The 57,671-nt window shown below is 74.7% G+C and carries 54 protein-coding genes (1 of these 54 running past the window's edge); 16 read left to right on the top strand and 38 right to left on the bottom strand.

Annotated features, from left to right (window positions below):
• Positions 1-310 carry the 5' portion of a DUF7715 family protein gene (locus WCD74_RS27975; protein WP_337698200.1) on the bottom strand. 92 nt of this gene lie to the left of the window's left edge, so only the first 310 of its 402 coding nucleotides appear in the window; the start codon lies at positions 308-310; its stop codon lies off the left edge, out of view.
• A gap of 116 nt (positions 311-426) precedes the next feature.
• Here WCD74_RS27975 and ilvA point away from each other — a divergent pair, with 116 nt between their 5' ends.
• Genes ilvA through WCD74_RS27960 form a run of 3 tightly spaced genes read left to right on the top strand, consistent with a single transcriptional unit; the run spans position 427 to position 2,608 of the window.
• Complete coding sequence (gene ilvA / locus WCD74_RS27970; protein ID WP_337698199.1) at positions 427-1,695, top strand: threonine ammonia-lyase IlvA; 1,269 nt, start codon at positions 427-429, stop codon at positions 1,693-1,695.
• A gap of 5 nt (positions 1,696-1,700) precedes the next feature.
• Positions 1,701-2,156 carry a helix-turn-helix transcriptional regulator gene (locus WCD74_RS27965; protein ID WP_337698198.1) on the top strand — a complete coding sequence of 152 codons (456 nt, stop codon included), beginning with the start codon at positions 1,701-1,703 and terminating at the stop codon, positions 2,154-2,156.
• The gene (locus WCD74_RS27960; RefSeq protein WP_337698197.1) at positions 2,153-2,608 is read left to right on the top strand and encodes a VOC family protein; all 456 of its coding nucleotides are present in this window, start codon (positions 2,153-2,155) and stop codon (positions 2,606-2,608) included. The genes WCD74_RS27965 and WCD74_RS27960 overlap by 4 nt, the downstream gene beginning before the upstream one ends.
• Here WCD74_RS27960 and WCD74_RS27955 read toward each other — a convergent pair.
• The 3 genes from WCD74_RS27955 to WCD74_RS27945 all read right to left on the bottom strand — a co-directional run bounded on the left by WCD74_RS27955 (position 2,603) and on the right by WCD74_RS27945 (position 6,126).
• Positions 2,603-3,796 (bottom strand): MFS transporter, encoded by a 1,194-nt coding sequence (locus WCD74_RS27955; protein WP_337698196.1) that lies wholly within the window; start codon positions 3,794-3,796, stop codon positions 2,603-2,605. The two genes, WCD74_RS27960 and WCD74_RS27955, sit on opposite strands and share 6 nt — an antisense overlap.
• A 63-nt stretch (positions 3,797-3,859) precedes the next feature.
• The gene (locus WCD74_RS27950; RefSeq protein ID WP_337698195.1) at positions 3,860-5,698 is read right to left on the bottom strand and encodes a cytochrome c oxidase assembly protein; all 1,839 of its coding nucleotides are present in this window, start codon (positions 5,696-5,698) and stop codon (positions 3,860-3,862) included.
• Complete coding sequence (locus WCD74_RS27945; protein ID WP_337698194.1) at positions 5,695-6,126, bottom strand: A24 family peptidase; 432 nt, start codon at positions 6,124-6,126, stop codon at positions 5,695-5,697. The genes WCD74_RS27950 and WCD74_RS27945 overlap by 4 nt, the downstream gene beginning before the upstream one ends.
• A 58-nt stretch (positions 6,127-6,184) precedes the next feature.
• Here WCD74_RS27945 and WCD74_RS27940 point away from each other — a divergent pair, with 58 nt between their 5' ends.
• Both WCD74_RS27940 and WCD74_RS27935 read left to right on the top strand, forming a co-directional pair.
• The gene (locus WCD74_RS27940) at positions 6,185-8,431 is read left to right on the top strand and encodes a heavy metal translocating P-type ATPase (RefSeq protein ID WP_337698193.1); all 2,247 of its coding nucleotides are present in this window, start codon (positions 6,185-6,187) and stop codon (positions 8,429-8,431) included.
• 1 nt (position 8,432) lies between these two features.
• Positions 8,433-8,834 carry a DUF1801 domain-containing protein gene (locus WCD74_RS27935; protein ID WP_337698192.1) on the top strand — a complete coding sequence of 134 codons (402 nt, stop codon included), beginning with the start codon at positions 8,433-8,435 and terminating at the stop codon, positions 8,832-8,834.
• Positions 8,835-8,851: 17 nt separating this feature from the next.
• Here WCD74_RS27935 and WCD74_RS27930 read toward each other — a convergent pair whose 3' ends face one another.
• The gene (locus tag WCD74_RS27930; protein WP_337698191.1) at positions 8,852-9,598 is read right to left on the bottom strand and encodes an RDD family protein; all 747 of its coding nucleotides are present in this window, start codon (positions 9,596-9,598) and stop codon (positions 8,852-8,854) included.
• A gap of 34 nt (positions 9,599-9,632) precedes the next feature.
• On the opposite strand from WCD74_RS27930, the gene WCD74_RS27925 reads away from it, so the two are divergent.
• Positions 9,633-10,598: a stage II sporulation protein M gene (locus tag WCD74_RS27925; RefSeq protein WP_337698190.1), complete on the top strand. Its 966-nt coding sequence runs from the start codon at positions 9,633-9,635 to the stop codon at positions 10,596-10,598.
• On the opposite strand, the gene WCD74_RS27920 is transcribed toward WCD74_RS27925, so the two are convergent.
• From WCD74_RS27920 to WCD74_RS27895, 6 genes are all read right to left on the bottom strand, one after another.
• Entirely contained in the window at positions 10,595-11,398 is an 804-nt protein-coding gene (locus WCD74_RS27920) for a class I SAM-dependent methyltransferase (protein WP_337698189.1), read from the bottom strand. The two genes, WCD74_RS27925 and WCD74_RS27920, sit on opposite strands and share 4 nt — an antisense overlap.
• 129 nt (positions 11,399-11,527) lie before the next feature.
• Positions 11,528-12,829 (bottom strand): DUF58 domain-containing protein, encoded by a 1,302-nt coding sequence (locus tag WCD74_RS27915; RefSeq protein ID WP_337698188.1) that lies wholly within the window; start codon positions 12,827-12,829, stop codon positions 11,528-11,530.
• Positions 12,829-13,779: an AAA family ATPase gene (locus WCD74_RS27910; RefSeq protein WP_337698187.1), complete on the bottom strand. Its 951-nt coding sequence runs from the start codon at positions 13,777-13,779 to the stop codon at positions 12,829-12,831. The genes WCD74_RS27915 and WCD74_RS27910 overlap by 1 nt, the downstream gene beginning before the upstream one ends.
• Complete coding sequence (locus WCD74_RS27905) at positions 13,776-14,837, bottom strand: DUF4350 domain-containing protein (protein WP_337698186.1); 1,062 nt, start codon at positions 14,835-14,837, stop codon at positions 13,776-13,778. Before WCD74_RS27905 ends, WCD74_RS27910 begins: the two co-directional genes overlap by 4 nt.
• Complete coding sequence (locus WCD74_RS27900) at positions 14,834-15,466, bottom strand: DUF4129 domain-containing protein (protein ID WP_337698185.1); 633 nt, start codon at positions 15,464-15,466, stop codon at positions 14,834-14,836. Before WCD74_RS27900 ends, WCD74_RS27905 begins: the two co-directional genes overlap by 4 nt.
• Entirely contained in the window at positions 15,466-16,614 is a 1,149-nt protein-coding gene (locus WCD74_RS27895) for a hypothetical protein (RefSeq protein WP_337698184.1), read from the bottom strand. Before WCD74_RS27895 ends, WCD74_RS27900 begins: the two co-directional genes overlap by 1 nt.
• A gap of 55 nt (positions 16,615-16,669) precedes the next feature.
• On the opposite strand from WCD74_RS27895, the gene WCD74_RS27890 reads away from it, so the two are divergent.
• On the top strand, positions 16,670-17,314 hold the full coding sequence (locus WCD74_RS27890; RefSeq protein WP_337698183.1) for a putative glycolipid-binding domain-containing protein: 645 nt from the start codon (positions 16,670-16,672) through the stop codon (positions 17,312-17,314).
• A 43-nt stretch (positions 17,315-17,357) separates the two neighbouring features.
• Positions 17,358-18,014: a TVP38/TMEM64 family protein gene (locus WCD74_RS27885; RefSeq protein WP_337698182.1), complete on the top strand. Its 657-nt coding sequence runs from the start codon at positions 17,358-17,360 to the stop codon at positions 18,012-18,014.
• Between the two features lie 179 nt (positions 18,015-18,193).
• Here WCD74_RS27885 and WCD74_RS27880 read toward each other — a convergent pair whose 3' ends face one another.
• Together WCD74_RS27880 and WCD74_RS27875 are read right to left on the bottom strand one after the other, a co-directional pair.
• On the bottom strand, positions 18,194-18,511 hold the full coding sequence (locus WCD74_RS27880) for a hypothetical protein (RefSeq protein ID WP_337698181.1): 318 nt from the start codon (positions 18,509-18,511) through the stop codon (positions 18,194-18,196).
• Positions 18,512-18,554: 43 nt separating this feature from the next.
• Positions 18,555-20,066, bottom strand: coding sequence for an FAD-dependent oxidoreductase (locus WCD74_RS27875; protein ID WP_337698180.1), 1,512 nt, complete (start codon positions 20,064-20,066; stop codon positions 18,555-18,557).
• A gap of 152 nt (positions 20,067-20,218) precedes the next feature.
• Between WCD74_RS27875 and WCD74_RS27870 the strand changes: the two genes are divergently transcribed.
• On the top strand, positions 20,219-21,685 hold the full coding sequence (locus WCD74_RS27870; protein ID WP_337698179.1) for an NAD-dependent succinate-semialdehyde dehydrogenase: 1,467 nt from the start codon (positions 20,219-20,221) through the stop codon (positions 21,683-21,685).
• A 16-nt stretch (positions 21,686-21,701) separates the two neighbouring features.
• Here the strand turns inward: WCD74_RS27870 and WCD74_RS27865 are convergent, their stop codons facing one another.
• On the bottom strand, positions 21,702-22,250 hold the full coding sequence (locus WCD74_RS27865) for a hypothetical protein (RefSeq protein ID WP_337698178.1): 549 nt from the start codon (positions 22,248-22,250) through the stop codon (positions 21,702-21,704).
• Between the two features lie 115 nt (positions 22,251-22,365).
• Between WCD74_RS27865 and WCD74_RS27860 the strand changes: the two genes are divergently transcribed.
• A complete protein-coding gene (locus WCD74_RS27860; protein WP_337698177.1) occupies positions 22,366-23,094 on the top strand; it encodes a TSUP family transporter in 729 nt (242 codons plus the stop codon).
• Here WCD74_RS27860 and WCD74_RS27855 read toward each other — a convergent pair whose 3' ends face one another.
• From WCD74_RS27855 to WCD74_RS27815, 9 genes are read right to left on the bottom strand one after another with little or no spacing between them, the layout of a single operon-like run.
• The gene (locus WCD74_RS27855) at positions 23,095-24,081 is read right to left on the bottom strand and encodes a DUF3616 domain-containing protein (protein WP_337698176.1); all 987 of its coding nucleotides are present in this window, start codon (positions 24,079-24,081) and stop codon (positions 23,095-23,097) included.
• Positions 24,078-25,682, bottom strand: a complete 1,605-nt coding sequence (locus tag WCD74_RS27850) for a PH domain-containing protein (RefSeq protein ID WP_337698175.1) — start codon at positions 25,680-25,682, stop codon at positions 24,078-24,080. The genes WCD74_RS27855 and WCD74_RS27850 overlap by 4 nt, the downstream gene beginning before the upstream one ends.
• Positions 25,679-26,164 (bottom strand): PH domain-containing protein, encoded by a 486-nt coding sequence (locus WCD74_RS27845; RefSeq protein ID WP_337698174.1) that lies wholly within the window; start codon positions 26,162-26,164, stop codon positions 25,679-25,681. The genes WCD74_RS27850 and WCD74_RS27845 overlap by 4 nt, the downstream gene beginning before the upstream one ends.
• A 10-nt stretch (positions 26,165-26,174) precedes the next feature.
• Positions 26,175-27,830, bottom strand: a complete 1,656-nt coding sequence (locus WCD74_RS27840) for a glutamate--tRNA ligase (protein WP_337698173.1) — start codon at positions 27,828-27,830, stop codon at positions 26,175-26,177.
• Positions 27,831-27,851: 21 nt separating this feature from the next.
• A complete protein-coding gene (locus tag WCD74_RS27835) occupies positions 27,852-29,327 on the bottom strand; it encodes an outer membrane protein assembly factor BamB family protein (protein WP_337698172.1) in 1,476 nt (491 codons plus the stop codon).
• A complete protein-coding gene (locus tag WCD74_RS27830) occupies positions 29,324-31,021 on the bottom strand; it encodes an outer membrane protein assembly factor BamB family protein (protein ID WP_337698171.1) in 1,698 nt (565 codons plus the stop codon). Before WCD74_RS27830 ends, WCD74_RS27835 begins: the two co-directional genes overlap by 4 nt.
• A gap of 48 nt (positions 31,022-31,069) precedes the next feature.
• Complete coding sequence (locus WCD74_RS27825; protein ID WP_337698170.1) at positions 31,070-32,209, bottom strand: SPFH domain-containing protein; 1,140 nt, start codon at positions 32,207-32,209, stop codon at positions 31,070-31,072.
• A 2-nt stretch (positions 32,210-32,211) separates the two neighbouring features.
• On the bottom strand, positions 32,212-32,643 hold the full coding sequence (locus WCD74_RS27820; RefSeq protein WP_337698168.1) for an NfeD family protein: 432 nt from the start codon (positions 32,641-32,643) through the stop codon (positions 32,212-32,214).
• 25 nt (positions 32,644-32,668) lie between these two features.
• On the bottom strand, positions 32,669-33,520 hold the full coding sequence (locus tag WCD74_RS27815; RefSeq protein WP_444876353.1) for a DUF3097 family protein: 852 nt from the start codon (positions 33,518-33,520) through the stop codon (positions 32,669-32,671).
• 190 nt (positions 33,521-33,710) lie between these two features.
• Here WCD74_RS27815 and WCD74_RS27810 point away from each other — a divergent pair, with 190 nt between their 5' ends.
• The gene (locus tag WCD74_RS27810; protein ID WP_337698167.1) at positions 33,711-34,502 is read left to right on the top strand and encodes an Rv1486c family protein; all 792 of its coding nucleotides are present in this window, start codon (positions 33,711-33,713) and stop codon (positions 34,500-34,502) included.
• Positions 34,503-34,576: 74 nt separating this feature from the next.
• Here the strand turns inward: WCD74_RS27810 and WCD74_RS27805 are convergent, their stop codons facing one another.
• The gene (locus WCD74_RS27805; protein WP_337698166.1) at positions 34,577-35,647 is read right to left on the bottom strand and encodes a ferrochelatase; all 1,071 of its coding nucleotides are present in this window, start codon (positions 35,645-35,647) and stop codon (positions 34,577-34,579) included.
• Positions 35,648-35,792: 145 nt separating this feature from the next.
• On the opposite strand from WCD74_RS27805, the gene WCD74_RS27800 reads away from it, so the two are divergent.
• A complete protein-coding gene (locus WCD74_RS27800) occupies positions 35,793-36,491 on the top strand; it encodes a M50 family metallopeptidase (RefSeq protein WP_337698165.1) in 699 nt (232 codons plus the stop codon).
• 109 nt (positions 36,492-36,600) lie between these two features.
• Here WCD74_RS27800 and fabI read toward each other — a convergent pair whose 3' ends face one another.
• From fabI to WCD74_RS27770, 6 genes are all read right to left on the bottom strand, one after another.
• Positions 36,601-37,368 (bottom strand): enoyl-ACP reductase FabI, encoded by a 768-nt coding sequence (gene fabI / locus WCD74_RS27795; protein ID WP_337698164.1) that lies wholly within the window; start codon positions 37,366-37,368, stop codon positions 36,601-36,603.
• A gap of 89 nt (positions 37,369-37,457) precedes the next feature.
• Positions 37,458-38,162, bottom strand: coding sequence for a 3-oxoacyl-ACP reductase FabG (gene fabG, locus WCD74_RS27790; RefSeq protein ID WP_337698163.1), 705 nt, complete (start codon positions 38,160-38,162; stop codon positions 37,458-37,460).
• Positions 38,163-38,240: 78 nt separating this feature from the next.
• The gene (locus WCD74_RS27785) at positions 38,241-39,209 is read right to left on the bottom strand and encodes a VWA domain-containing protein (protein WP_337698162.1); all 969 of its coding nucleotides are present in this window, start codon (positions 39,207-39,209) and stop codon (positions 38,241-38,243) included.
• Entirely contained in the window at positions 39,209-40,228 is a 1,020-nt protein-coding gene (locus tag WCD74_RS27780; RefSeq protein WP_373696144.1) for a DUF58 domain-containing protein, read from the bottom strand. The genes WCD74_RS27785 and WCD74_RS27780 overlap by 1 nt, the downstream gene beginning before the upstream one ends.
• A gap of 62 nt (positions 40,229-40,290) precedes the next feature.
• Complete coding sequence (locus WCD74_RS27775) at positions 40,291-41,367, bottom strand: AAA family ATPase (protein WP_373696143.1); 1,077 nt, start codon at positions 41,365-41,367, stop codon at positions 40,291-40,293.
• Between the two features lie 48 nt (positions 41,368-41,415).
• Positions 41,416-42,717 (bottom strand): NlpC/P60 family protein, encoded by a 1,302-nt coding sequence (locus WCD74_RS27770; RefSeq protein ID WP_337698160.1) that lies wholly within the window; start codon positions 42,715-42,717, stop codon positions 41,416-41,418.
• 357 nt (positions 42,718-43,074) lie between these two features.
• On the opposite strand from WCD74_RS27770, the gene WCD74_RS27765 reads away from it, so the two are divergent.
• Complete coding sequence (locus tag WCD74_RS27765; RefSeq protein ID WP_337698159.1) at positions 43,075-45,897, top strand: aconitate hydratase; 2,823 nt, start codon at positions 43,075-43,077, stop codon at positions 45,895-45,897.
• 63 nt (positions 45,898-45,960) lie between these two features.
• On the opposite strand, the gene WCD74_RS27760 is transcribed toward WCD74_RS27765, so the two are convergent.
• The gene (locus tag WCD74_RS27760; RefSeq protein ID WP_337698158.1) at positions 45,961-46,653 is read right to left on the bottom strand and encodes a hypothetical protein; all 693 of its coding nucleotides are present in this window, start codon (positions 46,651-46,653) and stop codon (positions 45,961-45,963) included.
• A 22-nt stretch (positions 46,654-46,675) separates the two neighbouring features.
• Complete coding sequence (locus WCD74_RS27755) at positions 46,676-47,527, bottom strand: siderophore-interacting protein (RefSeq protein WP_337698157.1); 852 nt, start codon at positions 47,525-47,527, stop codon at positions 46,676-46,678.
• 45 nt (positions 47,528-47,572) lie between these two features.
• Here WCD74_RS27755 and WCD74_RS27750 point away from each other — a divergent pair, with 45 nt between their 5' ends.
• Genes WCD74_RS27750 through WCD74_RS27740 form a run of 3 tightly spaced genes read left to right on the top strand, consistent with a single transcriptional unit; the run spans position 47,573 to position 49,234 of the window.
• Positions 47,573-48,361: a class I SAM-dependent methyltransferase gene (locus WCD74_RS27750; protein ID WP_337698156.1), complete on the top strand. Its 789-nt coding sequence runs from the start codon at positions 47,573-47,575 to the stop codon at positions 48,359-48,361.
• Between the two features lie 19 nt (positions 48,362-48,380).
• The gene (locus WCD74_RS27745) at positions 48,381-48,794 is read left to right on the top strand and encodes a hypothetical protein (protein ID WP_337698155.1); all 414 of its coding nucleotides are present in this window, start codon (positions 48,381-48,383) and stop codon (positions 48,792-48,794) included.
• Positions 48,791-49,234 carry a hypothetical protein gene (locus WCD74_RS27740; protein WP_337698154.1) on the top strand — a complete coding sequence of 148 codons (444 nt, stop codon included), beginning with the start codon at positions 48,791-48,793 and terminating at the stop codon, positions 49,232-49,234. Before WCD74_RS27745 ends, WCD74_RS27740 begins: the two co-directional genes overlap by 4 nt.
• Before the next feature lie 28 nt (positions 49,235-49,262).
• Here WCD74_RS27740 and WCD74_RS27735 read toward each other — a convergent pair whose 3' ends face one another.
• The 6 genes from WCD74_RS27735 to WCD74_RS27710 all read right to left on the bottom strand — a co-directional run bounded on the left by WCD74_RS27735 (position 49,263) and on the right by WCD74_RS27710 (position 57,461).
• The gene (locus WCD74_RS27735) at positions 49,263-51,089 is read right to left on the bottom strand and encodes a choline/carnitine O-acyltransferase (RefSeq protein ID WP_337698153.1); all 1,827 of its coding nucleotides are present in this window, start codon (positions 51,087-51,089) and stop codon (positions 49,263-49,265) included.
• A gap of 28 nt (positions 51,090-51,117) precedes the next feature.
• Positions 51,118-51,945, bottom strand: a complete 828-nt coding sequence (locus tag WCD74_RS27730; RefSeq protein WP_337698213.1) for a HalD/BesD family halogenase — start codon at positions 51,943-51,945, stop codon at positions 51,118-51,120.
• Positions 51,946-52,029: 84 nt separating this feature from the next.
• Complete coding sequence (locus WCD74_RS27725; protein ID WP_337698152.1) at positions 52,030-52,851, bottom strand: AAA family ATPase; 822 nt, start codon at positions 52,849-52,851, stop codon at positions 52,030-52,032.
• Positions 52,852-52,861: 10 nt separating this feature from the next.
• Positions 52,862-54,430: a GMC family oxidoreductase gene (locus WCD74_RS27720; protein WP_337698151.1), complete on the bottom strand. Its 1,569-nt coding sequence runs from the start codon at positions 54,428-54,430 to the stop codon at positions 52,862-52,864.
• A gap of 2 nt (positions 54,431-54,432) precedes the next feature.
• Positions 54,433-55,974 (bottom strand): APC family permease, encoded by a 1,542-nt coding sequence (locus WCD74_RS27715; protein WP_337698150.1) that lies wholly within the window; start codon positions 55,972-55,974, stop codon positions 54,433-54,435.
• Positions 55,971-57,461 carry an aldehyde dehydrogenase family protein gene (locus WCD74_RS27710; RefSeq protein WP_337698149.1) on the bottom strand — a complete coding sequence of 497 codons (1,491 nt, stop codon included), beginning with the start codon at positions 57,459-57,461 and terminating at the stop codon, positions 55,971-55,973. The genes WCD74_RS27715 and WCD74_RS27710 overlap by 4 nt, the downstream gene beginning before the upstream one ends.
• Positions 57,462-57,671 lie beyond the last annotated feature (210 nt).

Below are 57,671 nucleotides of genomic sequence, written 5' to 3'. Positions count from 1 at the left end.
GCTCGGCCAGCGCGTCCGCCTCGTCGGTCGACCGGCAGGTGCACGGCTCGTACCCGTCGTGCTCCAGCGACGAGCGCAGCGCCTCCGCGTACTCGTCCCGTGTCAGCGGCACCTCCGCCACCCGCGCCGTCGTCGTCGCGCGCTGCGAGTTCATGCCCGCGAACCCGCGGCCGCAGCCGCACCGGCCGTCGGGATCGTCGCGGTCCTTCCGGCAGGGCGGGTCGATGCGCACCAGCTCGCCCTCGACCGCGTGGTGGTAGTCGTTCTCCCGTGTGCCCTGGGTTCGCCCCGTGGCCACCAGCACCTTCATCGGGTCCTCCTCGTTCGAACTGATGATCGAGTGATAGCAGGACCCACCGACAACCACCCGGCCCGGCGCGACCTACGATGAGCCGTTCGGATCAGCAGCACGAGGGAGCTCAGGCGATGACGGGCGGGACCGCGTTCGAGAAGCAGGTGCTCGAGGCCGCGGAGCGTCTGGTCGGCATCGCCGAGCGGACCCCGCTGCAGCACAACCCGCGGCTGTCCGCCGACTCCGGCGCGCAGGTGTGGTTCAAGCGCGAGGACCTGCAGGTCGGGCGCTCGTACAAGCTCCGCGGCGCCTACAACCTGATCTCCCAGCTCGACGACGAGGCCCGCGCGGCCGGGGTGGTCTGCGCGTCGGCCGGCAACCACGCGCAGGGCTTCGCCTTCGCCTGCCAGACGCACCGGGTCCGGGGCCGCGTCGTCATCCCGTCCACGACGCCGCGCCAGAAGCGTGAGCGCATCGCCGCGCTGGGCGGCGACATGGTCGAGCTCGTCATCACCGGCGACACCTACGACGAGGCCTCCGCCGCCGCGACCGCGTACGCCGAGCAGACCGGCGCGACCCTCGTCCCCGCCTTCGACGACTCGCGCACCGTCGCCGGGCAGGCCACGGTGATCGCGGAGGTCGTCGAGCAGCTCGGGCACGCGCCCGAGGTCGTCGTCCTGCCGGTCGGGGGCGGCGGCCTCCTGGCCGGCACCGCCACCTGGCTGGCCGCGACCTACCCGCGCACCCGCGTGATCGGCGTCGAGCCGGCGGGCGCCCGCAACGTCGCCGCCGCCCTGCACGCGGGCTCCCCGGTCGTGCTCGACGAGGACGGCTTCGACCGGTTCGTCGACGGCGCGGCGGTGCGCAAGGCCGGCGCGGTGACCTTCCCGCTGATCCGGCGGTCGGGCGCGCAGCTGCTGGCGGTCGACGAGGGGCTCGTCTGCACCGAGATGCTCGCGCTCTACCAGACCGAGGGCATCATCGCCGAGCCCGCGGGTGCGCTCGCCGGCGCGGCCGTGCGCTCCGACGGCCCGGAGCTCGACCTGGTGCCGGGCGAGACCGTGGTGGTCATCCTCTCCGGCGGCAACAACGACGTGTCCCGCTACGCCGAGGTCATCGAGCGCTCACTGCGCTTCCAGGGCCTCAAGCACTACTTCCTGGTCGAGTTCCCGCAGGAGCCGGGCGCGCTGCGGCGCTTCCTCGACGAGGTGCTCGGTCCCGACGACGACGTCACGCGCTTCGAGTACGTCAAGCGCGACAACCGGGAGTCCGGCCCGGCCCTCGTCGGCGTGGAGATCGGCCGCCGCGAGGACTACGAGCCGCTGCTGGAGCGGATGGCGCGCTCGCCGCTGCAGATCGAGGCGCTCGAGCCGGGCTCGCCTGCCTTCCGCTTCCTCGTCTGAGCGCCGTGGCCGCGCGGGAGGTGTCCGAGGACCTCCTCGTCGGCCTGCGCCGCGCCCGCGACCGCATCGACCGCGAATACGCCGAGCCGCTCGACCTCGACGCCCTCGCGGCGACGGCGGGCCTGTCCAAGTACCACTTCCTGCGCTGCTTCTCCCGTACCTACGGGCGGACCCCGGCGGCGTACCTCACCGAACGGCGGGTGGAGCGCGCGCAGGACCTGCTGCGCGCGACGAACCTGACCGTCACCGAGGTGTGCTGGCTCGTCGGGTACGCCTCGCTCGGGTCGTTCTCCACGCGCTTCCGCCGGCTGGTCGGGGTCAGCCCGTCGGAGTACCAGGCCCGCTGGGCCTCGGGTGCACCGCGGATCCCGGGCCGCTTCGTCCTGATGCACGGGCTCTCGGACCGAGCAATCCCGGAGAAGCCACCCGCACCAGGGGCGGCGGCAGGATCGTCGCCGTGATCACCAACATCTCGCTGTTCACCCTGTACGTGACCGACCAGGACGACGCCAAGACGTTCTACTGCGACGTCCTCGGCTTCGTCGAGGGCACCGACGTCACCCTGGGCGGCGGTTTCCGCTGGGTGACGGTGAAGCACCCGTCGCAGCCCGAGCTCGAGGTCACGCTCATGGTGCCGGGGCCGCCCCAGGACGAGGACATGGCGGCCGCCGTCCGCCGGTCGCTCGCGGCGGGCTCGATGGGCGGGTTCGGGATCTCGACCGACGACTGTCGCGCCGAGCACGCCCGCCTCGTCGAGCTCGGCGTGGAGTTCGTCCAGCCGCCGTCCGAGCGGCCCTACGGCGTCGAGGCGGTGTTCCGCGACAGCTCCGGCAACTGGCTCGTCCTCGTCGAGTCGCGCGCCTTCACCCCGGAGGGCCTCACCGAGGGCGAGTGGGGCCCGGTTGCCTCATGACGGCCGCTCCGCCCGCACCGGCGTGACCGCGATCGCGGCCAGGGGCGCGAGGGCGGCGAGGGTGAAGCCCAGGCCGTAGCTCGACGCGCCGATGATCGCGCCCAGGACCGGCGGGGCGGCCGACGCGACGATGTTCTGGGTCGTGTTCTGCACACCGAGTGCCCGCCCGGACCACGCCTGCCCGGCCATCTCGGCGGTGGAGACGAACGCCAGGCCGTTGTCGGCCACGGTGACGATCGCCCCGACCGCGATCCCCGCCACCGCGATCACCGGCACCCACACCGACCCGGCCGCGAACCCGAGCATCACCAACGTCGAGCCGACGGCCAGCTGGCGCATCGGGCGCAGGCGGGAGCCGACGCGGTCCGACCACCACCCCGTCGCGATCCGCCCGGCCGCGCCCGCGATCTGCGACACCGCGACGAACACGCCCGCGACTCCCGGCGACCACCCCTGCTCGCGGACCAGGTACTCCAGGGCGAACGCGGAGATCGCGAACTGGGGCAGCACCAGCAGTGCCGAGGCCGCGTGCAGGCGGTAGAGGGTCGGGACGCGGTAGGGGTTGCCGGTCGGCTCGTGCGGCTCCGGCGCCCGCCGGGGTGCGTCCTGCGCCACCACGACGACGAGCACGGCGGCGACGAGGCAGGCCAGCCCGGTCCAGCCCAGCGCGACGAACGGGCCCTGGACGGTGGCGAGCACCGGCAGCACCAGCGCGGCGAGGGCGACCCCGAGGGGCTGTGCGGTCTGGCGGATGCCCATCGCCACGCCGCGCTCGTCGGCCGCGAACCACCCCATGATCAGCCGACCGCTCGCGGCGTTCACCGAGGCCGCGCCGAGCCCGCCGACCCCCAGCAGCAGCGCGATCGTCACCAGCGACGACGGCGGGTCGAGCGCCAGGCCCCCGACGACCAGGCCGGCGAGGCCCAGGCCGGCCGCCATCGGGACCCGCTCCCCCACCCGGTCGACCACGACGCCCCACGCGACGAGGGCCAGCAGCAGACCCGTCGTCGGCGCCGCGACGACCACGCCGACCTCGGCCAGCGACAGGCCCCGCTCGTCGCGCAGGGTGGGGACGAGGAACGGGATGCCGTAGACGAACGACGACGCGGCGGTCTGCGCGAGCACGCCGACGACGAGGATCGCCCAGCGGCGTCGTGGTCGGGCGGGGGTGCTCGTCTCCAGGCTCACGGGTCGTCAGCATGCCTCACGGACGTTCATCAGACGAGACGCCGTCCCACATGCTGAGAAGCGTCAGCGACGGGCGGCCAGCAGGTCCCGGGTCGCCGCGTCCTCCGCGGCGGTGGCGCGGTGCCACTGCACCAGCAGGATCACCAGCACGCCGACCAGCGGCAGGTCGCCCATCCCCCACGAGAGCAGGGCGGCGACCTGCTGGTCGGCGAGCAGGTCGGGCGCCCACGGCAGGCGCAGGCGCGAGTAGAAGTCGGTGACGAAGACCTGCCCGCCCCCGCCGTCGGCGGCCAGCGTCGACGGGGTCTGCGCGACCGGGGTGTCGGCCGCCAGCAGGATCGCGCCGAACAGCGCGTGGAACGGCATCGACGCGATCAGCACCGCGAGCCGCGCCACGTGCGGCAGCTCCCGGCCCGGCGCCGGGTCGACCCCGACGAGCACCCAGAAGAACAGGTAACCCGCCGTCAGGAACCACAACGAGATCGCCGGCATCAGCCAGCCCAACGGCTGGAGCAGCGAGAACAGCGGCGTGAGGTAGAACGCGAACGGCGACCCGACCATGACGACGGCGGCCACGGCGGGGTGCGTGAGCCCCCGCAGCAGCGGCGCGTCGAGGACGGACTCGAGCCGGTCGCGGGCGTCGCCCTCGTCCGGCAACGCGCGCCGGGCCAGCGTCACCGGACCGCCCAGCACCAGGAGCACCGGGACCACGATGCTGATCAGCATGTGCTCCGCGACGTGCACGCTGAACAGCGCGTCCGCGTAGCGCCCGACCCCCGAGCTCGTCGCCACCACCAGCAGCGCGCAGCCGGCGTACCAGGACACCGCCCGGCCCCGTGGCCAGGAGGACACCCGGCGCAGCCACCGCGTGTAGACGACCACGAGCACGACCGCGAGCGCCGCGAACCACACGTCGAGCCGCCACTCCCCGAGCAGCCGGCCCAGGGTGGGCGGGTCGGGGATGCGGAAGCCGAGCATCGCCTCGGTGGGCGTCGAGTGGAACGGCGCCTGCACCGGGGGCACCGCCCGCGTCATCGCCACCGACAACCCGGTGACGACGGCGAGCAGCACCAGCTCCGTCACGACGAGCCCGCGCCCGGCGCCCGTCGTCCGACGTCGGACGAACACGCCCAGCAGCACCACGGTGACGGCCGCCGCGGCCAGGACCAGCACGCCGTAGGAGGTCGCGAGCTCCCCGACCGAGGGCACCAGCACGGCCGACGCGAGGACCCCGGCCACGATCGTGACGACCGCGCACACCGTGGCCACGGTGCCGCTGCGGCGTGGGGACACCGGCGCGACCAGCAGCGCGCCCAGGGTCCCGAGCCACACCGTCGCCGCGACGACGTGCAGGGCCAGCGCCGGCGTGCCGAGGTCCTTGCCGACCCCGTCCACGGCGTGCCCGGTCACGACCGGCCCGAGCAGGGACCCGCAGGCCAGCACCCCGGCGCCGAGGGCCGACGACCAGGTCCGGGCCTCGCGCACCCACACCGCGACGACCGCCGCACCCACCGCGCAGGCGAGCCACCCGACCGGGGCCGCGCGCACCACCATCCCGACGACGAGGTCGGGGCCGGGCGCGACGAACCCGCCGGAGACGTCCGCGACGGTGACGATCGCCGTCCCCAGGGCGAGGACCGCCCACGCCCACGCACCGCCGGAGGCCACCGACCGCACCGCGGCCGACGGCGGCCCGGAGGCCACCACCAGTCCGTGCACCAGCGCCCCGAGCGTCACCGCCGCCGCCCCCGCCGTCAGGACCCGGAGCAGCGGCAGCCCGAGCTGGACCAGCTCACCGGGGTCGGCCAGGCCGAGGACCGGGTAGGCCGAGCGGCCGAGCAGCAGGGCGGCGACCAGGACGGTGACCAGCGCCGCGGCGCCGGCGGGGACGAGGCGCCTCACGGATCGAGACGGCCCGGGAAGCGGGCCCGGTACTCGTCGAGGTGCTGGGACTTGCAGACGTGCTGTTCCTTCTCGTTGATCGCCTGGCGCATGCACTCGTCGAGCGTGCGGGCCTGCGAGGCGTGCAGGTAGGTCACCGCGGACTCGAGGGTCGGCCACTCGATCGCGGTGCCGATCACCACCGCGATCAGCGCCACACCCAGCGCGGCGAGCGGCTTACCCCGACCTGACGCGCGTCCCGAGCGCACCCGCATGAGGGCGACCACCGCACCGACCAGGGCGACCAGGCCGAGGAGCATCCCGCCCCAGCCCGTCCAGGCACTGACCAGCGCCATCCCGGCCACGACCAGCGCGAACGTCGCGGCACCGGTGGCGCCGGCCCCGGTCTCCGGCGCGTCCTGCGTCTCCGGCTCGCTGGTGCTGGTCACGGGCCCGATGGTGACACCCGGTGTGCGCGCACCCGCGCGCGGGGCGCACCATCGGAGCATGACCGTCGCCGCGCCCCGGCCCGACCAGGCCGAGGACTTCCTGCTCACCGGGATGACGTGTGCGGCGTGCGCCTCGCGGATCGAGCGGCGCCTCAACAAGGTGGACGGCGTCACCGCCGCGGTCAACTACGCCACCGAGCGGGCCACCGTGACGCTGCGGCCCGACGTCGACCGCCGGGACGTCGTCGACGTGGTCGCCCGCCTCGGCTACGGCGCCACCCCGCTCTCCGCCGACCCCGACGCCGAGCGGGACGAGGTCGCGGCGGTCCGCGACGACCGCGTCGCGGACCTGTGGCGCCGCCTCGTCGTCGCGGCCGTGCTGTTCATCCCGATGGTGGACCTGCCGCTGGTGCTCGCCGTCCTGCCCGAAGCCCGCTTCCCCGGGTGGGAGTGGGTGGTCACGGCCCTGGCGGCCCCCGTCGTCGTGTGGTCGGCCTGGCCGCTGCACCGGGCGGCGTTCGTCAACGCCCGGCACGGCGCGTCGTCGATGGACACGCTGATCTCGCTCGGGATCGTCGCCGCGACGGTGTGGTCGCTCGGGTCGATCCTCACCGGCCACCTGCCCGACCCCTCGCAGGGCGCGCTGAGCGTCTTCCTCGACCCCGTCGGCCCGCTCTACCTCGAGGTCGCCGCGGCGGTGACGACCTTCGTCCTGGCCGGCCGCTACGTCGAGGCCCGGGCCAAGCGCGCGGCGGGCGACGCGCTGGCGGCCCTCGCGGCGCTCGCCGCCCGCGACGTCGCCGTGCTGCTGCCGGACGGGACCGAGACGCGCCTGCCGGCCTCGGCGCTCGCCGTCGGGACCCGCTTCGTCGTGCGGCCGGGCGAGCGGATCGCGACCGACGGGACCGTGGACTCCGGGGCCAGCGCCGTCGACCGCTCCATGCTCACCGGCGAGACCGTGCCCGTCGAGGTCGCCGCGGGGGACGCCGTCACGGGCGGCACAGTCGCGACGTCCGGGCGGCTGGTCGTCACGGCCACCGCGGTCGGCGGGGCCACCCAGCTCGCCGGGATGATCCGGCTCGTCGAGTCCGCGCAGGCGTCGAAGGCCTCCGTGCAGCGGCTGGTCGACCGGATCTCGTCGGTGTTCGTGCCGATCGTCATCGCGCTGTCGGTCGGCACCGCCCTCGTCTGGTGGGCGGTCGGCGGCTCGGCCGGCGAGATCTTCTCCGCGGCCCTCGCCGTCCTCGTCATCGCCTGCCCGTGCGCGCTGGGCCTCGCGACCCCGACGGCGATGCTGGTCGCGTCGGGCCGCGGCGCCCGCGAGGGCATCTTCCTCAAGAGCCACCAGGCGCTCGAGACCAGCCGCGTGGTCGACACCGTGGTCCTGGACAAGACCGGCACGGTGACGACGGGGGCGATGTCGGTCCGGGCGGTGCACCTGGCCCCGGACGCGTCCCGACGGCGGGTTCTCGCCCTGGCCGGGGCGGTCGAGGACGCCTCCGAGCACGCCGTGGCCCGCGCCGTCGTGGCGTGCGCGCGCGACGAGGTCGACGTGCTGCCCGTGGCCGAGGGGTTCGAGGCGCTCCCCGGGCTCGGGGCGCGCGGCGTGGTCGACGGGACCGAGGTGCGGCTCGGGAAACCGGTCGGGAGACGCAGCGGAGCGGAGCTCGACCCCTCGGGGTCCGGCCCGCTGCCCGACTGGGCCCCGGCGCCGGAACCGGACTCGACGCTCGTCGTCGTGACCCTGGACGGCGACGACGTCGCGGTCCTCGAGGTCGCCGACGAGGTCAAGCCCTCCGCGGCGCCGGCCGTCGCGCGGCTGCGGGCGGCGGGGCTGCGGACGGTGCTGCTCTCGGGCGACCGGGCCGAGGCGGCGTCGGCCGTCGGTGCGGCCGTCGGGGTCGACGAGGTGATCGCCGACGTGCTGCCGGAGGGCAAGGTGGACGCGCTGCGCGCCCTGCAGGACGGGGGGCGCCGCGTGGCGATGGTCGGTGACGGGGTCAACGACGGCCCGGCGCTCGCCGCGGCCGACCTCGGGCTCGCCGTCGGGGCCGGCACGGACGTGGCCCTGGAAGCGGCGGACGTGATCCTGGTGCGCGACGACCTGAACGCCGTCCCGGACGCGCTGGAGCTGGCCCGCCGCACCGCCACGACGATCCGCCGCAACCTCGTCTGGGCCTTCGGCTACAACGTCGCCGCCATCCCGCTCGCCGCGTTCGGCCTGCTCAGCCCGCTGATCGCCGGGCTCGCGATGGCGCTGTCGTCGGTCCTGGTCGTGTCCTCCAGCGTGCGGCTGCGGCACTGAGGTGGACGGCCCCCTCGAGTCGTTCCGCGCCGCGCTCGCCCCCGCGCAGGCGGCGATCGTCGACGACGTCCACCGCACGATCGCCGAGGTCGCCCCGGACCTGCTGCCGCCGGTGCGCAGAGGGTCGATGCTGGGGTACGGCCCGTTCCACTACCGCTACGCCTCGGGCCGCGAGGGCGACGCCCACCTGATCTCGCTGCGCGGCGGGAGCCGGCAGCTCAGCGTCTACGTCGGCGCCGTCGAGGACGGCCGCTACGTCCCCGAGGCCCACGCGGACACCCTCGGGAAGGTCTCCGTGGGCCGGAGCTGCATCAAGGTGACGCGGCCCGGCGACCTGGACCTGGCGGCCTTCGCCGCGGTCGTCCGGCGGGCGGTCGAGGTCGGGGGCGAGGGGCAGGTCTGAGGCACGCCCCAGGCGCGTCAGGCCCGCCGGCGGCGCTCGGCCAGGACCGCCGTCAGGAAGGCCTCCGCGCTCGTCCCCGACGGCGGGGCGGGCGCGACCCGGCCGGCGACGTCGTCCGCGAGCTGCTCCCCGAGCGTGCGGCGCACCGTCGGGTCGAGGTCGCCCGCCCGGCCGAGGAACTGCCGGGCGGCGAGGGCGAGGTCGTCGGGCAGGGCGGAGAGCTGCAGGGTCGCCGCCCAGCCGGCCAGGGCCGGGTCGGGCTCGGGGAGGGTCACGTGGCGGGTGGAGCGCGGCACCCGCTCGCGCAGCACGATCGTCCCGGCCAGGAGGTCGCCCACCCGTTGGCCGCGGCGGGTGCACGCCGACACCACGAGCGCGACCACCCCGCTGAGCAGCCCGAAGTCGACGAACAGGCCCGCGAGCGCCCGGACCAGGGCCTGGCGGAACCGGATCGGCCCGCCGTCGTCGGAGACCACCCGCAGCCCGAACGCCGCCTTGCCCGGAGAGCGCCCGCGCGTCAGCGTCTCCCACGTCGTCGGCCAGACGACGAAGGCGAGGACGGCGAGGACCACCCCGATCGTCGCCGCCAGCGCGTCGTCCACCTCGACGCCGCTGACCACCACGACCACGATCGCCGCGACCATCAGCGCGCCGACGATCGCCGCGTCCAGGGCGAACGCCAGCGCGCGGCTCGGTAGCTTGGCGGGGGCGAGGTCGAGCTCGACGGCCTCGCCGATCACGACGCCCGGGTCCGGTGGGGCCACGCCCGACATGGTGCCAGCGGAAGGACCCTCACGAGTGGACGTCGACGCCTACACCGACGCGCACCGCGCGGAGTGGGACCGCCTCGAGGCGCTGCTGCGCGGGCGCGGACGGTGGTCCGCCGACGAGGCCGACGAGGCGCTGGAGCTCTACCGCCGGACCGCGACCCACCTCTCGGTCGTGCGCTCGTCCTCCCCCGACCCGGCGCTGGTCTCCCGGCTCTCGTCGCTGGTGGCGCGCGGCCGCTCGGCGGTGCTCGGGACGAGGCCGTGGAGCTGGGGGGTGGTCCGGCGCTTCGTGACCGAGGAGTTCCCGGCGGCCCTGGCCGCGTCCGCGCGGTGGTGGGTGCCGACGGCGCTGCTGTCGGTCGCGGTGATGGTGGCCGTCGGGTGGTGGATCGCGGTGAACCCCGACGTCGCCGGCGCCGTCGCGACCCCGGAGGAGACCCGCCGCCTGGTCGACACCGAGTTCGCCGCGTACTACTCGTCGAACCCGGCGGCCTCCTTCGCCGCGCGGGTGTGGACGAACAACGCCCTGGTCGCGGCGACCTGCCTGATCAGCGGCGTGCTGGTCCTGCCGGTGCTGTGGGTGCTGGCGCAGAACGTGGTGAACGTCGGGATCTCCGCCGGCATCCTGACCGCCAACGACCGCCTCGGGCTCTTCCTCGGCCTCATCACCCCGCACGGGCTGCTCGAGCTGACCGCGGTCTTCGTGGCGGCGGGCGCCGGGCTGAAGCTGGGCTGGTCGTGGATCGACCCCGGCCCGCTGACCCGGTCGCGCTCGCTGGCGCGGCAGGCACGGGTCACGGTCGGGATCGCGCTCGGCCTCGTCGGGGTCCTGCTGGTCTCCGGAATCATCGAGGCCTTCGTGACGCCGTCGGGCCTGCCGACGTGGGCCCGCATCGGCATCGGCGTGGTGGCCGAGCTCGTGTTCCTGGCCTACGTGGCCCACGGCGCCCGGGTCCTGCGAGCCCGGGGCGCCGTTCCCGACGACGGGACCTAGCGCGCGACCCAGACGGTGCGCTCGGTCCGGACGACGAGGTCGTCGCGGCGCAGGAGGCTGCCCGGGCCGTCGACGTCGACCAGCGCGTCGAGCGCGGCGACGTCCTCGGCGGACAGCTCGTCGGCGACCGCGTGCCGGAGGCGCTGCAGCACCATCAGCGCGTACCGACCCACCGCCTCGGGGTGCGGGCCGGTGGCGTCCACGGACAGGTCGCGGCGGTCCTCGACGGTGAGCCCCGCGGCGGACAGCAGCGGTCCCCAGTCGGCGCCGCGGTGGGGCATGTGGGCGTTGGCCCGGCGGTCCGCGACGACGTGGCACCGGTCCTCCAGCGCGCCGGCTGCGCTGTCCGCCGGCAGGAACCGCGGCGGCCCAGACAGCTCGAGGACCGCCAGCAGCCCGCCCGGCGCCAGGATCCGGCGGACCTCCCGCAGCGCGAGGACCGGGTCGGCCAGGTGGTGCAGCGAGCCGGAGGCCCAGACGAGGTCCGGGGTGCCGAGGTCCGGCCAGGTGGCGTCGAGGTCGGCCTGCACGGTGTCGACGCGGCCGCCGACGCCGGCCTGCCCGGCCTTCTCCCGCAGCCGCGCCAGGTGCTCGGTGGACGCGTCGACCGCTGTCACGTGAGCTCCTGGGAAGCGGTCCAGCAGGACGAAGGTGCCGGCCCCGGTCCCGGCGCCCAGGTCGACGACGTGCCGGGGAGCCTCGGGCAACGGCAGCCCGTCGACGATGGAGACGAGCTGGTCGCCGAGCACGTCGGCGTCGAGGTCGAGGACGGCGCCGTGGCCGTGGCCGTGAGTGGTCATGCCGCCGACCGTAGCCACGACTTGCCGAAGAAGCACATCTCCTTGCCGAAGTAGCAAAGCTCGTCGTACATGAGCCGTTTGTGACGTCGAGCGTCAGCATGGCCGCAGTGCTGACACAGCGGGGGTGCCCTACGACCGACCGCGGGCCTTCAGCGCCAGGTACCGGTCCGCGACGGCCGGGGCGAGCTCGTCGGGCGGCGCGTCGACCACCTCGACCCCGCGGCGCGCCAGGCGGGCGGCCACCGCCCGCCGCTCCTCCAGCGCCACGGTCGCCGCCGCGGCGCCGAACACCGCCTCGCCCGACCCCCGGCCCGCCGCCATCGCCGTCACCACCGGGTCCGTCACCCCGGCCACGAGCAGGGTGTGCCGGTGCAGCAGGGGCCCCAGGACCGGTTCGAGGCCCTCCGCGAGCGCGCTGTCGTCCAGGCCGGTGAACAGCACCACCAGCGACCGCCGGGACGCGCGGCGCAGCACGGTGGCGGCGAGCAGCCGCATGTCCGTCTCCACCAGGGCGGCCTCGACCCCGGACAGCGCGGTCGTCATGGCCGGCAGCGGGTCGCGGGCGCCGATCACGGAGGCCCGGACCTCCCGGTCGACGGCCAGCAGGTCCACCCGGTCACCGCCCCGTGCGGCGAGCGCCGCGAGGAGCAGTGCCGCGTCCAGCGCCGCGTCCAGGCGCGGCGCGTCGCCCACCAGCGCCGCCGCGGTCCGCCCGCTGTCCAGCACCACGAGCACGTGCCGGTCCCGCTCGGGCCGCCAGGTCCGCACGACCAGGTTCCCCGTCGCTCCACCCGACCGGGCCGACGCCCGCCAGTCGATCGACCGCACGTCGTCGCCCTCGACGTACTCCCGCAGCGAGTCGAACTCCGTCCCCGCCCCGCGGACCTGGACCGCCCGCCGCCCGTCCAGCTCCCGCAGCCGCGCCAGCCGGGACGGCAGGTGGCGCCGCGACGCGAACTCCGGCAGCACCCGCACCCGCCCACCGACCGCCCGGGACGCCTGCCGGGCCGCCAACCCCAACGGTCCCCACGACCGGATCGTCACCACCGCCGCCGCGTGCTCCCCCCGCCGGGACGGCGCGAGCGTCGTCGTCACCCGCCGCCGCTCCCCCGCCGGGACGTCGAGACCGTGCACCTCGGACGCCGCGCACGAGGGCGGCCACCCGTCCCGCAGGACCCCCGTCACCCGCCGTCGGGACGGGTTCGTGACGACGAGCGCGGCCGTCACCTCCTCCCCCAGCCGCACCTGCACGACGTCCTCGGCCCGGGCGAGCCCGAGCGCCCGCGGCGAGCCCGCCCGCACCAGGTCCACGACGACGCCCACCAGCAGCGCCGCCACCACGCCCAGCAGGCCCGCGAGCGACGGCACCAGGAACCCGACGACCAGCGCCGCGACGGCCACCGCTCCCGCGAACCGCCCCGAGACTGCCATCAGCGCGGCACGGCCACCGCGTCGAGGACCCCCGTCACCACCCCGTCCGTGCTCACGCCCTCCAGCTCGGCCTCCGGCCGCAGGGCGAGGCGGTGGCGCAGGACCGGCAGCGCCCAGGCCTTGACGTCGTCCGGGGTCACGTAGTCCCGCCCGGAGAGCCACGCCCACGCCCGGGCCGCGACCAGCAGTGCCGTCGCACCGCGCGGAGAAGCGCCCAGCACGACCGAGGGCGACGCGCGGGTCGCCCGGCACACGTCCACGACGTAGGCGAGCACCTCGGGCCGCGCCGACACCGCCGCGACGGCCGCCCGACCGGCCGCCAGGTGCTCGGCGCCCGCGACGGGCCGCACCGCGGACAGATCCCGTGGGTCGAAGCCCGACGCGTGCCGCCCCAGCACCTCGATCTCGTCGTCCCGCCCGGGCAGCGGCAGGACCAGCTTGAGCAGGAACCGGTCGAGCTGCGCCTCGGGCAGCGGGTAGGTGCCCTCGTACTCCACCGGGTTCTGGGTGGCGGCGACGACGAACGGGTCGGGCAGCGGGCGCCCGACCCCGTCGACGGTCACCTGGAACTCCTCCATCGCCTCCAGCAGCGACGCCTGGGTCTTCGGCGGGGTGCGGTTGATCTCGTCGGCGAGCAGGAGGTTGCTGAACACCGGGCCGGGCCGGAAGTCGAACGCGGACGTCCCCGCGTCGTAGACCAGCGAGCCGGTGACGTCGCCGGGCATGAGGTCGGGCGTGAACTGCACCCGGCGGTTCTCCAGCGAGCACGCCGCCGCGACCGCCCGGACCAGCAGCGTCTTCGCCACGCCCGGCACGCCCTCGAGCAGCACGTGCCGGCGCGAGAGCAGGGCGATCACCAGCCCGGTCACGGCGGCGTCGTGCCCGACCACCGCCTTCGCCACTTCGCCCCGCAGCGCGGTCAGGGCCTCGCGGGCCTCGTCCGGGGTCACTCGGTCCTCCTCAGGAGCAGGTCCAGGTCGTCCGCCAGCTGCACGAGCGCGGCGTCGTCCGCCGGTTCCGGGCCGTCCAGGAGATCCTTCCCGACGGCGGGGGTGGGCGCGTCGGGCGGGAGCCCGAGGCGCGCGGTGAGGCGCCGGCGGGCGTCGGCCCGCAGGATCGCGGCGGCCCGACCCCGGGCCCCGATCCGCCGGTACAGCGCAGCACGGCCGCGGGTGGTCTCCGCCGCGGCCACCCGGACCGGCAGCCGCTCGGCGACCACCGGGCCCAGCCGCCGGCCCCGCCACAGCGCGGCCGCTCCCCCGGCGAGCAGGAGCGTCGCGGTGCCCCAGACGACGCCGCGCGGCACCAGGTCGGCCACCGACACGTCCCCTCCCGCCCCCGGCGCCGGCAGGTACCAGAGCACGCGCGGGTGGGCGCCGAGGAGGGTCAGGGTGAGCGCGGCGTTGCCGCCCCGGTCCAGGGCCTCGTTGGTGAACGGCTCCGGGCTGCCCACCGCGATCGTCCGGCCGCTGACCGCCAGCGGCGCGGCCCCGTCCGCGGCGAAGCAGCCGTACGCCGGCGGCGCGGTCCCGTAGTGGTCGCCGTCGAGGACGAGCGGCCCGGCAGACCGGGCGGCACGCAGCGGGCACGCGGGGTCGGGGACGACGCCGGTCGTCGTGAGCGACGACGGCGGCTCCACGCGCCGGACCCCGGGCGCGAGGTTCTCCAGCGCGGCCGCGTCCGGCGCGACCAGCACCACGTCGGCGCCGGCGTGGGCGAGGGCGAGCCGACCCGCCCGCCCGAGCTCCGCGGGGAAGGCGACCAGGACGGTGGTGGCCGGTCCGGCGCCGACGACGTCCTCGGCCCGCGTCGCGACGTCCACCCGGACGCCCTGCTCGCGCAGCACCGCCACGAGCGCGCCGCTGCCGGCCGGGTCGACGCCGTCGGGCTGCAGCAGCCCCTGGCCCGCCCGGGCGCCCGCGATCGTCAGCACCCCCGCCGCGAGGAGCACCAGCAGCCCGACGACCACCGGTCCACGGCTGCGCCGCAGGCGCGCGCGCAGGGTCACCCGGCCGCCACCCCCGCCGTCACCCGCTGCCCGGCGACCGCGTCCTGGGCGGTCCGCATCCGCGCCACCGACCCGGCGTCGGCGCTGCGACCGCCGTAGACGGTCTCGTCGAAGCACCGGGCCGCGTCGACCAGCGCGTCCGCGGCGCCGGGCAGCACCGCGGACGCCTCCCGGGCGGCCTCCCCGGCCGTCCGGCCGGGGCGGGCGACGAGCACGTCCCGCTCCTCCAGCCCCCGCACCAGGGCGCGCATCCACTCGCGCACCGCGTCGTCGTACCGACCGGCGTCCGCGTGCTCCTCGGCCCGGCGGCGGTGGTCGGCGGCGGTGCGGCCGGAGTCGTCCAGCGAGGCCGAGGACGTCCGGGCGGCGCGGGCCGCCCGCCCCAGCCGGGCCCGCACGACGACGACCACGAGCACCACCAGCACGACCACCACCAGCACCCCGCCCGCCCCGCCGGCGCGCTGGGCGGTCAGCAGCCCGACCACGTCGTCGAGCCGGTCGAGCAGCCACCGGCCGACCTGCTCCAGCACGCCCGGCTCGCGCGCCCGGTACGCCGCCTTCGCCAGCTCGCGCGCGGCCAGCTCCCGGGCCTCGTCGGCGTCGGGGGTGAACGGCGGCGGGACGGCCATCAGCTGCGCGCGGCCCGTTGCAGCTCGAGGTCGAAGCCCTCGCGGCGCATGCGCTGGTCGACGTAGAGCAGGCCGGTGACGCCCGCCTGGAAGGGGGCCGTGAGCGTGACCCCGATGACGGTGCCGACGGAGGAGACCAGCAGCGGCAGCGTCGCGTAGGGACTCGTCCCGGTCGCGACGGCGACGCCGGTCGCGGCCAGCCCGAACGGCACCCCGACCAGCCCCGACACGATCGCGACGATGATCGTCCCGAGCAGCAGGATGCCGAGCACCGGCCAGAACCGGCCGGTGACCAGCCGACGCGAGCGGGCCAGGGCCGCCGTCACGCCGATGCCCTCCAGGACGTAGGCGGGTGCGGCGAGGGCGAGCAGCACGCCCACCACGATCGCGGCGGCCGCGCCGAGCAGCGTCCCGAGCACCGCGAGCGCCACCGCGACGCCGGACGGGCCCCCGACCAGCGCGACCAGGCCGGCCGGGACGAGGAGGACCGCGAACGCCGCGATCGTCGCGAGGGCCACGAGCAGGACGACGCCCAGCAGGCCGGGCAGCCGCGGCCGGGCGGCGTTCCAGCACTCGCGGGCGTCGACGGGCGCGCCGAGCACCGCGCGCGAGAGCACGACGACGAGCAGGCCGGTCAGCACGGTGTTCGCGAGCAGCCCGACGACGGCGCTCACGCCGAGCAGCGCCGACGCGCCGCCGAGCACGCCGGCCAGGGCGTCCAGGTCGGGCTCCGCCGCGCCGGGCGCGGTGAACGGCTCCAACGACTCGCCGTAGGTGGCCTGGAACGGGGCCTGGATGAGGGTCGTGATCACCGCGACGACCGCGGACACCCCCAGCACCACCCGCGGGTGGGCGCGGATGTACTGGAAGGCCCCGTCGAGCACCTCGCCCAGCGCGAGCGGGCGCAGCGGGACGATGCCCGGGCGGGGCGCGGCGACCGGGCCGCCGAAGCCCCAGGGGTCGCGGGGCGGCGTCGGACCGGGCGGACCGGGCGGGCCGGTCGGCCCGGGTGGCGGGGACGTCGACGACGTGGGCGTCGGTGTCGGGGTCGGCGCCTGCCAGCCGCCCGTGGCGGGCCGGTCGGTGGAGCCCGCACCCGGGTCCCACGGCGGCACGTCGGAGCTCCTCCGGTCCTCCGGCTCGCTCACCGTTCCTCCCGACCTGATCGACTTCGTCCCCCTGCGATCGTGCCACGATGACGCGGTGCCCCTGACCTCCGCACTCTGGCGTCGCCTGGACGAACCCCACGGGCTGGTGCACGGCGCGGTGTCCGAGATGGACCCGACCCCCGAGCAGCCCGACGCGGCGTTCCTCCTCGACGGCGCGGCGATCGGTGCGGACTCGCCGGACGACACGGGCCCGATCCTGGGCGAGCGGAGCGACGGGACGTGGGGTCCGGTGGCGGCGACGCCGCCGCGACCGTGGTCGGCGCGGTTCTCCGTCGTCGTGGATGCCCGGTGGCAGACCCGGGCGTGCTTCCTGGAGGCCCTGGGCGGGGACGGCCTGGAGCGGGTCACGCTGGCCGCGGACGCCCTCGGGCACTGGACCCTCGACGGGCGCGACTGGCCCGACCTCGAAGGCTGCTCCGACGTCGACATCTCCGTCACGCCGCTGACCAACACGCTCGTCGTGCGGCGGCTGGGGCTGGCGGTCGGCGAGGAGCGCACGGTGGACGTGGCGTGGGTGGACGTCCCGTCGCTCGCGGTGCAGCGCGTGGCCCAGACCTACCGCCGCGAGAGCGAGGACCGCTGGGTCTACGCGGACCCGGCGTACGGCGCGTTCTCGTTCACCGTCGACCCGCTGGGCGTCGTGCGGGAGTACCAGGGTCTCTTCGCGCGCGTCGGCTAGTAGCCTGGGGGCCCGTCGGGCGGTGGCGAACGAGGGGACCGGAGTGCGCAACCGAACGCGGGGACTGCTGCTCCTCGGCGTGCTGGCCGCGGTGGCGGTCGTGGCGTTCGTCGTCCCGCTGCCGTCGCCGTCCGAACTGCGCGAGTGGGTCATGACGGCGGGTCCGGTCGCCCCGCTGGTGTTCTTCCTGGTGCACGCGGTCATCACGACCACGCCGATCCCCCGCACCGCCTTCACGCTCGCCGCCGGGCTGATGTTCGGCCCGGCGTGGGGTGTGGCGATCGCGGTCGCCGCGTCGATGGTGTCGGCGCTGCTCGGCTTCTGGATCGCCCGCCGGCTCGGGGGGCGGGCGATCGCCCGGCTCGGGCCGAAGCGCGTGCAGATGCTCGAGGAGCGGCTCTGTGAGCGGGAGCTGCTGACCGTCACCTCGTCGCGCCTGGTCGGCATCCCGTTCGCGCCGCTGAACTACACCCTCGGCGTCACGAGCGTGCGGTGGCCCGCCTACGTGGTCGGGACGCTGGTGGGGCTGGTCCCGGGGACGGCGGCGATCGTGTTCCTGGGCGACGCCGTGACCGGCGGGATCTCGCCGCAGTCGTTCATCGCCTTCGCGATCTCGGGGACCCTCGGGCTGGCGGGGATCCTCATCTCGTCGCGCGGCCGACGCCGGGCCCTTCCGGACGACGGGTCGTCGGCGGCGTAGGGACGGCGGGGCCGCCTGCCGGCGTCAGCAATGGCCCATCACTGACGTCAGGTGTGCGAACGGCGCCACTCGCGTGTCGGGCCGGCGCACCGGGACATGTGCGAGTGGCGCCCTTCTGACGTCAGGTGGCAGCAACGGGCCATCGCTGCCACCCGGGGCCCGGCGCGACCCGGAGGGTGTTACGAACCCGGGGGCGGAGCGGGCGCGCCGGTCGGGCGGGGCTCGACCTCGGAGGTCTGCGGCGACGGCGTGGGCCGCGGGCCCTCCGGGCCGGTCTCCGGGCGCGGGGCGTCGGCCGGCGCCGGCGGGGCGACCGGGCCGGGGGTGATCCGGCCGGGCACCGGGGCGGGGCCGGGCGGGGGGAAGCCCTCGGTGGAGAACACGTTCGGGTCCGGGGGCGAGCCGGGCGCGGGCTCGGAGGAGTACACGCACCCCGACAGCACGGCCGCCGAGGCCGATGCGATGACCAGCAAGGACGCCACCCGTCGGGTCTGCACGTTCTCCCTCTCCTCGAGCCGTGATCGAACTGTGCGCCGCACCCTATCCTCTCGCCCGGGCGAGGACGCCGCGCGGCGCGATCGAGCGGACCGGCTCGGGCGCCACCCCCTCCTCGCGCAGGACGTCGTTGGCGGCGAGCACCCCGGTGACGGCGGCCCGCTCCATGAGGGCCGACGGGATCTCGGTGGCCACCCAGTCCCCCGCCAGCCGCAGGCCGCGGGCGTCGGTGACCACGCCGGGCCGCCGCGCGTGGGTCCCCGGGTCGAAGCCGGGCGCGTTGTCGTAGAGGTGCGCGTCGACGTCGAGCACCTCCAGCGCGGCGAACTCCGGCCACAGTCCCGCGAGCTCATGGCGCATCTCGGCGACCAGGTCGTCGCGCGACGCGTCGTGCGGGCAGGCGTAGGAGTGCAGCTCGATCACCGAGCCGCCGGTGCGCGAGGCCCACGCCGCGGACTCGGCCTCGATGCGGTGGAACAGCGTCACCGAGTCGAGGATCCGCTCCCGCGTGACCCCGGTGAACGGCGCGTGCGCCGCGTCCACGTCGCCCCGGCACCACAGCCGGGCGACGACGTAGGGCTCGCCGCCGGGGAGCTCGGCGACCTGCCCGGCCAGCCGCGGACCCGTCGTCGCGAAGGCCGGTGAGCGCTCGAACAGCGCGCGGGTCGCGGGGACGTCCGTGGCCACGACCAGGTGGCGCGCGGTGCGCGTCGGGCCGCCGTCCACGCCCACCGACCAGCCGCCGGGGCCGTCGACCACCATCGTGGCCCGCGCCCCCGTCGTCACCGTCGCGCCGTGCTTCTCGAGCAGCCGGGTGAACGGGTCCCAGATCGTCGCGGCGTACTGGTCGGTCGGCACGTCCATCCCGAGGCCCTCGGGGTTGCCGGTGAAGTAGAAGTGGCACATGGCGAGGAACTCGGCCGCCGAGTACCGCTGCTCGGTGTTGAAGAACGAGTGCGCGAAGACCTCGAAGAGCATCGCCCGGCCGCGCTCGGAGAAACCGAAGGAGTCGAGGAGCTCGGCGGTGGTGCGGTGGTCGTGCTCGGCGAACGTGCGCACCGGGTCGTAGCGCAGCATCGCGAGCGCCTCCCGGCCGTCGACCTTGCGCAGGTCGCGCAGCCGGAAGCTCGGGGACTTCCACACCAGGGCCGCGAGGTTCGCCAGCGGCGTCGTCGGGAGGTCGGAGAAGTCCTCGGACTCCCACTCCCGGCTCTCCACCGGGTAGCCGCCGACGTCGCGCAGGAACGCGAGGTCCGGGTCGATGCGGCGCAGGACGTCGCGCAGCGTGTAGTACTGCCGGAAGAACCCGTGGTAGCCGTGCTCGACGGTGACCTCGGTGCCGTCGGGCAGCGTGCGCGGCCACGTCCCCAGCCGCCCGCCCAGCCGCGGCGCCGCCTCCAGCAGCTCCACCGTCAGGCCGCGCTCCGCGAGGACCGTCGCGGCGGTGACCCCCGCCAGTCCCCCGCCGACGACGACGACCTTGCCCGACGACCGGTCGTCCGGCACGCGCTGCGGGAGGTCGGGACGGGGGGCGACCACGGTGTGTGGAGAGAACACGTCCGCGAGCGTAGGGATGGAGACGGGGCCGCGCCGTCGGGAGCCGCCGGGAGCGGCTGTGGCGTGGCTCCCCCGGTCGGGGCGTAGCCGGGCGACCCGCCGGGCATCTACCGCGGACCGGACCAGACGTTGATGGGGAGTGACCAGGTCAGATGAGCGACGCCGACCGTGAGCGACGGGTCATCGAGGACGTCCCGAAGAAGCTGCTGATCGGTGGCCGGGAGCGCGACGCCACCGAGGGGAAGACCTTCGAGGTCGAGGACCCGTCCACCGGCGAGATCCTCTGCGAGGTCGCCGACGCCTCCCCCGAGGACGGCATGGCGGCGCTCGACGCGGCCCACAAGGCCCAGCCCGACTGGGCCGCGACCGCGCCCCGCGAGCGCGGCGAGATCCTCCGCCGCGCGTTCGAGATGATCACCGAGCAGGCCGACGACATCGCCATGCTCATGACCCTCGAGATGGGCAAGCCGCTCGCCGAGTCCAAGGCCGAGATCTCCTACGCCGCCGAGTTCTTCCGCTGGTTCTCCGAGGAGACCGTGCGGATCAACGGCGAGTGGAAGGTGAACGCGACCGGCAACGGCCGCGTGCTGGTGATGCGCCAGCCGATCGGGCCGTGCCTGCTCATCACGCCGTGGAACTTCCCGCTGGCCATGGGCACCCGCAAGATCGGCCCGGCGATCGCCGCCGGCTGCACGATGGTGATCAAGCCGGCGTCGCTGACGCCGCTGACGATCCTCAAGCTCGCCGACATCCTGGCGCAGGCGGGGCTGCCCGAGGGCGTGCTCAACGTCGTCACCACGAAGTCGACCGGCAAGGTGATGGGGCCGCTGATCGAGGACGGCCGCATCCGCAAGCTGTCGTTCACCGGCTCCACCGAGGTCGGGCAGAAGCTCATCGAGCAGTCCGCGAAGCAGGTGCTCAAGACCTCGATGGAGCTCGGCGGCAACGCGCCGTTCGTGGTGTGCGCCGACGCCGACGTGGACGCCGCGGTGGACGGCGCGATGCTCGCGAAGATGCGCAACATCGGCGAGGCCTGCACGGCGGCCAACCGCTTCTACGTGCACGCCGACGTCGCCGAGGAGTTCACCAAGAAGCTCGTCGACCGGATGGGCTCGATGACGGTGGGCCGTGGCACCGAGGAGGGTGTCGAGGTCGGCCCGCTCGTCGAGGCCGACCAGCGCGACAAGGTCGCCGAGCTGGTCGACGACGCCGTCCAGAAGGGCGCGAAGGTCCGCACCGGCGGGGAGATCCCCAACGGCGCCGGCTACTTCTACCCGCCGACCGTCCTCGCCGACGTGCCGACCTCGGCCCGCCTGGTCAAGGAGGAGATCTTCGGCCCGGTGGCGCCGATATTCACCTTCACCGACGACGACGAGGCCATCCGCGCGGCCAACGACACCGAGTTCGGCCTGGTCAGCTACCTCTACACCAAGGACCTGCAGCGGGCGATCCGGCTCTCGGAGCGCCTCGAGGCGGGCATGGTCGGGCTGAACCAGGGCATGGTGTCCAACGCCGGCGCCCCCTTCGGCGGCGTCAAGCAGTCCGGCCTGGGCCGCGAGGGCGGCGACGTCGGCATCGACGAGTACCTGGAGATCAAGTACGTCGCGATGAACGTGTAGGTGCCTGCGGCGGTGTTCACCTCACCCAGGTGAACACCGCCGTGCGGCCGTCCGCGGACTCGACGCGGACGGCCGCGTCGTCCTCGGCGAACGTCCCGCCCACGGGGACGCGCGTCACGCCGTCCTCGTCGATCTCCACCCACCCCGGCCCGACGGCGCGGACGAGGAAGTCGACCTCGTCGGTCCCGTCCCGGTGCGAGCCCGAGCGGTGCGTGGTCGTCCGGGTCGAGGGCTTCGGCTTCGACGACGACGTGGGCTTCGGGCGGCTGGTGGAGGTTCCCGCGACCAGCGCCATCGATCCCGACGACGACGGCTCGGACACCTCGACCGGTGTCCCCGTCACGGTCGCGCGGCACTGGGAGCCGGAGCACGACACCGACGCCTCGCCCCCGCCCGACCCGCACGCCCCGAGCAGCAGCAGGCCGGCCAGCCCCACGACGGCGAGCAGGCGCCGGCCCGGCGGCGCACCGGCGCTCCGGACGTGGGGTTGGCCACCGATCTGCTCACGCTCGGCGACGTCGTTCGCGACGGCTGGGCGGGTCGACTGGGCCGGACGAGCAACCATGACGAGCCTTCTCTCACTCTGGGTAGAACGACCGCCGTGATTGTGTCCTGATCGGCGGTCCGTGCGCCAGATCCAGTCACGCAGTGTGCCGACTACGCAGTGCGAGGATGTCGCCGTGAACCCCGTCGTCGCGGCCCTGCTCGTGGCCGTTCCCATCGCGGCGGGCGCGACCCTGCAGCGCACCACCGGGCTCGGGCTCGCCCTGGTCGGCGCGCCGTTCCTGGTCGCGGTGCTCGGTCCGCGCGACGGGGTGTCGTTCGGCAACGCCCTGCAGAGCGTGCTGTGCACCCTCGTGCTGGCGCAGACGTGGCGGGACGCCCGGTGGGCGTCCGTCGGGCTGCTGCTGGCCGGGGCGGCGGTCGGGGTGCCGGCCGGCGCCCTCGTGGCGACGACGCTGCCCGAGGCGCCCCTGCTCGTCGTCGTCGGCCTGCTCGCGCTGCTCGGTGTCGCGCTGTCCGCGGTGCCCGCGGCCGGGGCGGCGCTGCGCGGGACGGGCGGGGCGGTCGGCTCCGGGGTCGCCGCCGGGTTCGTCAACGCCACCGCGGGCGTCGGCGGTCCGCTGATCTCCGCCTACGGCGTGTCCCAGCGGATCGAGCCGCGCGTGTTCGTCCCGACCGCGCAGGCCGTGCTGCTCGCCGTCAACCTGACCGCTCTGCTCGTCAAGGGGGTCCCCGACCTCGGGGTCGTGACCTGGGTCGCCGGGCTGGCTGCGATCACGGTCGGCGTGCTGCTGGGCGGGCCGGTGTCGCGGCGCCTGAGTCCCGTGACCGGCCGCCGGCTGATGCTCGCGGTGGCCGCGGTCGGGGCGCTCGCGACGGTCGCGCGGGGGCTGCTCGAGCTCTGATCAGTGCCCGACGTCCACCCCGTGCAGCACGTCGCCCGCCACCGTGTGTTCGCCGAGGCGGTCGGCGGCCGGGCTGTCGTGCAGGACCAGCAGTGACCCGGGGCCGAGCACCGCGATCGCCTCGGGGTGGTCCTCGCCGTCGCCGGTGTCCAGCTCGGCCACCACGTCGATCCCGTCCGCCGGGACCGCGTCCGGCAGGCCGTGCGCTCCCCCGCGCACGCGCAGGACGCGGGCGGGTCGGGAGAGCACCATGGTCGGCCCGGCGAGCAGCAGCAGGTCGTCGCCGTCGCGAACGAGGTCGCGCACCCCGAGGCCGGAGAGGTCCAGGAAGTGCTTGCGCACCCCGCGCAGTGCCAGCTCGCCGTCGGACTCCCCCACGGTCAGCTCCAGCACGACGGCCCACCCGCGCAGCACCGGACCGCGCAGCCCGAGCAGGACCCGCTCGTCGTCGAGGACCGCGAGCCCCTCGACGTCGAATCCGTTGTCCTTGCCGGGGATCCCCAGGAACGGGGCCAGGTGGTCGTCGTCGGCGAGCGCCGCGAACAGCCCGCCCTCGCCCGACGGCGACCGCACCCCACCGGCCGTCGGGAGCCCGTCCGGCCCGAGCGGCAGCCGCGCCAGCAGGCGCCGCGGCTCCTCGGCGGTGACCTTCCGCAGCCGCTTCCCGACCTTCTCCGGCGGCGTCCCGGCCTTGACCTTCCGCCGCTTGGCCGAGTGCGAGCCGGTGACCCAGACGTGGTCGGCGGTCACGTCGATGCCCTCGACGTCGACCTCGTCGTCGGCGTCGCCCGGCAGGTCGACCAGGTCGTCCAGGAGCATCTCGACCGGGTCCGCCCAGTCGTCCTCGGCGCGCCGTCGGAGCCCCACCAGGGCCGCCCCCTCGTCGGGCGCGAGCAGCATCCGGTCGCCGCGCACCGCGAGCCCGGACAGCGACAGGCCGTAGGTGTGGGTGTGCTCGGCGAGGTGCAGGACGGCGCGCGACGTCATGCCGCCATCCTGGCCGCGGACAGGAACGGGGTGAAGCGGTCGCCGAGCGTCTCGGTGGCGAAGGCGACCGCCTCGTCCACACCGACGTCGTACACGCCGTACCGGCCGTCGCCCGCCGCCGTCGTGAACCACAGCGTCACCAGCCCGGCCCGGCGCTGGAACGGCGACTGCGTCAGCGTCCAGGTCAGCACCCCGTCGCGGCGCAGCGCCACCGTCCGCCGCCCGGGGGCCCCGTGCCGGGTCACGAGATGGTTCCCGACGAGGCCGTGGCCGAGGTTGCGGTAGGCCAGCCGGCCCAGCCCGATGCCCGCGGCGAGCCCGACGACGGCGGCGACGGTGGCGAGGACCGCGAACGCGATCGAGCCGGCGAGCACGGCCACGACCCCGAGCACGACGGCGGGTACGAGGCAGATCGCGGACGCCCACCGGATCCGCCGTCCGCGGGCCGCCACCGGGTGCGCCCGCAGCTCCACCGCCTCGGTGGGGGCGGTCGGCTCGCGCAGCACCTCGGCGACGACCCGGTTCGCCACCGCGCGGGGCGCCACCGGGAGCAGGCCGCGGGGGTCGGAGCGCTGCTCCCCGGCGGCGGAGAGCCCGGTGGCGACCGCGTCCACCCGGGCGGCCCCGACCAGGGCCACCCCGGGCGGCTCGACGACCGCGACACCGCGCAGCCGGTTCTCCTCGAGCGTCGTCGACCGCCGCGTGAGCAGTCCGCGCCGCACGTGCAGGGAGCCGGTCGCGGCGATGCCCGGCTCCCGCGTCAGCCGGTAGCCCCACCAGGACTCCACGAACACCGCCAGCGACGCCACCGTCCCCACCACGACGACGACCACCAGCCCGAGGACCAGCGTGATCACCAGGCCGAGCGCGATCGCGACGTCCGCCGCGTCGTCGATCACGGTCTGCTGCAGCCCGATCCAGTCCGCCCCCTGCAACAGCACACCGAACGCCGCGAGCCCCAGCGTCGGCGTGAGCACCGAGATCGGGGCGAACCGGATCCAACTCGGGTCGAGCACGGCGAGCGTCTCCTCGCCGCGAGGGGAGGATCCGCCCTCCCCGGCCTCGTCAGGGGACCCCTCACCCGGGTGGGGCGGGCGGATCGTCCCCTCGCGGTCGAGCAGGACGCGGCGCAGCGCCTCCGCGTCCGGGCGGCGCAGCGCGCGCAGTTCCAGCGGCTGGTCGGTGACCGAGGTCTTCTGCCCGGTGCCGATGCGCACGCTCGCCAGTCCGAGCAGCCGCAGCACCGGGTCCGCGGTCACCTCCACCGTGCGGACGCGCTCGCGGGCGAGCCCCTTGCGGGTGCGGACGAGGATCCCGCTGTGCACCTCGACCCGCTCCGGGCCGACCCGGAACCGGGTCCGGGCGAGGCGGACCCACTCGGCGGCCACGGCGAGCCCGACGATCACGAAGACCCCGACCGCCACCAGCACCGCAGCCACCCCGAAGGAGAACCGGTCGGCGCTGCGCATGCCGGCGAGCGTCGGCACCCCGGCGGCGGCGCAGGCGCCGACGGCGAGGACGGCCGAGGCGACCAGGGTGCGGCGGTCGAGGCGGCGCCACCCGTCGTCGGGCCCCTCGGGCTCCGTCGTCCCGGTCGTCACGTCGCGTCCCCGGGCACCGCCTGGGTCGCGCGGGTGAGGCGCTCGGCAATCTCCGCGGCCCGCTCGTGGTCCAGGCCCGCGACCGTGACCGCGCCCTTGGCCGACGCCGTCGTCACCACCAGCGCCGCGAGCCCGAACGCCTGCTGCAGCGGGCCGCGGGTGGTGTCGACGGTCTGGATCCGCGACAGCGGCGCCGCGCGCCACTCCTGCCACAGGAAGCCCGAGCGGGTGTAGACCGCGTCGTCGGTGACCTCCCAGCGGTGCACCCGGTACCAGTAGGCCGGGAACGCCAGGGCCACCACGATCCCGACGACGACCACGGCCGCCGCGAGCGGGAGGAACCAGGCGATCGGCCGGATCAGCAGCCCGAGCACCCCCAGCACGACGGCGAGCAGGACCGGCCAGAGCAGGCAGTGCACGCGCCACCAGGACCGCACCCTCGGGTCGAGGGACTCGCGCGGCGGCCGCAGCGGGACGGTCACGGCGCCCACCTCACACCACGGCGCGCAGCCGGCGCACGACCTCGTCGCCGCCCAGCACACGGGTCACCTCGTACAGGTCCGGGCTGCGCTGCGCGCCCGTGACCAGCACCCGGATGACGTTGGCGGCGTCGCGGAGCATGCCGGGGTAGGCGTCCGGGTCCTTCTTGTAGGTCTTCGGGTTGGGGGCGAAGCCGTGGGTCTGCGCGAGGTCGCGGATCTGCTGGAACCACGTCGGCTGGTCGCCCTCGTGGACGTAGCGCCCGGCGAGGTCCTCGGCCAGCCGCGTCACGAGGGCGGGCTCCAGGCCGCCGAAGCGCTCGTCGGCCGGGTCGGCGACGTCGGTGAACAGCGCCGGGAAGAAGAAGCCGTAGGCGGTGCGGAAGTCCGACCAGCGGGCGAGGTCCTTGCGGGGGTTCTCGACCCCGACGCGCTCCACGTCGATCGCGGCGAGCGCGAGCTTCTCGGACTCGTCGAGGATCTCGACCAGGGCGGTGTCGTAGGTCTGCGCCCAGCCGCGGACCCCGGCGAGCACCTCCGGGGCGGGGAGTGTCGCGATGTGGTCGGCGCAGATGTCGGCCAGCTTCACCATGTCCACCAGCGGCCCCGCCGACTGGAAGCGGTCCAGCTGCAGCGGGGTGGCGAGCGCCTCGGCCAGCGGCACCTCGGCCAGCGGCGAGTTCGCCAGCCCGCGCAGGTAGTACAGGACCGCCTCGGTCGGGTAGCCGGCCTCCAGGTAGAAGTCGACCGACGCCTCGTCGTCCTTGCGCTTGGAGAGCTTGCGCCGGGAGCTGCCCTCCTGCTTCATCAGCGGTGCGAGGTGGGCGTAGTCGACCTGCTCGAAGCCCAGCGCGGTGAACAGCTGCAGGTGCGTGGGCACGCTCGACAGCCACTCGTCGCCGCGGACCACCAGCGAGGTCCGCATCAGGTGGTCGTCGACGACGTGCGCGAAGTGGTAGGTCGGCAGCCGCGGTTCGTTCGCGGAGGTCTTGAGGATGACGACGTCGTTGTGGTTGTCCTCGGCCTCGACGCGGCCGCGCAGGCGGTCGGTGAACGCGACCCGCTCCCCCACCTTCCCCTCGGAGCGGAACCGCACCACGTACGGGTCGCCGGCCTCGAGGCGGCGGATCACCTCGGCGTCGTCCGCATCGCGCCACGGGGCCCAGCGGCCGTAGTAGCCCGTCGGCAGCTTGAGCTTCTTCTGCGCGTCGGAGATCTCGGCGAGTTCCTCCTTCGTCGCGAAGTCCGGGTACGCCAGCTCGCGGCGCATCAGCTCGCGCACGAAGCTCAGGTAGATCTCCGACCGCTGCGACTGCCGGTACGGGCCGTAGGGGCCGTCGTCGTCCCGACCGGACAGGGGGCCCTCGTCGGGCCGCAGGTCGAACGCGTCGAACGCCCGCGCGAACTGGACGTCGGCGCCCGCGACCTCGCGGGCCTGGTCGGTGTCCTCGATGCGCAGGAAGTAGACGCCGTCGGTGGAGTGCGCCAGGTCGCGCGACACCATCGCGGTGTAGACGCCGCCGATGTGCACGAAGCCGGTCGGGCTCGGGCCGAAGCGCGTGACCAGGGCGCCCTCGGGCACGTCGCGCGGCGGGTACCGCCGCTCCCACTCCGCGGTCTCGGGCAGGTCGGCCGGGAAGAGGGAGTCGACGGTCGCACGGTCCAGCATGGTCGTCAGGCTAGTCGGGCCCTACAGACCGACGACGGGTCCGGCCCGGAACGGGTTCGGCACGACGACGAGCCCGCCCGGGCCCGTGTCGAGCACGGACCGCACCGACGGCACCGTGCCCGGAGGCAGGCGGCCGGGCGGCGCGCCGCGGAGCTCTCCGGCACCGTCGCCGAGCTCGCACAGTGCCACCGGGGCGCCGTCGACCACCGCCGGGGCGGCCAGGCGCGGTTCCGGACAGGGCGGGACGGGCAGCACCGCGCCGGTGGCGGGATCCACGATCCCCGCGGGCGCGAGGGACGCGGTGACGACGATGCCGGCGCCGTCGTCGTCCAGCCGCTCGCCGGGCCGGATCGACGCGACCGCGCGGCCGTCGCGGACGTCGAGCACCGAGACGCCGCCCTCGGCCGCGACGAACCGGCCGCCGGCCGTGACCGGCAGCGCCGCGATCTGGTCCTCGCGACCGGACAGCGCCTCCGGCGGCGTCGTCCACACCCCGGCCCCGGACGCGTCGGCCAGCCCGATCGTGGCCCGGAACGCGGGCGGGCCCCCGAGCGGACCGGGGCAGTCCTGGACGACCGGCATCACCCCGACCGTCCCGACCGCCCGGGTCGGCACGAAGGCGCACCGCGGGGCCGGGTCGGCCCACCACGCGTGGGCGCCGGTGTCGCGGGCCCGCGCCTCCAGGCGCCCCTCGGGCGTCGCCACGGCGACCACCCGGTCGCTCGCGCGGAGCGTCGTCCCGTGGACGAGGTCCGACCAGAGGACCCGACCGGTGGCGGCGTCGAGCACCGTGAGCACGCGGTCGTCGTCCGGCCGGCCGCCGTCGGAGAAGCGGGCCAGCACGGCCACGGCCCGGCCGTCCGGGGTTGCGACGACCTCGTCCACCGCGGTCCCCGCCCGGCGGTGGCTCCACGCGACGCGACCGGTCGCGGTGTCCACCCCGAGGGCGACGTCGGTGGCGCGCTCCTCGGAGGGGGACGCCGCGAGGACCAGGCCGGGCCCGGCGACGACCGCCCCCCGCACCTCGCCGAGGTCCAGGTGCCACCGCGCACCGGCGACCGGCACCGGGGCTCTCGCCTCCGTCGAGCTCACGGGCAGGGTCCCGACGACGGGTCCGGCGGCGGCGACCGCCCCGGCCGCGGCCAGGAGGAGGACGGTCCCGACGACGACGGCGGTCGCCTGCCGGAGCCGTCGCAGCGCGGGCGCGACCAGGACGAGCAGGGCGCCGCCGAGCAGGACCGCGGGGCCCGGTCCCGGCCAGCCGGTGAGGACGGCCGTGAGGGCGGTCCCGGCTGCCGCGAGGACCGCGAGCAGCGCCACGACGACGGTGCCCCGGCCGCGGGCGGCGTCCCAGGAGAGCGCGACGGCGACCGCGAGGACGGCCACGGTGATCACGGCGAGCGTCGCCGGGAGGTCCGGTTCCTCGCGGCCGGCGACGAGGAACCCCGCGCCGACCAGCGCCGCCGCGAGGCCCACGACGAGCAGCACCCGGGTCACGCGACACCGACCAGGGTCGCCGGGTCCGTGCGGGTCGTGGCGACGACGAGGGCCCCGGGCGCCGGGACGATGACGTACTCGGAGCGCCGGTAGAGCAGCGTGTCCCGGGTGCTGTCGCTCCCGCTCAGCGCGGGTGGCCCGAGGTCGAGCGGGAGCACCGGCCCGGCGTCGAGGCGCAGGCCGAACCCGGCGCCGACCCCGCAGAGCCGCAGCGTCGCGGTGTCGGTGACGGCCACGGCGCCCTGCGGGGTGGAGCACTCACCCGGTGCCTCCGCGGGCAGGGGGAGGATCGCTCCGGTGCGGGCGTCGATCGAGCTGCGCGGCTCGCCGTCGGTGAGGGCCAGGGCGCGCACCGGACCGGGCCGGACGGCGCCGAGGTCGAACTCCCCCAGGCCCGGTACTGGCCGGGTCGCGCCGGTGGCGGCGTCCACGACCTGGGCGGGCGACCCGCCGACGAGCACCGACCCGCCGTCGGGAAGGGCGGTGAGCGTCGGCTCCACGGCCACGGTGCGCCCGTCCGGGGTGACCCGCGGGATGCCGGGGAGCGTCCAGCGCACGGCACCGGTGCTGTCGTCGAGGCCGGTGAGGACGCGGTCGTCGCCGCAGTCGACCGGGGTCACCCCCACCTCGCGGACGGCGAGCGTCCACCGGCCGGGCGGGCCGAGGGTCGGCGACCACGGCACCCCGAGGGCACAGCCGGGCGGCGGGTCCCAGGTCCAGGCGCGGGCGCCGTCGTCGAGCCGGTACGCGACGAGGCCGTAGGTCTCCTCGCCGCGCGAGGACGAGGAGTCGCCGGCGGCCGTGCCCCGGGGATCGAGGACCGTGAGGACGCGGTCGGTCAGCTGCAGGACGCCGCGTCGGATCGGGGTCGTCACGGTGAATCGGGTGGCCCCGGTGGCCGCGTCCAGCACGGTGACGAGCGCGCCGCCGCCGGGCAGCACGTGGGACACCGCGAGGACGCCGCCGCCCGGGGACGGCACCAGGGCGTCGACCCGCTGCCGGCCCTGGCGGAAGGTCCAGCGCGGGGTGCCGGTCGTCCCGTCGAGGGCGACGATCTCGTCGCCGCGCTCGTCGTCGTCGGAGTCGTCGGAGGGCCGGTCAAAGGGCGCGTCGGTGCGGGGGCCGTCCGGTCCGCGGAGCACGGCCACCCCACCCCGCACCGGCACGACGTCGGCGACCGGCCCGCCCACCGGGTAGGTCCAGCGCACCGTGCCGGTCCCGGCGACGACGGCTGCGTCGATGACCGGGGCGTCCGTGGTGGTCCGCGTGGGCGCGTCCACCACGCTGCCGGCGACGGTGGCGGCGGCGAGCAGCCCGACGGCGAGTGCGGCGCCCGCGAGAGGGCGGCGTCGCCTCGGTGGAGGGCCCACGGCCAGGGCGACCGCCGCGACCACGACCGCCGCCGTGCCGACGAGCAGCACCCCCGCCGCCGGCCCCGGCAGTCCCTCGGCGATCCCGTCGACCAGCAGCACCACCGTCACGGCCCCGGCCACGACCGCGCCGACCGCCCCGGACCGGCGTGCCCACACCGCGTCGACCCGGGTGAGCAGGCCGGCGACGGCCAGCACGACCAGCGCCGTGACCAGCAGGGAGTCGTCCGTGAGCTCCCCGGCCCAGCCCCACCAGCCCGCCCGGTCGAGGACCACCCCGACCACGAGGAGCACCAGCCCCACCACCACCGCCGCCGCGCGCACGGCGGCAGTCTCCCGACCCGGCGTCGGGAACGGGATGGGTGGGACTACCTAGTGCGCCGCACCCCCATTCGAGCCCGGGTCGGTCACCCCCTGCGTGGCGATCGACTCCGCGTGCGCGACGGCCTTCGCGATCTCCGGGTCGGTGGTGGTGTCGAACCAGTCGGACACGTCGTCGTCCGGGTCGCCCGGGCGCTTCGCGACGGACTCCTCGTCGACCGGCGAGGGCTGGAAGCGGAAGACGCCGTCCTCCCCCGGCGCCCCGAGCATCCGGGTGAAGCCCTCGAGCGCCTTGCCGAAGTCGCTCGGGACGACCCACATCTTGTTCGCGTCGCCCTGCGCCATCTGCGGCAGCGTCTGCAGGTACTGGTAGGCCAGCAGCTCCGGCGTCGGCTTGCCCGCCTTGATCGCCGCGAAGATCTTCTCGATCGCCTTGGCCTGGCCCTGCGCCTGGTAGTAGCGGGCCGCGCGCTCACCCTGGGCGCGCAGCATCCGGGACTGCCGGTCGGCCTCCGCCTCCAAGATCGCGGACTGCTTGGCGCCCTCGGCGTTGAGGATCGCGGCCTGCTTGTTGCCCTGCGCCTCGGTCACGGACGCCTCGCGGTGGCCCTCGGCGGTGAGGATCATGGCGCGCTTCTCCCGGTCGGCGCGCATCTGCTTCTCCATGGAGTCCTGGATCGACGGCGGCGGGTCGATCGCCTTGAGCTCCACGCGGACCACCCGCAGACCCCACGGGCCGGTGGCGTCGTCGAGGGCGCGGCGCAACCCGGTGTTGATCGTCTCGCGCGAGGTCAGGGCCTCCTCCAGGCTCATCCCGCCGACCACGTCGCGCAGGGTCGTCGTCGTCAGCTGCTGGACGCCGTTGATGTAGTCGCTGATCTCGTAGACCGCGTTGCGGGGCTCGGTGACCTGGTAGTAGACGACGGTGTCGATCGAGACCGTCAGGTTGTCTCGGGTGATCACCGGCTGCGGCGGGAACGAGACGACCTGCTCCCACAGGGCCACGCGCTCGCGGATGCGGTCGATGAACGGCACCAGGAACGTCAGGCCCGGTTCGGCGGTGCGCTGGTAGCGACCGAGGCGCTCGATGACGGCGGCCTCGGCCTGGCGGACGACGGTGACGCTCTTGGCGACCGTGGTGATCACGAGGATCACCACGAGCACCAGGAGCACGAGCAGGACGGTTCCCATCCTCAGGTCCTTCCGTGAGGGGTTACGACGGCCGTCGCCCCCGAGATCTCGACGACCACGACGGACGTGCCCGCCGCGAGGTCGTCGTCGTGCAGCGCCCGGGCCGACCACAGGGCCCCGTTGATGCGCACCGTGCCGGTGTCGGCCGCGATCGGCTCGACCACCTCGCCCTCGGCGCCGAGCAGGGCGCGGGTGCCGGTGTTCACCGGGTCGTGCACCCGCAGACGCCGGTTCACGGCTGGGCGCAGCAGCAGCACCAGCACGGCGGAGAGCACGCCGAACACCGCGATGTCCGGGCCGAGGGGCACCCCGAGCGCCGACGCCGCGGCCGCCCCCAGGGCGGCCACGCCGAGCATGGCCAGCACGAGCTCGCCGGACAGCACTTCGGCGACGACGAGCACCACTCCCGCGATCGCCCAGATGAGCGGGATCACACCTCCAGTGTGCCCGAGGATCCGCTCAGGTGGTGACGAAGTCGATCAACTGCTCCATCGCCGTGATGAGCGGCGTCTGAAGGTCGTTCCACGTCGACACCGCGCCCAGCACCCGCCGCGCGCCGTCGCGCTCGTCGCCCCAGCCGAGGACGTCGCAGACGCCCTTCTTCCACTCGATGCCGCGCGGGATGGTCGGCCACTCCCGGATGCCGACGACCGACGGCTTCACGGCCTCCCAGATGTCGACGTACGGGTGGCCCAGGATCTGCACGTACTGCGCCGCCGGGCCCAGGTCGCGACGCAGACCCTCGGCGATGCGGGACTCCTTCGAGCCCGTGACCAGGTGGTCGACCAGGACACCGAGCTTGCGGTTTGGGCCCGGCGCGAACTCCTGCGCGGCCTCGACCAGCACGTCGGCGCCGTGCAGGGGCTCGACGACGACGCCCTCGACGCGCAGGTCGTGGCCCCACACGCGCTCCACGATCGCGGCGTCGTGCAGGCCCTCGACCCAGATGCGGTGCGGCAGCGCGACCTTGGCACGGCGGTCGTCGCCGCGGACCGACCCGGACGCCGAACGCTGCTGCTCTGGGGACTGCCGGGGTCGCGGCGGGGTCAGCGTGGCGAGTCGGCCCTCGTACAGGAACGACGCCGGCTTCATCGGGAACAGCCGCCGCCGGCCGTCGCGGTCCTCCAGGACGACCTCGCGGACGTCCGCCCGGATCACCGCTCCGCAGAAGCTGCCGGTGGCGTCCTCGACGACGAGGCCGGGCTCCGCCTCGACGGTGAGGATCTCGACCTTGGGCTTGTGGCTGGCCATGCCGGGCAGACCACCGCTGCGACCGGCGCCGCTCGACGGACCGCCCTGCTTCGCGCCCATCGGGGCCCGACCGGCGCCACCCGTCGTCCGGAACGCCGTCTCGCCGCCCGCGCCGTGCATGCCCCGGCCCTGCGTCCTCGCCACGGTTCCGGACGGTAATCGTCGGGGCACCAATCATCGCGCCACGACACGCAGCTCTGCCCCGGGTCGGGCTCCGCTCCGCTGCGCCTCCCTGCCTACCCTGGTCGGCATGCCTGCTGCGAGCGCGTCCCTGGCGGTGTGGAGCGCGGCGTGGATCGCCGGCGCCGCGGCGCCCGACGACGTCCTCGACGCCCTGGCCCCGTGGTCGGAGGCGCACGACGTGGTGGCCGCCGACATCGGCGTTGCGGCGGCAACCGACCTGCCGACCCCGGACCACGCCGGATCGGCGCTCGGGGCCCTGCTGGTGCTGCTGCGGCAGCGGACCGGGCCGCTCGGTCTCGACGCCCGCGTCGTGCTGCCGGCGCCCGGGGACGTGCGCGGCCTGCCGGGCCCGGACGCGCTGCGGACGGCGGCCCTGAAGGTCGGCGAGTGCGCCGTGTTCGCCGGGGCGGGCCTGGCGGTGGTGCCGTCGGTCGTCGCCGACGGGGTGCTGCGCTGGACGGCGTTCGAGGTGGACGCGGTGCCGCCACAGGCGCACCCGTCGCTGCCGGACGCGGAGGCCGATCTGCGCTCGGGCGTGCGCGACGCCGCCTCGACGCTGGCGGCCATGGACGTGGCGCGACCTCGCGCGGGCGTGCGGGAGGAGATCGCGGCGACCCTGCGCCGCCGTCCGCAGCCCACCTGGCCGAGCGGGACCCCGGGCCGCCCGCTACGGGTGCTGCAGCACGCGGACGAGGTCGAGGCGATCCTGGTCGCGGCCTCCGGCGACGACCCGGGCGGTGCGCTGACGTCGGGGGCCGCGCTGGCCCGCACCGACGCGTTGCGCCCGCTGGCCACGGCGGTCCGGGCGGCGCGGGTGGCGGCCGTGGCCGAGACGGTGCGGGTGCTGACGGCGGCGTGAGCTCCGGTCCACCCGTTCCGTACGAACGGGTCGTTCGTCACCTTCTATCGTGACGAACGAGCCGTTCGTGCCGATCAGGACGAGGCCGGGCGGCGCCGCACGAGCGGCTCGCAGCACCCCGGGGCGCACAGGGCCCCGTTGCAGCCGACCCCGGCACGCGGGGCCGTGCCGAGGGCGCGCGGGGCGGCGTCGGCGACCTGCTCGGTGATCAGCTCGACCACCATCCGCACGAACCGCGGGTCGGACCCGGCGCTCGCGGCCCGGGCGAACCCCATGCCGATCTCGTCGGCGTGCTCGGACGCCTCGTTGTCGAGGTCCCAGACGACCTCGAGGTGGTCGGAGACGAACCCGACCGGGCTCACGACGACGGCGGGCACGCCCTTGGCCTGCAACGTGTCCAGGTGGTCGACGATGTCCGGCTCCAGCCACGGGATCTGCGGCGGGCCGGAGCGGGACTGCCAGACGAGGTCGTGGTCCTCGGCCCCGACCGCATCCGCGACGAGCTGCGCGGCCTCGGTCATCTGACGTGAGTAGCGGTGCCCGCCCTCGGTCGTGAGCCCCGCGGTCTCGTCGGCCGACACCGGGATCGAGTGCGCGGTGAACACCAGCCGGGCGGCGTGGCCGTCGTCCAGCTGCTCGCGGGCGGCGCGCACGCCGTCGGCGACGGAGTCGACGAACAGCGGGTGGTCGTAGAAGTGGCGGAGCTTCGTCAGGTCCGGGGCGCCGCCGGTGCGCTCGGTGCACGCTTCGCGAGCCCTGGCGATGTCCTCGTGGTACTGGCGGCAGGCCGAGTAGCCGCCGTACGCGCTCGTCGCGAAGACCAGCGCATTCGTGACGCCGTCCTGGGCCATCTCGGTGACCGTGTCCTCGGCGAACGGGTGCCAGTTCCGGTTGCCGAAGTAGACCGGGAGGTCGAGACCGGCCTCGGTGAGCTCGCGGCGCAGGGCGGCCACGAGCTCGCGGTTCAGGGCGTTGATCGGGCTGACGCCACCGAAGTGCTGGTAGTGCTCCTCGACGGCGTCGAGCCGCTCCGGCGGGACCCCGCGGCCACGGGTGACGTTCTCCAGGAACGGCCGGACCTCCTCCGGGGCCTCGGGGCCGCCGAAGGACAGGACGAGGACGGCGTCGTACGGGGTGGTGCTCACCCCTCCATCGTTCCCCGTCTCGCGGGTCCCGCCACCTGGGACGTCTCGTAGCCCGAACGGCCTATCTCCACGAACGGGTGAGTCGATCTATCTTTCGACTACGCACGGCGAGGGGGGCTTGCCGGCGGACCTGCCGGGGGGCGTGGTGGACGAGCTGATCGACGTCTCGATCGTGGGCGAACCGGTGGTCTACGGCGCCGGATTTATCGTGCTGATCGCCTTCCTGCTCATCGGTGAGTGGGCAGGATCCGTGGTCACGGTGGCTCACGAGGGTGGCCACATGATCATGTCCGTGCTCACCCTGCGCGGATTCGAGCACTTCTCGATGACCGACGGCGACAACGCCGGCACGAAAGCGCCGACGCACTGGGGCGTGGGCTACTACCTCGTGAGCCTCGCCGGCTACTTCACGCCACCGCTCCTCGGCCTGGGCGCGGCAGCAGTCCTGGCCCGGGGAAACGCGTGGGCAGTACTGGTGGGCGCTGTCGTCCTCCTCGCGATCGCATTCGTCTACGCGAAGGGCGGCCTCGCGAACCTCGTCACGGCGATCGCAGCAGCCGTCGTCGTGCTCGTGTTGTGGCGCGGAACCCCGTTGCTCCAGGCGGCGCTGGCCGCGTCCGTGGTGTGGCTCCTGCTCCTCGGAGGAGTGCGGGCGAGTGTCCAGATGAGCAGGGATACGGGATCGGACGCCTGGCGGATGCAGAGCAGCACCTTCGTCCCGGCTGTCGTCTGGCAGGCGATCTGGGTGACGACCGCGCTCGCCTGTCTCTATACCGGCGGACGGCTGCTGTTCGTCGGCGACGCCTGGCCGGACGGGGTGTGGCCGTTCGACGAGCCGGCCTGACCGGACCGGCGCGCAGCGGGGGCGACCGGTGACGAGCGGGCCCTCATCGGGGTCGCCGACCCCCCCCGTCGGCCCGATGAGGGACCTCTCGACCCGCCGTCGGGACGGGTCAGACGCCGACCGCGTGGAACCCGCCGTCGGCGTGGATCATCTCGCCGGTGGTGGTCGGCATCCAGTCCGAGAGGACCGCGCAGACGGTCTTCGCCACCGGCGTCGGGTCGGAGAGGTCCCAGCCGAGCGGGGCGCGGTCGGTCCAGGCCTGTTCGAAGGACTGGAAGCCGGGGATCGACTTGGCGGCCATCGTCTTGATCGGGCCCGCCGCGACCAGGTTCACGCGGATGCCGTCCGGGCCGAGGTCGCGGGCGAGGTAGCGGGTGGTCGACTCGAGGGCGGACTTCGCGACGCCCATCCAGTCGTAGGCCGGCCACGCGACGCGGTTGTCGAAGTCCATGCCGACGATGCTCGAACCCGGGCCCATCAGCGGCTTGCACGCCACGGCCAGCGACTTCAGCGAGAACGCGGACACCTCGATCGCGGTCGCGACGTCCGACCACGGGGCGTTGAGGAACGCGCCCTCCCCCAGCGCGGACGCCGGGGCGAAGCCGATCGAGTGCAGGACGCCGTCGAGGCCGTCGACGTGCTCGCGGACCGCGTCGGCGAGCCCGTCGAGGTGCTCCTGGTTCTGCACGTCGAGCTCGATCACCGGCGGGGGCTCGGGGAGGCGCTGCGCGATCCGCTTCACCAGCGAGACCCGGCCGAAGGCGGTGACGACGAGCGTCGCGCCCGCCTCCTGCGCCGCCTTCGCGACGTGGAACGCGATCGACGCGTCGGTGATGATCCCGGTGATCAGGATGCGCTTGCCGTCGAGCAGTCCCACGAAATCTCCTTGTCTGGTGAGGTGGCCGGAGGCGCCGTGAGCACTTGTGGTCGCTATGACGACCGAAAGTGCTCACATGGCGAAGCCACCTAGTGGCCCATGCCGACGCCGCCGTCGACCGGGAGGACGGCGCCGGTGATGTAGGCGGCGTCATCGGAGGCGAGGAACGCGACGGCCTTCGCGATCTCCCCGGCCTGCGCCGTCCGCCCGAGCGGGATCGCCGCCATCATCTCCTCCCGGCGCTTGTCGGTGAGGTCGGCGGTCATGTCGGTGTCGACGTAGCCGGGGGCGACCACGTTCGCAGTGACCCCGCGGCCGCCGAGCTCCCGCGCCACCGAGCGCGCCATGCCGATCAGGCCGGCCTTCGACGCGGCGTAGTTCACCTGGCCCGGCGCGCCGGTCAGTCCGACGACGCTGGAGAGGTAGATCAGGCGGCCGAAGCGGGCCTTCATCATCCCGCGGGTCGCCCGCTGCGTGACCCGCCAGGCACCCGTGAGGTTGGCGTCGACGACGCCGGTGAAGGCGTCCTCGGGCATCCGCATCAGCAGCCCGTCCTGGGTGATGCCGGCGTTCGCGACGACGACCTCGACCGGACCGTGCTCCGACTCCACCTGCGAGAACGCGGCGTCGACGGCGGCGGAGTCGGTGACGTCGCAGAGCACGCCGTGCAGGCCCTCCGGCGGCTCGCCGCTGCGGTGCGTGATGACGACGGTGTGACCGCGGTCGGCCATCTCCCGGGCGATCGCGAGGCCGATGCCCCGGTTGCCTCCGGTCACGAGCACGACCCGGCTCACGCATGTCCTCCCAAGCCTCGACGGCGACGGCCCGGCGCACGCTATCGGCTACCCCGCGGTAGGGGCGACCGCTGTGAACTACGGCAACCGGGCGCCGAGCGCGAAGGCCGTCCCGAGCCCGATCACGATGAGGATCGTGCCCGCCATCAGCCAGTCCCCGCCGGTGTCGACCTCCTGCGACTCGTAGCCGATCTGCTCGCGCAGGGTGTCGTAGGTGGCCCGGAGGTCCTGCTGGGTGGCGGCCTTGGAGAAGTCGCCCCCGGAGCGGCGGGCGATCTCCTGCATGTCGGAGTCGGCGACGGGCACCGGCACGGGGCGCCCCTCGATCTCGATCTCGCCGTAGTCGGTGCCGAACGAGATCGCCGAGATCGGCACGTTCTGCTGCTTGGCCTGGTCGGCCGCGGTGAACGCGCCGCGCGGCGCCTCGAGGTCGGACGGGATCGTCTGCTTGCCGTCGGAGAGCAGGATGATCCGGCCCGGCGGCGGCTCCTCCGGACCCTGGATCTGGGTGGCGACCGACCGGATCGAGGCCAGCGAGGCCTGCACCGCCTCGCCGGTCGCGGTCGACTCGGCGAGCTGGAGGGTCGCGATCCCCCGCTTCACGGTATCGCGGTCGCGGGTCGGCGACACCAGCACCGTCGCGGTGCCGGCGAAGGAGACGAGCCCCAGGTTGATGCCGGGCGGGAGCTGGTCGACGAACTCGGTCGCGGCCTGCTGGGCGGTCTGGAGCCGGCTCGGGCTGACGTCGGTGGCCCGCATCGACAGCGACACGTCGATCGCGAGCATCACGGTGGCCCGGTTGCGCGGCACCTGCTCGGTGGCCAGCGGCCCGGCGAGCGCGACCACCAGGCACGTCAGGGCCACCAGCACCAGCGCCACCGGCGCGTGCCGCAGCCGTCCGGGGCGCTTCGGCGCGATCTTCTCGAGCAGGCCGAGGTTGGTGAACCGCATCGTGTTGCGGCGGCGCCGGCGCTCGTTCCAGACGTAGGCCACCACCAGCCCCGCCACGACGAGCAGCGCCAGGAGCCACCAGGGGTGCGCGAACATCAGGTGCGGCCCCCCACGGCGGTCCCGGTCCCCTGCCCCGACCACCCGCGCTTACGTGCCACGACGAACCGCACGACGTCGGCGATCCAGTCGCGGTCGGTCCGCAGCCGCAGGTGCCCGGCGCCCGCGGCCCGGATCGCCTGGGCCACCCGGTCGCGGTGGGCGGAGGCCTCGGCGGCGAACCGGCGGCGCAGCGTCGGTGTCGTGGTGACCTCCCGTGCGTTCCCGGACTCCGGGTCGGCGAGGACGACCGTCCCCACGTCGGGCAGCTCCTCGTCGCGCAGGTCCCCGACCTCGATCGCCAGCACGTCGTGGCGCACGGCCAGCCCGCGCAGCGCTCGGCTCCAGTCCGTCTCCCCCAGGAAGTCCGAGATCACGACGACGAGCCCGCGACGGCGGGGTGGGTTGCGCAGCGCCTCGAGCGCGCCCATCAGGTCGCCGCGGGTGCCCTCCGGGGCCCGCGGCGTCCCCGCGATCCGGCGCATCAGCGAGTGCGCGTGCGCCGAGCCGCCGCGGGCCGGCAGGCGGACGAGCCCGGTGCCGTTGGCGACCACCGCCCCGATCCGGTTGCCGCCGCCCCGCGTGAGGTGGACGACCGCCGAGCACGCGGCGACGGCGAGGTCGCGCTTCTCGCACCCGCCGGTGCCGAAGTCCAGGCTCGGCGAGAGGTCGACGACCAGCCACGTCTCCAGCTCGCGGTCGGCGATCGTCTCGCGGATGTGCGGTTCGGAGGTGCGCGCCGTGACCGACCAGTCCATCCGGCGCACGTCGTCACCGGGCTGGTAGACCCGCGCATCGCCCGCCTCGGAGCCGGGCCCGGGGACGAGCCCCAGGTGGTTGCCCTGCAGCAGCCCGTCGAGCCGCCGCCGGACGGTCAGCTCCAGGGTCCGCAGCGCGGCCTCCAGGTGCGCCGACCCGGGCGCGAGGGACGGCGGATGGGGCTCGGCGGGGCCGCCGGGCCGGTGCTCGGCGCGCTCCGGGGAGTCGGCCGCGGGCGGCGGATCCGACTCCTCGGACACCACCCCGAGCCGACCCAGCAGCCGCGGCCACCACGACGGGCCGGCGCCGCCCTGCGCCGGGCTCACGAGCCGGCCGCCGCCTGCGGCGCGCCGTGCTGCGGGGCCTGGGCGGCCGGGCCGGTGACCGCGACGGGACGGGCGCTGACCTGCGGCAGCGGCACCGTCTGCAGGAGCCGGGTGACCACGTGGTCGACCGGCACCCCGTCGGCGAGCGCGTCGTAGGACAGCACGAGACGGTGGCGCAGCACGTCGGGCGCGATGTCGACGACGTCCTGGGGCAGCACGTAGTCACGCCCGCGGACCAGGGCCAGGGCCCGGGACGCGGAGATGATGCCGAGCGAGGCACGCGGCGAGGCCCCGTAGGCGACCCACCCGGCCACGTCGGACATGCCGTGCTCCCCCGGCGACCGGGTGGCGACGACGAGCCGCACCACGTAGTCGACCAGGGCGTGGTGGACGAAGACCTGGGCGGCGACGTCCTGGAGGCGGCGCAGCTCCACCGGGTCGAGCACCGTGTGCGGCTCCGGCGGGCGCACGCCCATCCGGTAGACGATCTCGCGCTCCTCCTCGGCGGTGGGGTACTCGACGAGGATCTTGAACAGGAACCGGTCGCGCTGGGCCTCGGGCAGCGGGTAGACGCCCTCGTTCTCGATCGGGTTCTGGGTGGCGAGCACCAGGAACGGATCGGGCATCGGGTGGCTCACGCCGCCGATGGAGACCTTCTTCTCCGCCATCACCTCGAGCATCGCGGACTGCACCTTCGCGGGCGCGCGGTTGATCTCGTCGGCGAGCACGAAGTTCGAGACGACCGGCCCGAGTTCGACGTCGAACGCCTCGCGGCCCTGCCGGTAGATGCGCGTGCCGAGGATGTCGGAGGGCACGAGGTCGGGCGTGAACTGGATGCGCGCGAACGAGCCTCCCACCACCGTCGCGAACGTCTCGACCGCCAGCGTCTTCGCGACGCCGGGCACACCTTCGAGCAGCAGGTGCCCGCGGGCGAGCAGGCCGACCAGCATCCGCTCGACGAGGCGCTCCTGCCCGACGATGACCCGCTTGACCTCCACCATCGTGCGCTCGAGCTGCTCGGCGTCGTGCGCAGGCGTCTGCGGGGCGGTCACGTGCTCTCCCTCTTCCGACATCGGGGCTGACGGTACCCATCCCCACCGACAACGTGAGGTGAGGTCTGCTCAGAGCAGCCGGGTCACCGTCGGGACGATCTCGTCGTCGAAGCGCACCGGGGCGATCCGCACGACCTTCCCGGACTCCGGGGCCTCCACCATCTGGTCGTCGCCCAGGTAGAGCGCGACGTGGTGGATGCCGTCGGAGTCGGCCCAGAACAGCATGTCGCCCGGCCGGCGCTCGTCCAGCGGGACCTTCCGCCCGGCCTCGGCCTGATAGCCCGAGTAGTGCGGCAGCGGCTTCCCCACCCCCGCGAACGCGTAGATCATCAGCCCTGAGCAGTCGAACCCGATCTTGTCGAAGTCCCCGAAGGCGTCGGCGGTCCCGCCGTCGCGGATGCCCCGGGTGGGCCCGTCGCCGTCCCCGCCGCCCCACGCGTACGTCGTCCCGAGCTCGGAGAGGGCGCGGTCGATCACCACCTGCACGGGGTCCTCGGGCGCCTGACCCGTTCCCGACGCCGGGGCGGTGCCGGTCGGCGGGGCCGGGTCCGGGGTGGTGACGGCGGGAGCCCGCGCGAGCCGCTGCTGCGCGGCCGCCTTGCGGGCGGCCGCGGCGTCGTCCCGCGCCCGGTCGCGGTCGGCCTGGGCGGCCTCGGCCCGCCGGCGCTGGGCGGCGAGCGCGGTGTCGGAGGCCTCGAGGGTCGCGATCCGGGCCTGGGCGGCGTCGCGTCGGGCGGTCACGTCCGCGATCCGTCGCTGCTGCTCGGCGACGGCGGACTGCGCCGCGGCGAGCTGGTCGCGCGCGGTGCCCGCGGCGGCCGACGCGGCGGAGGCGGCCTCCTCGGCGTCCGCCGCGGCCGCACGGGCCCGGGAGTCGGCGTTCGCGGCGTCCACGCGGGCACGCTCGTAGCCGTCGAGGGCCGCGGTCTGTTCCGTCGAGATGATGCCCTGCAGCTGCAGGCGGTCGGCGACGTCGGTCGGCCCGTTCGTCCCGGCCAGCGCGGCCGCGACGCTGGCGGCGTCGGCCTGCTGGAACTGCGCGGCGACCCACGCGTCGACCCGGGCGCGCGCCGCCTCGGCCTCGCCGGCCACCCGGGCGGCGTCGGCCCGGGCAGCGTCGGCGGCCGTCCGGGTGGCCTGCACCCGGGCCTGCGCCGCGGTCTCGTCGGCGACCGCGCGGTTCGCGAGCTCGCGCCGGTGCCCGGCCGTCGCGGCCAGGTCGTCGAGCTGGGTCTCCAGCGTGGACAGCTGCCCGACGAGCCGGCCGACCTCGGCCGCCGGGCCTCCCGGAGGCGGCGGGTCCGTCTGGGCGAGGGCGGGCGACGAGAGCGCGAGCAGCAGGACGCCCGTCAGGACGGCCGCTCGCACCACCGCGTGACCTCCTCGTGACCGGCGTCCGACGGGCGGTAGTGGACCAGCTCGGGGAGACGGGGTGTCGGCACCACGCCGCCGTGGGCGTGTCGCGGCGTGAGCGGCGGCACCCGGTCCGGCCGACGTGATCGTCGTAACCTGGAAGGTGCTGGTCCGGGGGTGCGGGTGCGCCGTTCCGGGCCGTGCGCGAGACTCCCCGCGACAGGGGCTCGGCGCGGCCCTCGCGAGCGGCCGCCGACCCCGCCGGGACCACGACTGACCGGCCGCGGCGCGGGGCACCACATCCGCGGATCCGGCCGCCAGAGCAGCTGACACCGACGGGCTCCCACCACGGGCCCTCGGACGAGGAGGACAGGCGTGAGCGAAGAGGCCAGCGGAAGCGTCGACAGTTTCGGCGCGAAGGGCACCCTCGAGGTCGACGGCACCAGCTACGAGATCTTCCGGCTGAGCGCGGTGAAGGGTCACGAGCGCCTGCCGTTCAGCCTCAAGGTGCTCCTCGAGAACCTCCTGCGCACCGAGGACGGGCTCGTCACCACCCAGGACTCGATCAACGCGCTCGCGCAGTGGGACCCGCAGGCCGAGCCGGACACCGAGATCCAGTACGTGCCGGGCCGCGTGGTCATGCAGGACTTCACCGGCGTCCCCTGCATCGTCGACCTCGCGACGATGCGCGAGGCCGTCACCGAGCTCGGCGGCGACGCGTCCAGCGTCAACCCCCTCGCGCCCGCCGAGCTGGTCATCGACCACTCCGTCGTCGCGGACCTGTTCGGCACCCCGGACGCGTTCGAGCGCAACGTGGAGCTGGAGTACCAGCGCAACGAGGAGCGCTACAAGTTCCTGCGCTGGGGTCAGACGGCGTTCAACGAGTTCAAGGTCGTCCCGCCCGGCACCGGCATCGTCCACCAGGTCAACATCGAGCACCTGGCCCGCGTCGTGATGACCCGGAACGGCCAGGCCTACCCCGACACGCTCGTCGGGACCGACTCGCACACCACGATGGTCAACGGCCTGGGCGTGCTCGGCTGGGGCGTCGGCGGCATCGAGGCGGAGGCCGCGATGCTCGGCCAGCCGGTGTCGATGCTGATCCCGAAGGTCGTGGGCTTCCAGCTCTCCGGTGAGCTGCCCGCGGGCGCCACCGCCACCGACCTCGTCCTGACGATCACCGAGATGCTGCGCGAGCACGGCGTCGTCGGGAAGTTCGTCGAGTTCTACGGCGAGGGCGTCGGCGCGGTGCCGTTGGCCAACCGCGCCACGATCGGCAACATGAGCCCGGAGTTCGGCTCCACCTGCGCGATCTTCCCGATCGACGACGAGACGCTGACCTACCTGCGCTTCACCGGCCGCGACGAGGAGCAGGTGAAGCTCGTCGAGGCCTACTGCAAGGAGCAGGGCCTCTGGCACGACCCGTCCCACGAGGCGGACTACTCCGAGACCCTCTCGCTGGACCTCTCGACGGTGGTCCCCTCCATCGCCGGCCCGAAGCGCCCGCAGGACCGCATCCAGCTCGACTCCGCGAAGGAGTCGTTCCGGGCCTCGCTGCCGGACTACGTCGACGACGACGGGTCCGCGAGGTCGCAGTCCGAGCAGTCCGACGTCGAGTCGTTCCCGGCCTCCGACCCGCCCGCCGAGCACCCGAACGGCGACGCCGACAAGCCGGTCGTGCACCGCCAGCCCGCCGACCCGGGCGGCCGCGCGTCGAACCCGGTGCCGGTGACCCTCGAGGACGGCACGCAGCTCGAGCTCGACCACGGCGCCGTGACGATCGCCGCGATCACCTCGTGCACGAACACCTCGAACCCGTCGGTGATGATCGGGGCGGCCCTGCTGGCCCGCAACGCCGTCGACAAGGGCCTCGAGCGCCGTCCGTGGGTGAAGACGTCGCTGGCGCCCGGGTCCAAGGTCGTCATGGACTACTACGAGCGCTCAGGTCTGCTCCCCTACCTGGAGAAGCTGGGCTTCAACCTCGTCGGCTACGGCTGCACCACGTGCATCGGCAACTCCGGCCCGCTGCCCGAGGAGATCAGCGCCGCGGTCAACGAGAACGACCTCGCGGTCACCGCGGTCCTCTCCGGCAACCGGAACTTCGAGGGCCGCATCAACCCCGACGTCAAGATGAACTACCTGGCCAGCCCGCCGCTGGTGGTGGCCTACGCGCTCGCCGGGACGATGGACCTGGACCTCTCGACCGACCCGCTGGGCGAGGACGCGCAGGGCAACCCGGTGACGCTGGCCGACATCTGGCCCTCGCCGCAGGAGATCCAGGAGGTCATCGAGTCCTCGCTGTCCGCCGAGCAGTTCACCTCGCGCTACGCCGAGGTGTTCGCCGGTGACGAGCGGTGGACCTCGCTGCCCACGCCCGAGGGCGAGACGTTCACCTGGGACCCCGAGTCCACCTACGTCCGCAAGCCCCCGTACTTCGAGGGCATGGAGCGGGAGCCGTCCGCGGTGTCGGACATCGACGGCGCGCGCGTGCTGCTCAAGCTCGGCGACTCGGTCACCACGGACCACATCTCCCCCGCCGGTTCCATCAAGGCCGACTCCCCGGCCGGTCGCTACCTGCAGGAGCACGGGGTCGACCGCAAGGACTTCAACTCCTACGGCTCCCGGCGCGGGAACCACGAGGTGATGATCCGCGGGACGTTCGCCAACATCCGGCTGCGCAACCTCCTGCCCACCGGCGACGGCGGCTCGCTCGAGCAGGGTGGCTTCACCGCCGACTACACCGACGGCGGCACGCAGGCCGCGGTGTACGACGCGGCCCAGCACTACGCCGAGCAGGGCACCCCGCTCGTGGTCCTCGCGGGCAAGGAGTACGGCTCGGGCTCGTCGCGCGACTGGGCGGCCAAGGGCACGACGCTGCTGGGCGTCAAGGCCGTGATCGCCGAGTCCTACGAGCGCATCCACCGCTCGAACCTGGTGGGCATGGGCGTGCTGCCGCTGCAGTTCCCGCAGGGCGAGAACGCCGACTCGCTGGGCCTGACGGGCACGGAGACGTTCTCGATCTCCGGGGTCACGGCGCTCAACGACGGCGGCGTGCCCGACACGGTCCACGTGACGGCACAGGGTGACGGCGACCCGATCGAGTTCGACGCGCGCCTGCGCATCGACACCCCCGGTGAGGCGCACTACTACCTCAACGGCGGCATCCTGCCCTACGTCCTGCGCAAGATGCTGGGCTAGCCCGAGACGCTCGAGCGGGCCGTTCGTCACGATCCACCGTGACGAGCGGCCCGTTCGTCGTTCTCAGGCCCCCGACGACGGGTCCGGGTCGCGTTCCAGCAGCGCCCGGGCGGCCTCGGGGAGCTCCTCGAGGTCGTACTCGGCGAGCAGCCAGCCGATCTCGTCGTCGGACAGCGGTCCGTCCTGCTCCTCGAGGGCCTGTTCGAGGTGCGCGACGAACTCCGCCGCGGGGTCGTACTCCTCGGCCTCCAGCGCCGTGGTCCACACGTCGCCCAGGTCGGTGCCCTGCTCGACGGCCTGCAGGGGCACGGCGACGACGGTGGTCCCGACGACGACGTTCGGATAGGCCTGCACGCTGTCCGCGTCGGCCTCCCACCGCGCGCCCTCCCGGGTCTCGACGATCCGCCGGCCGAGCAGCAGGCCGAGGTCGAGGGCCAGCGAGGGGGTCGCGTCGTCGGCGGCCCGAGATGCGAACCACTCCCCGACCGCCCGCCACGACGCCTCGTCGGCGGCGTGCGGCAGTCCGAGGCGGTCGAGCAGCGCCGCGGCCTCGGCGACCCGCTCCGGCTCCGCGGCCAGGATGCGGGCGCACACCCGGCGCGACCGGGTGTCGTCGACCGTGGCTCCCGGCAGCTCGTGCCCGGCGTCGTAGGGCCGGTAGCCGGGCAGGTCGGCCGGGGTGGGGACGGTGCGGTAGACCGGCGTGCCGGGGATCCGCACCCAGGGCAGGAACGTCGACCAGAGCAGCTCGCGCACGGGTCTCACCCTGACACGTACCTCACTCGGCCGGTTCCTCGCCCCGTTCCGCCGCCGCGAGGGCCTCGGCGGCCGCCTGGTCCTCGCTCTTGCCGCGACGCCAGTAGCCGCAGAACTGGATGTCGCGCTTGTCCACGCCGCGCTCGCGGGTGAGGTGCCGCCGCAGCTCGCGGACGACGCCGGCCTCCCCCGCCAGCCACACGTAGGGACGCCCGCCCGGCAGCTCGGCCTGGCGCAGCACGTCGAGCAGCGCGGGGCCGCCGTGCACCCAGCTGGTCTCGACCGCACCCGTCGTCGGGAAGGTGCCGGTCTCGGCGGCCGAGGACACCGAGGCGATCACCTCGGCGTGCGTGCCGGCCGGCAGGGACTCGACGATCGCGGCCATCGCCGGCACCGCGGTCTCGTCGCCGACGAGCAGGACCGCGTCGTGCTCGTCGCGCGGCGCGTACAGGCCGTACGGACCGGTGAAGGCGACGCGGTCGCCGACGGCGGCGTCCCGCGCCCAGGTCGAGCCCGGGCCGTCGCCGTGCAGCACGAGGTCGACGTCGATCTCCACCCCGCCGGGGTGGTCGCGGCGGCGGCGCAGCGTGTAGGTCCGCATCGGCGGACGCTCGCCGTCGGGCATCGCGAGGTAGGAGCGGTACCAGCGGCCGATGTCGCCGTCGGCCGGGACCTCCGGCAGGGCCGGCACCTCCCCGCGGCCGAGCGGGAAGAACACCTTGAGGTAGCCGTCCGGGGCCGCGTGGGGCAGGTCGTCCAGGTCGGGGCCCCCGAGCGTCACCCGCACGACGGCGGGGCTGATCCGCCGCGCCTCGAGCACCTCGGCGTGACGCAGGGCGTACGGCGTACCGGTGGTGGTCGCCTCGGCGGTCATCATCACCCTCCTCGGGTCGGCGAACTTAGGCTAGCCTAACCGACCATGACGGACGCGGACCACCGGACGGTCACCCTCACCGGCGTGCCCGAGACGGCGCTGTGGACCCTGTTCAACCGCGCCGTCGACCCGACCTTCCCCGACCCGTGGGCCACCCGGCTCTGCGACGCGCTGGAGTACCCCTACCGGCAGCGGTTCGGGTCGCCCTCGCAGATGCACCCGCTGCGGGCGCGGGTGTTCGACGCGGAGACGATCGAGTTCCTCGACGCCGGCGGCGGGGCGGTCGTCGCGCTCGGTGAGGGACTGCAGACCTCCTACTGGCGGATCGGCCGCGAGGTGGCGTGGGTGTCGGTGGACCTGCCCGAGGTGCAGGCGCTCCGGGCGGCGCTCCTGCCGCCGGTCGGCATCCCGGTCGCGGGCTCGGCGCTCGACCTGGCCTGGACCGACGCGGTCCCCGACGACCTCCCGGTGCTGATCACCGCCGAGGGACTGCTGATGTACTTCACCGAGGCCGAGGCGCTGGGCCTGATCGCGGCGTGCGCGGCCCGCTTCCCCGGCGGGCGCATGCTGCTCGACACGATCCCGCCGTGGTTCAGCCGGCGGACCCTCGAGGGGCTCTCGCTCACCGAGCACTACCTGGCCCCTCCGATGCCGTGGGGCATCTCGGTCTCCGCGATGCGGCGACTCCGCGTGCCCGGGGTCGCGGCGGTGCGGGAACTGCCGTGGCCGTCCGGGCGCGGCGCCTTCCGCCGCCCGCTCCCGCAGCTGGCGATGCGCCTGCCGTGGGTCGGGAACCACCGCCCGGCCTTCTGGGCGTTGGACTTCTGCTCCTGACCGCCGATCATCGGACGGCGTGGACCTCTTCCTGACGACGGGACTGGTCGGGCGGCTCGCATGGTTGGTCGGCAACGGCGTCGAGGCCCGTCGCCGCACGATCGAGCGGTGGGCCGCGGACCCGCCGTCGTCGGTGTTCGAGCCGGGTCGGCCGCCGTTCTTCTACGCGCTGGTCGGGCCGCCGACGGTGGCCGCCACCGCCGGCGCCCTCGTGCGGCATCGGCGCGACCCGGTCGTCGGGGCCTCGGCCCTGGCCACGGCGCTCGCGTCGGCGGTCTCCGTCGTTCTCGTGCGCACCGTGGTCCTCCCGCTCCGGGAGGCGGCGACGGAGCAGGACCGACTCGTGGCCCGCTGGTTCGTGCTCAACCGCGCGCGGATGGCCGCGGTCGGCGTCGCGGTCGTCGCCGACATCTGTGTCATGGCGCGACGGTGAAGCGTCTGGCCGCCCTCGTCGCCGTCCTCACGATCGCTGGGTGCGCCCCGGACGTCGAGCGCACCGAGGTGGTGCGGGTGCCCTCGCCGGACGGGGCACTGGACGCGGTGGTGGTGCAGACCTCGGCCGGCGCCTCGACACCGTTCGGCTACCTCGTGACGGTGCCGCCGCACGGCTGTGCCGCGGCCGACGAGCCGGTGCTCCGGGTGGTGGGCGCGAGCCGCTCGGCCTCGGCGGCCGGTGTGACCGTGGCGTGGGTCGGGCCCCGGACGGTGCGCGTCGGCTGGCTCGACGCGCGGTTCCGGGACCCGGATGCGGACGTGGTGACGCTGGACGGCCCAGAGGGGCCGGTGAGTGTCGTCTCCGGGGCCGGGGCGTCCGACGCGACCGCTCCTCCGGGCGGGATGCCGCCGTCGACCGGGCCGGTCGAGGACTGCTGAGCCGCGAGACCGTCGGGAGTCCCGCGCGTCAGCGGGTGGCGAGCAGGGCCTCGATCTCGTCCACGGCCCGCCGCAGCTCGTCCGCGAAGCGCTCCATCTGCTCGCCGACGGCGGCGGGGGTGCTCAGGTGCACGATCCAGCGGTCGGGCAGCAGCACGTAGGCGACGCCGATGCACTGGGGGCTGGTGGAGCCGAAGCCGAAGACCCGCACGTTGACCGACGGGGCGGAGCTGGTCGAGAGGTAGTCGTCGCGCATGACGAGCCAGCCCGGCGAGGAGACGACCTCGAGCGGCTCGGTCGCCCCGAGCTCGGCGCCGCGACGCTGCTGGACGAGCGAGAGTTCCCAGAGGTGCTGCTCGGGCGCCTGCCCGGCCTGGCACTCGCGCGCCCGCCGTCCGTGGGCGTCGGCGGCGGCGGCGAGGGCGTCGCGCCGGGCGTCGTCGTCGGAGGCCGGGTCGTCCATCCCGTCGACGAACGCGAGGATCTCCCGGGTCACCACGCGCATGGCCTCGGTGCGCCCGTGGTGGAACTGCAGGGTGGCGATGGACTCGTAGGTCGCGCCGGTGAAGCCCTTCGCGCGGCGGTGGGCGAGCTGGTACGCGAGCTGGGCGAAGGCGTCCGGGGACACCCCGAGCGCCTTGACGCGGTCGCTGCCGTGCTCGTCGAACACGACCAGGCCGGTGGCGACGGAGTCGGCGAACGCGTGGAAGTCCTCGCCGGCCTCCCGGATGTCGGCGGCCCGGTCGTCGGTGAGCTCGAACCGGATCTCCCGGGTCGCGGGCTCCCCCTGCTCCCGGGCACCGAGCCGGTCGGCGTGCTCGGCGGTCGACGCGGCGAAGATGCCGTCGACGAGGGCGAGCACCGTCGTCCCGTCGAGACGGCAGTGCTCGGTGTTGATCCCGGCCTCGCCGTCGGCGAACACGACGAACGTGACGGCCTTGTCGAACCAGCGGTTCGCGGCGTCGCCGGCGAGGAGCTCCCGGCCGCGCGTCCGGTCGTCGGGGGGCGCCCCGTCCTCCAGGCTCACGCAGAACAGCGCGGTCTCGATCTCGGCGAGGGCGGCGGCGTTGGCCGGGTGCTCGTCGAGCAGGGCCTGCCGGCTCCGGGCCCACGGGGCGCGGGCCTTCGTGGTCAGCCGCCCGACGCCGGGCCCGGGGTCGGAGCTCCCGGCGAGCAGCCCACGCAGCGCGTCCGCGATCTCGGCGGCGGTGTGCGGCGTCCCGTCCGCACCGAGCACGTCGAGCCGGACCGCGTGGCCCCGGACGAACACCACCACGTGGCGCTCCCGCGACGGGCCGGGCCAGGCGTCCGTGTAGGGCGTGCGCGCGGTGTCCTGCTCCTCGGCGGGGATGCGCGTGGCCGAGAACAGGAACTTGTGCTGCTCCATGGTCATCGGTTCGCCGCGGCGGCGGGCGGGCGGCAGCGCCCCGGTGTCGACCTGCCGCTGGTGGTCCAGCGCGCCGAGGACGAGGCCGGCGGCCCGGCCCGCCTGGTCCTGCTCGGCGGGATCGCTGCTCGCCCGGAAGAGGAAGAAGAAGTTCGCGTTCAGCGCGATGCGGTCGCGGCGGCCCAGGTAGCGCGACTCCCAGAACTCGTCGAGCCAGCTGTGGGTGCCGGGTGCGGTCGCGTACTCCTCCAGCGCCGCCTGCAGCACCGGCCCGGGGCCGTCGGTCCGCAGGAGCTGGTCCACGGCCGCGCGGGTCGCGGACCGTTGCTCGTCGTCGAGCAGCGGCGAGCTCCACGCGAGGAACCGGTCCGCGGAGTCGGCCAGGGCGGGGACGGGCACACGCGGGAGGTCGTCCTCCAGGGCGAACGTGCTGGGGGTGCTGGGGGTGCTGGGGGTGCCGTCCGGCATGGGAGTCCTCCGGGTGGTCGGGCGGGTGTCAGTCCAGCAGGGCGTCGCTGCGCGCCGTCGCGCCGGCGAGGTGCACGGGCGCGACCCGGCCGAAGAGCTGGCGCGTCCGGGCCGGCGAACCCACCACGCCTGGGCGGTCGCTGTAGGCCAGGATCGCCGTGTGCCGCGCGGTGGCGCCCCGCACGGTCGTCACGCGGTGCAGCGCGAAGCGGCCGCGGAAGAGCTGCAGGTCCCCCGGACGCAGGTCGATGTGCCGGACCGGCGCCCGGTCGCCGTCGAGCACCGCCCGGACCGCCGCGAGGTTCTCCTGGCCCGGAGCCCGGATGCCGGGGCAGTACTCGAACGTCCCGCCGGCCTCCGGGGCCCGGGTGAGCAGGCTGACCGCGACCTCGTTGGTGTCGAAGTGCCACGGGTGGTCGTCGCCCGGTGCGACGACGTTCAGGGTGAGCCCGGAGAACGGGTCGTCGAGGGGGTGGATCGCGGGGAGCTCGAAGCACGCGGCGAGCAGGGCGGCCAGGCCCGGGTCGGCGTAGAGCCGCTGGACCACGTGGCCGGGCGGGATGTGGTCGCGGGCCACGAAGGCGTTGCGGCGCGCCAGGACGACGGCGGCGGGGTGGTCCGCGGGCAGCGTCGGGTCGGGGTCGGTGTTGTAGACGTTGACCTGCGCGACGGTGGCGTGGGCCCGGGGCGCCACCGCCTCGCCCTCGGCGCGCAGGCGGTCGCGCAGCTCCGGCCGCACCACGTCGCGCAGCACCGTCGCACCGGTCGACCGCAGGTCCTCGCGGGCGCGTCCGACCACCTCGACCCAGCGGGGGCTCCCCGGGGTGTCGAGCGGGTAACGAGCCCGGTCCACCACGTCGATCACGCTCGAGCCCCCTCCGTCGGCGTCCCAGCCTAGGGGCCGGGACGATCACGGACACCTGCCCGGGAGGCCCGTCGATCACCCGTCGTCGAGGAGGTCCGCGAGGTGCCGGGCGGGGTCGGCGAGGAAGGCGCGAGTGAGCACGACGGGCATCGCCGCGTCGTAGGCGACGGCCTGCCAGGCGCCGCCGTCGTCGAGCTCGAGGATCCGCGCGTCCGGGACGGCGAGCAGGATCGGCGAGTGCGTGGCGATCACGAACTGCGCGCCGCGCCGGGCGAGATCGTGGATCCGGGCGAGCACCGCCATCGCGCCCTGCGGGGACAGCGCGGCCTCGGGCTCGTCGAGCAGGTAGAGGCCGTCGGGGCGGAACCGGTGGACGAACAGGTCGAGGAAGGACTCGCCGTGCGACCGCTCGTGCAGCGGCACGCCGCCGTACCCGCCGACGACCGACGCGCCCGGCCCGTCCTCCCGGTCCAGCCGGTCGATCTCGGAGACGACGTTGAAGAAGCTCTCGGCCCGCAGGAAGAAGCTGGAGCGCGGCTTCCGGCGGCCCCGCCGCACCACCAGGGCCTCGCCGAGCGAGGAGTGGGCGTCGGCGGTGGCGAACCGGAAGTTCGGCGAGCCGCCCTCCGCGTTCAGACCCACCGCGACGGCGAGGGCCTCGACCAGCGTCGACTTCCCCGAGCCGTTGTGGCCGACCAGGAACGTGACGGGCCGGTCGAGGCCGAGCCCGCCGGTGTCGCGCAGCGCGCGTACCACCGGCAGGTCGTACGGGTAGCCCTCGGACCCGGCGTCGGGACCGAGCCGGACGTGCTGCACGAACACGTCGGACGACCCGGGTGGCGGTGCCTCGTCGGCGCCGGTCACCCGGGTCCGGCCGGGGCCGCGGGCGGGGCTCACGGTCCGGGCGTCACACCCCGCGCCGGATGAAGTCGGCGCAGCGCTCGCCGATCATCATCGTCGTGATGCACGGGTTGACCGTGATCAGGTCCGGCATCACCGAGCCGTCCGCCACCCGCAGCCCGTCGACGCCCTTGACCTGCAGCGTCGGGGTCACCGGGGCCATCCGGTCGTCCTCGGCGCCCATCTTCACCGTGCAGGACGGGTGGTAGACGGTGTTGTGGGTCTTGCGGATGTACTCGAAGAGCTCCTCGTCGGTCGAGTCCTGCTCCCCCGGCGCGAGCTCCTTGCCCACCCAGTCGGCCAGCGCCGGCGCCGCCGCGATCTCCCGGGCGACGCGGATGCCGCGGATCATCACCTCGCGGTCGTGGTCGTGGGAGAAGTACCGCGGGTCGACCTTGGGCTTGTCGTGGAAGTCGCGCGACGACAGCCGCACGGTGCCCTTGGACTGCGCGCCGGTCACGTTCGGCGTGAGGCAGAACGTGTTCTCCGAGGTCGGGTAGCCGTAGCGCACGATGTTCAGGTCGAACGGCACCGAGCCGTAGTGGAACATCAGGTCCGGCGTGGTCCGGCCCTCGGAGCCGGCGAAGATGCCGATCTGCCACCACTGCGTCGACGCCGTCGGCATCGGTTGCAGGGCCTCCCACTGCACGAGGCCCTCGGGGTGGTCCTGCAGGTTCTCGCCCACGCCCGGGGCGTCGACCAGCACCTCGATCCCGACCTCGCGCAGGTGCTCCGCCGGGCCGATCCCGGAGAGCATCAGCAGCTTGGGGCCGTCGATCGCACCGGCCGAGAGCACGGTCTCTCGCCGGGCCGTCACCTCCAGCGCACGCCGCTGGTCCGGCGTCCGCAGGCGCGCACCGGTGATCCGCGGGCGGGGGCCCGAGGTGTCGATGGTGAGCTTCTCCGCCCGGTAGCCCGTCAGCACCGTCAGGTTCGGCCGGTCGAGGTTCGGGTGGATGTAGGCGGTCGAGGCCGAGGAGCGGGTGCCGTCCGGGTTCGCGTTGACCTGGAACCAGTTCGCGCCGCGCACCACGGTGCGGCCGGTGTTGAACGGCGTGGTCGGGAGCCCGACCTGCTCGCAGGCCCGCAGCAGCGCCTCGCCGCACGGGTCCTGGTCGCCGACGGTCCGGATCGTCACCGGGCCGTCCGTCCCGCGGCCGGGAGCGTCTGCGTGCTCGGCGCCGTCCAGCGCCGTCTCGAGCTTGCGGTAGAAGGGGTAGCACTCGTCGGCCGACCAGCCGGTCGCGCCGCCGGCCGCCCAGTCGTCCAGGTTCTCCCGCGGCGCCCAGTAGGCGATCGCGGAGTTGTGCGAGGAGCACCCGCCCAGCACCTTCGCGCGGGCGTGGCGCATCCACGAGTTGCCGGACTCCTGGGGCTCGATCGGGTAGTCCCAGTCGTAGCCGGACTCGAGGAGCTCCATCCAGCGGGACAGGTCCAGGATCGCGTCGTCGCCGACGTCGGAGGGCCCGGCCTCGATCAGGCACACGTGCACGTCGGCGTCCTCGGACAGCCGGGCGGCCACCGCGCAGCCCGCGGTGCCGCCGCCGACGATGACGTAGTCGAACTCGGTCTCCATGCTCACGCCTCCGCGACGGGGGTGTCGATGGTGGTCTCGCGCGCGTGCGCGGCGACGACGCCGGTCTTGTGCCGTTGCACGGTCCAGTAGTAGGCGAAGCCGGCGCCCAGGATCACCCCGGGCAGCAGCACCCCGCCCCACTGCAGGTACCAGTGGAAGGGCTCCGAGGCGTTGTAGACCTCGTTGCGCGGCCACGCCAGGTTCACCGTCATGAACCCGCCCCAGAGGACGGCCAGGACGTTCACCGGGATGCCCCAGCGGCCCAGCGAGAACGCGCCCTCGCGCGGCTGCCAGTCGCCGCGCAGGCGCTTGAGCAACAGCGGCACCGTCACCAGCAGGTAGGCCGTGTAGATCATGATGATCGCGATCGAGGTGACCACGGTGTAGATCTGCGGGCTGAACGTGACGAACAGCAGGACGATCGCCAGCACGCCGATCACCACCGACGCGACCACCGGCGTGCCGAACCGCGGACTGATCGAGCACAGCTTGGCCCCGGCCGGCAGGTTGTTGTCCCGGCTCATCGCGAACGCCAGCCGGATGGCGGCGGCGTGCACCGCGAGCGCGCAGACCACCACGGCGATGACGACGGCCACGAGGATGACCGACCCGCCGACCGGTCCGAGCACGGCGAGGATCAGGGCCTGCAGCCCCCCGAGCGAGCTGAACGCGGGATCGGCCAGATCGGGCGCCGACATCAGGGCGAACAGCAGGATGAGCCCGCCGAGCAGGAACGAGAAGAACAGCGCCCGCAGGATCGCCTTCGGGGCGTTGCGCCGCGGGTCGTGCGACTCCTCGGCCAGCGACGACGCCGTGTCGAACCCGTACATGACGTAGAGCGAGGCGAACATCGCGACGAGGAAGGCGCCCGCGTACCCGAGCGGCCGGCCGGACGCGTCGATGCCTCCGGTGTCGAGCACGATCTGCGGGCCGCGCACGATGTTGATCGCGAGCAGGACGATCAGCAGCACCGCCGCGATCAGCTCGATGAACACGCCCGCGGCGTTGATCTGGGCCATCAGCTTGGTGCCGAACGCGTTGATCGCGGTGGTGAACACGATGAGCAGCGCCGCGAGGATGACGCCGTTGAGGGCCTGCGCCCCGGTGTCGTCGTCACCGGACATCGGGATGAACTGGAACCCCGACCACAGCTCGGGCAGCGTCGCCTGCAGCGCCAGCGCGACCGCGGCGATCGAGACGATCGACGCGGTCAGCATCGTCCAGCCGGCCAGCCACGACACGTGCGGGCTGGTCAGGCGCTTCGTCCAGTTGTAGATCGACCCGGCGACCGGGAACCGGGCGGCGAGCTCGCAGAAGCACAGCGCCACCATCAGCTGGCCGAGGAACACCAATGGCCACGACCACCAGTAGGCCGGCCCGCCGGAGCCCAGCCCGAAGTAGAAGAGCTGGAACGTCCCCGTGAGGATCGAGATGTAACTGATCCCGGCCGCGAACGTGTGGAAGCTGCCGAGCGAGCGGACGAGGCTGGGCTTGTACCCGAACTCGTCGATGTCCTGGCTGTCGGTGCTGTCGGTGCTGGTCACGAACCACTCCCTGGTGTGGAGGAGGGGAACCACCCGGTCGGCCCTGGCCGGGTGTTGGTCCAGATGTGCTTGGCCTCCTGGTACTCCGCGAGGCCGGCGCGCCCGAGCTCGCGGCCGAAGCCGGAGTGGCCGAAGCCGCCCCACTCGGCGGCGGGCACGTAGGGCCCGAAGTCGTTGATCCACACGGTGCCGTGGCGCAGCCGCCCGGCGACCTCCTCGCACACCCCGTGGTCGGCCGAGAAGACCGCACCGGCGAGGCCGTACTCGGTGTCGTTGGCGATGCGGACGGCGTCGTCGAGGTCGGTGAAGGTCTCGACGGTCAGCACCGGCCCGAACGACTCCTCGTGCACCACCGACATGTCCTGGGTGCAGCGGTCCAGGATCGTCGGGGGGTAGTAGAAGCCGTCCGCGAGGCGGGGGTCGGTCGGGCGTTCCCCGCCGCAGCGCAGCACCGCGCCCTCGGCGATGCCCCGCGCGACGTAGGCCTCGACCTTGTCGCGGTGGGCGGCGGAGATCAGCGGGCCGGTCTCGGTGGCCGGGTCGTCCGGCCCGCCCAGCACGATGCGCTGCGCCCGCGCGACGAGGTCGTCGACGACCCGGTCGTGGGCGGACTCCTCGACCACCAGCCGCGCACCGGCGGAGCACACCTGCCCGGAGTGCAGGAAGATCGCGGTCAGGGCGTTGTCGACGGCGGTCTCGTGGTCGGCGTCGGCGAAGCACACGAACGGGTTCTTCCCGCCGAGCTCGAGGGCGACCTTCTTCACCGTCGCCGCGGCGTTGGCCATCAGGGTGCGCCCGGTGGCCAGGCCCCCGGTGAAGCTGACCATGTCCACGCGCGGGTCGGTCGACAGCGGGCCACCCGCCGTCGCACCCGCCCCGAGCACCAGGTTCCCGACGCCGGCGGGCAGGCCGGCCTCGGCCAGCAGCTCCATCAGGATGATCGCGGTGTGCGGGGTGAGCTCGCTGGGCTTGAGCACGAACGTGCACCCGGCGCCGACGGCCGGGGCGACCTTCCAGGCGGTCTGCAGCAGCGGGTAGTTCCACGGCGTGATCAGCCCGCACACGCCGACGGGCTCGTGCACGACCTTGCTGCGGGCGTCCGGCATCCCGGTGTCGACCAGCCGGCCGTCGTCGGTGGCCGCGAGGTTCCCGAACCACCGGAAGCAGTTCGTGATGTCGTCCATGTCGATCTCGGACTCGACCAGCCGCTTGCCGGTGTCGCGGGTCTCGGCCTCCGCGAGCCGCGCCTTGTCCCGCTGCAGCAGCTCGGCCACGCGCAGCAGCAGCGCGCCGCGCTCGGCGGCCGGGACCCGCGACCACCGGCCGTCGTCGAACGCGGCCCGGGCCACCCCGATCGCGCGCTCGGTGTCGACGGCGGTCGCCTCGCTGACCTCGGCGACCAGCCGGCCGTCCGCCGGGCAGCGGATCTCGCGGCGTCCGCCCTCGGCGGCGTCGGTCCACGCTCCGTCGATGTACAGCTGCCCCACGCGGTGCGCCTCCTCGAAGTAGTCACCCGGATGCTCCGATCCGGGTACCGACAGCTCACGATGATGTCACCTCCCGCCGTCTTGTGAAGGTCTCGACTCCGCGGTCGGGTCCGGTGGGTACGCGGGTGGATGGGCACAGCGGTGGTCGTCGGCGCGGGCATCGGCGGGCTCGCGGCGGCTTGCGGGCTCGTGCGGTCGGGGTGGGACGTG

This window comes from Actinomycetospora aurantiaca (genome assembly GCF_037401875.1).
GTDB classification, from domain to species: Bacteria; Actinomycetota; Actinomycetes; order Mycobacteriales; family Pseudonocardiaceae; genus Actinomycetospora; species Actinomycetospora aurantiaca.
This window is presented reverse-complemented; position numbering and strand designations above follow the sequence as displayed.

Coding starts and splice junctions, on each gene's coding strand:
- ilvA (WP_337698199.1), top strand. CDS start 427: ATGACGGGCGGGACCGCGTTCGAGAAGCAGGTGCTCGAGGCCGCGGAG.
- WCD74_RS27940 (WP_337698193.1), top strand. CDS start 6,185: ATGACCGTCGCCGCGCCCCGGCCCGACCAGGCCGAGGACTTCCTGCTC.
- WCD74_RS27920 (WP_337698189.1), bottom strand. CDS start 11,398: ATGACCACTCACGGCCACGGCCACGGCGCCGTCCTCGACCTCGACGCC.
- WCD74_RS27915 (WP_337698188.1), bottom strand. CDS start 12,829: ATGGCAGTCTCGGGGCGGTTCGCGGGAGCGGTGGCCGTCGCGGCGCTG.
- WCD74_RS27900 (WP_337698185.1), bottom strand. CDS start 15,466: ATGGCCGTCCCGCCGCCGTTCACCCCCGACGCCGACGAGGCCCGGGAG.
- WCD74_RS27870 (WP_337698179.1), top strand. CDS start 20,219: ATGAGCGACGCCGACCGTGAGCGACGGGTCATCGAGGACGTCCCGAAG.
- WCD74_RS27865 (WP_337698178.1), bottom strand. CDS start 22,250: ATGGTTGCTCGTCCGGCCCAGTCGACCCGCCCAGCCGTCGCGAACGAC.
- WCD74_RS27855 (WP_337698176.1), bottom strand. CDS start 24,081: ATGACGTCGCGCGCCGTCCTGCACCTCGCCGAGCACACCCACACCTAC.
- WCD74_RS27840 (WP_337698173.1), bottom strand. CDS start 27,830: ATGCTGGACCGTGCGACCGTCGACTCCCTCTTCCCGGCCGACCTGCCC.
- WCD74_RS27825 (WP_337698170.1), bottom strand. CDS start 32,209: ATGGGAACCGTCCTGCTCGTGCTCCTGGTGCTCGTGGTGATCCTCGTG.
- WCD74_RS27815 (WP_444876353.1), bottom strand. CDS start 33,520: ATGGGCGCGAAGCAGGGCGGTCCGTCGAGCGGCGCCGGTCGCAGCGGT.
- WCD74_RS27810 (WP_337698167.1), top strand. CDS start 33,711: ATGCCTGCTGCGAGCGCGTCCCTGGCGGTGTGGAGCGCGGCGTGGATC.
- WCD74_RS27785 (WP_337698162.1), bottom strand. CDS start 39,209: ATGTTCGCGCACCCCTGGTGGCTCCTGGCGCTGCTCGTCGTGGCGGGG.
- WCD74_RS27775 (WP_373696143.1), bottom strand. CDS start 41,367: ATGTCGGAAGAGGGAGAGCACGTGACCGCCCCGCAGACGCCTGCGCAC.
- WCD74_RS27755 (WP_337698157.1), bottom strand. CDS start 47,527: ATGACCGCCGAGGCGACCACCACCGGTACGCCGTACGCCCTGCGTCAC.
- WCD74_RS27750 (WP_337698156.1), top strand. CDS start 47,573: ATGACGGACGCGGACCACCGGACGGTCACCCTCACCGGCGTGCCCGAG.
- WCD74_RS27735 (WP_337698153.1), bottom strand. CDS start 51,089: ATGCCGGACGGCACCCCCAGCACCCCCAGCACCCCCAGCACGTTCGCC.
- WCD74_RS27720 (WP_337698151.1), bottom strand. CDS start 54,430: ATGGAGACCGAGTTCGACTACGTCATCGTCGGCGGCGGCACCGCGGGC.